Here is a 56,637-nt window from a genome sequence, read left to right as displayed (position 1 = left end):
GGCTGCGGACCGTGCTCGTGGAGCGGTCGGCGACCGGCGGACAGGCCGGGCAGAGCTCCCGGATCGAGAACTACCTCGGCTTCCCCGACGGCGTGTCCGGAGCCCAGCTCACCGACCGGGCGCGGCGGCAGGCGGCGAAGTTCGGCGCCGAGATCCTCACCGCGCGCGAGGTGACGGGGCTGGAGGTCAACGGCGGCGCCCGGACCGTACGGTTCTCCGACGGCTCGGCCGTCGCCGCGCACAGCGTGATCCTCGCGACCGGCGTCTCCTACCGCCAGCTCCAGGCGCCGGGCTGCACCGACCTGACCGGGTGCGGGGTGTTCTACGGCTCCGCGCTGACCGAGGCCGCCGCCTGCCAGGGCCACGACGTGTACATCGTCGGCGGCGCCAACTCGGCCGGGCAGGCGGCCATGTACCTGTCCCGGGGCGCCAAGTCGGTGACCCTGCTGGTGCGCGGTCCCGACCTGTCGGCGTCGATGTCGTACTACCTGATCCAGCAGATCAACGAGGCCCCCAACATCTCGGTCCGCGCGCGGACCGTCGTCGAGCGGGCGCACGGCTCCGACCACCTGGAACAGCTGACGCTGCGGGACATGGACACCGGCGAGACCGAACTCGTCGACGCGCAGTGGATGTTCGTGTTCATCGGCGCCGCCCCGCTGACCGACTGGCTGGACGGCACGGTGCTGCGCGACGAGCACGGCTTCATCCTGGCCGGGCCCGACCTGACCGCCGACGGGCGGCCCCCGGCGGGCTGGGAGCTGGACCGGCCGCCGTACCACCTGGAGACCAACATTCCCGGCGTGTTCGTCGCGGGCGACGCGCGCGCCGAGTCAGCCAAGCGGGTCGCGTCCGCCGTCGGAGAGGGAGCCATGGCCGTGATGCTCGTCCACCGGTACCTGGAGCAGTCGTGAGCGGGCAGCTGATGCCCTGCAGCCCGCAGGAGATCGGCTCGCTGTTCCTGTTCGAGAAGCTCACCCCCGAACAGTTGGGACGGCTGTGCAGCGAGGGCCGGGTGGAGAAGTTCGAGCCCGGGCCGGTCTACGCCGAGGGCGACCCGGCCACCTGCTTCTACGTGATGATCGAGGGCACGGTCGTGCTGTCCCGGCGGGTGGGCGCCGACGACGTGGAGGTCACCCGCACCTCGCAGCGCGGGGTGTACGCGGGCGCCACGCAGGCCTACATCGGCGACCGCGTCCGGCAGGTGTACAACAACTCGATGCGCGTCACCGAACCGACGCGGTTCTTCGTGCTGCCCGCGGACACGTTCGTGAGCATCATGCAGGAGTGGTTCCCGATGGCGGTGCACCTGCTGGAGGGGCTGTTCTTCGGCTCCAAGAGCACCCAGCGGGCCATCGGACAGCGCGAACGGCTGCTGGCGCTGGGCTCGTTGTCGGCCGGGCTCACGCACGAGCTCAACAACCCCGCCGCCGCGGCCGTACGCGCCACTGCCGCGCTGCGTGAACGCGTCGCCAAGATGCGGCACAAGCTGAAGGCCATCTACGGCGGCCCGTACTCCCGTGAGGCGCTGGCGAACCTCATCGAGATCCAGGAGCGCACCGCCGAACGGGTCGCCAAGGCGCCGGCGTTGAGCCCCCTGGAGGCCTCCGACCGCGAGGACGCGATCGCCGACTGGCTCGACGACCACGACATCCCCGACGGCTGGCGGCTCGCGCCCACCTTCGTGCAGGCCGGACTCGACCTCGACTGGCTGGACCAGGTGGCCGCCGACGTGGACCCGGAGATCCTGCCCGGCGCGATCGGGTGGCTCAACTACACGGTCGAGACCGAGCTGCTGATGGACGAGATCGAGGACTCCACGACCCGCGTCTCGAACCTGGTCGACGCGGCGAAGCAGTACTCGCAGCTCGACCGGGCGCCCTACCAGAACGCCGACGTGCACGAACTCCTCGACAGCACCCTGATGATGCTGTCCGGGAAGATCGGGCAGCGCATCGACGTCGTGAAGGACTACGACCGTACGCTGCCGAAGATCCCCGCCTACCCGGCGGAGCTCAACCAGGTGTGGACCAACCTGATCGACAACGCGGTCGCCGCGATCAACAGCGCGGGCGGGCAGGGCACGTTGACGGTGCGGACGGCGTTGGACCACGACCGGCTGCTGGTGGAGTTCCGGGACACCGGGCCCGGGGTGCCGCCGGAGATCCGCGACCGTATCTTCGATCCGTTCTTCACCACCAAGCCGGTGGGCGAGGGCACCGGGCTGGGGCTGGACATCTCCTGGCGGATCGTCGTGAACAAGCACCACGGGACGCTGCGGGTGGACTCCGAGCCGGGGGACACGCGCTTCCAGGTGCTGCTGCCCCTTCAGCCGACGGATGACGACACGGTCGAGGAGCCTGCGTGAGTGACAACGGGATCGATTCCAGTGTTCCGCCGAGCGGGACGGGGTGTGTGGAGTGCGAGGCGGCCGGCGGGTGGTGGTTCCATCTGCGGCGCTGCGCGCAGTGCGGGCACGTGGGGTGCTGCGACGACTCGCCAGCGAAGCACGCGACGGCGCACTACCGGGAGACCGGGCACCCCGTGATCCGCAGCTTCGAGCCGGGCGAGGAGTGGTTCTGGGACTTCTCGACGTCGCAGCTGTACGAGTCGGGCCCGCAGCTCGCGCCTCCGGCGAGCCACCCGGCGGACCAGCCGGCACCGGGCCCGGCGGGGCGGGTGCCGGAGGACTGGGCGCGGATTCTGCGGTCCTGAGGCGCCCGCGCCCCCTTGACGTCGGTCCACGTCGCCCTCTGTTCACAAGCACGGTCAGTGTTCAAGAGCGCTGCCGGTGTTCAGAAGCACTGTCGGTGCCGCGTGCCAGGATGGGGTTGTGTCGCAGATCTTGTTCAGCACGCCGTTGGTCGGGCGGGACGGCGAAGTCGCCCGTCTCGGCGGTGTGCTGGAGCGCGCCCGGGCCGGCGAGGCGCGGGCCGTGCTGGTCGCCGGGGACGCCGGGGTCGGCAAGACGCGGCTGCTGGACGAGGTAGCCGGGCGGGCCGTCCGGGACGGGATGACGGTGCTCACCGGGCACTGCGTCGACCTCGGTGACGTGGGGCTGCCGTATCTGCCGTTCACCGAGGTGCTGGGCGTGGTGGCGGACGACGAGCGGTTCGCGGGGGTCGTGGCGTCGCATCCGGTGGTCGAGCGGCTGCTGGGCGGCGGGAGCGAGGCCGTGCGGGACGTCGGGGGGCGGCTGCGCCTGTTCGAGGGGGTCGCGGGACTGCTCGCCGACCTGTCGGACATCGCTCCCCTGCTGCTCGTGCTGGAGGACCTGCACTGGGCGGACCAGTCCTCCCGCGATCTGCTGCGGTTCCTGCTCAGCCGGGGCCTCCTGCAGCGGCCGGCCGGAGGCGCGCCCGCGCACCGGCTCGCCGTCCTCGCCTCCTACCGGGCGGACGACCTGCACCGCCGGCATCCGCTGCGGCCGCTGCTGGCGGAGCTGGTGCGGCTGCCCGCCGTGGAGCGGCTGGAGCTGCGGCCGCTGGCCGACCAGGAGGTCACCCGGCTGGTGCGCGGCCTGCCCGGCCGCCCGCTGCCGGACGCCACCATCCGCCGGATCGTCGAGCGCGCCGAGGGCAACGCCTTCTACGCGGAGGAGCTGGTCGCCGCCACCGACACGGCGGCCGACGGAGTCCCGAGCGGCCTGGCGGACGTCCTCCTCATCCGGTTCGAGCAGCTGTCGGAGACCGCCCAGCAGGTGCTGCGCACCGCCGCCGTGGCCGGCCGCCGGGTGGAGCACGACCTGCTGCGGGACGCCGTCGGGCTGCCGGAGGACGAGCTGGAGGAGGCGCTGCGCGAGGCCGTCGGGCGGCAGCTGCTGGTGCCGGGCGACGGTGACACGTACACCTTCCGGCACGCCCTGGCCCGCGAGGCGGTCTACGCCGACCTGCTGCCGGGCGAGCGGTCGAGACTGCACGGCTCCTTCGCCCGGCTGCTCGCCGGCCGCGGCCACCCGGCCGAGACCGCGGCGGAGCGCGCCCACCACTACCGCGAGAGCCACGACCTGGCCGAGGCGCTCACCGCGTCGGTGGAGGCGGCCGACCACGCCCACCGCGTCGGCGCGCCCGCGGAGGAGCTGCGGCACCTCGAAACGGCCCTGGACCTGTGGTCGGCGGTGGACCCGGCGGCGCGGCCCGCGGGCGAGGCCGGCGACCGGGTCACGCTCACCCTGCGGGCCTCGGCGGCGGCCGCGCACGCCGGGGAGCTGCACCGCGCGGTCTCCCTCACCCGGGCCGCGCTCGCCAGCACCGGCCAGAGCGCGGACTCCGAGCTCGCCGCCCGGGTGCGCTACACCCTCGCCGGCAACCTGCTCAGCGTCGACAACCTGACGGCGGCCTTCGCCTACAGCAGCGAGGCCCTCGCCATGATCCCGGCCGACCCGCCATCCCGGACCTGGGTGTGGGCCGCGGCCACGCACGTCCTGGCCGCGCGTCAGGTCGGTGAGAACGGGACCGCGCTGAAGGTGGCCCGCCAAGCCCTCGGCGTCGCCGAGCAGTTGGGGGCCACGGACGCCCAGGCGGACCTGCTGGTGTCGCTGGCCTCCCTCGAAGGCGGCGGCCGGCGCACACCCGAGGGCCGCGCGCGGCTCCAGCAGGCACGGGAGCTGGCCCGGCGTTCGGGCAACGCGCCGGTGGAGATGCGGGCCCTGTTCAACCTCGCCGTCGGCTGCTTCGAGTCCGGCGACCTCCAGGAGTGCCTGCCCTGGGTCGCCGAGGGGCTGGAGCGGGCGCGCCGGGCGGGGCTGCTGTCGTCGCCGTATCCGATGGAGATGCGGTATCTGCACCTGCTGGTGCTGTACACGCTGGGCCGCTGGGACGAGTGCGTGCGCGCGGCGGCCACCGACGCCGAGGTGCTGCCCGCGGCGGGCGGCTACGCGACCGCTCCGGCGCTGTACGTGCGCCTGGCGCGCGGTGACCTGTCGGTGGCCGACGCGGCCCGGGCGCTGCTGGAGGGGCACTTCGACTGGATGGCGACGCTCGTGGCGGGCATCCTGCTGACCGACGCCGCCGCGCTGCGGGGTGATGCGGAGGACGCCGTGGCGCGGACGCGGGAGACGGTCGCGGCGCTCACCGACGACGCGGGCACGCTTCCCGACGTCACGGTCCGGCTCGCCGCGCTGAGCCTGTCCGCGGTCGCCGACCGGGCCGCCGAGCTGCGGCTGACCGGCGACGACCAGGGCGCCCGCCGCTGGGCGGACACGGCGACCGAACTGGTCGAGGGGGCCCGTTCGGCGGCCCTGCGCGAAGAGGGCCGCGGCCGGCAGGGGCCGGAGGGCATGGCGTGGCTGGCGCGGGCCGAGGCGGAGTGGCGGCGGGCGGTGTCCGGTCCGGACGCGACGGCCTGGGCCGCGGCCGTGGACGCGTTCGGCTTCGGCGACCTGTACGAGCGGGCCCGGTGCCGGTTCCGGTACGCGGAGGCCCTGTTGGCGGCCGAGCGGCGCGAGGAGGCGGCGGCCGAGGCCCTCGCGGTGCGCGAGAGCGCCCAGCGGCTCGGCGCCGCTCCCCTGCTGGAGCGGGTGGAGGCCCTCATACGCCGGGGACGGCTGTCAGCCGCCGTCGCGCCGGCGGGCGGCCCCTCGCCGCTGACCGCCCGTGAGCGGGAGGTGCTGCGGCTCCTCGCCCTCGGCCGCAGCAACCGGCAGATCGGCGAGGAGCTGTTCATCAGCGGCAAGACGGCCAGCGTCCACGTCTCCAACATCCTGGCCAAGCTGGGCGCGGCGAGCCGCACGGAAGCGGTGGCGATCGCCTACCGAGAGGGACTCGTCGCGCCCGAGCCGACGAGCTAGGGACCTCGGTCGCAGTCCAGGCCGCTCAGGTCGACCGCGTCGGCCATCGCCTGCATCCCCTTGTCGTCGGGGTGCAGATGGTCGCCGCCGTCGAAGAACGGCAGGATGCGCTCGGGGTCGTAGGGGCTGCGCAGGATGCGGTCGAAGTCGGTGACGGCGTCGAAGTCCCCGCCGCCCCGGATATAGGCGTTGACCTCCTGCCGTACGGCCTCGGCGGCCGGGTCCCATTCCGACCAGCCCTTGAAGGGGGCCACGGTCGCGGCGACGACGCACTTGCCGGCCCTGTGGGCCCGCTCGGCGATCTCGCGGTAGCCGGTGATCAGGTCCTGGGCGGTGACGCCCGTGTGGGCCTTGATGTCGTTGACGCCCTCGAAGAGGAAGACGGTGCGGACGCCCGGCTGGGAGAGGACGTCGGGCTGGAGGCGGTTCAGGGCGCTGCGCCCGGCGCCGTCGGCGAGGACCTTGTTGCCGGAGATCCCCTCGTTCGCGACGCCCTTGACGGCCGTGTCCGCCTGCTGGAGCCGTCGGGCGAGGTAGTCGGGCCAGCGGCGGTTCAGGTCGGCGCTGGACTGCCAGCCGTCGGTGATGGAGTCCCCGAGGGCGACGACGGCTCCGGTGCCGGCGGGCGGCCGTACGGAGACGGCGTCCAGGTAGGTCCAGGAGCCGGTGGTCTGCGTCCAGTGGTCGGCGCTCTCCTCGGCGGTGTGGTCGCCCTCGGTCGTGTAGGAGGTCTGCATGGCCATGCCGTGGCCGGTGGCCGGGCCCGCCGCGTCCGGCGTGTGGATGCTGACCACCAGGTCGGTCGCGGCCGGGACCCGGCCGGGCAGCGGGTCGCTGACGGCGACGGCACCGGCCGGCACGGTGACGGAGCGCGCGCCCTCGAAGGTCAGCCGGCGGTTGCTGCCGGGGACGAGTGCGGCGCCCGTGCGCCGGCGGCCGGCGTAGACGCTGTCGAAGGTCAGCGGCCGGTCCCCGAAGACGTTGGACAGCCGTATCCGCAGAGCGCTGCCGCCGGTGCTGGTGTGCACGACGAGCCGGTAGCCGCGGTCGGCCACGGCGTCGCCCAGGCGGTCGGCGCTCGCCGCCCAGGTCACCACGTCACCCGGGCGGAAGGCCCCCACGTCGGCGGGGGCGGCCGCCTGGACGGGCGCCGACTGGGCGGCGCCGGCCAGCACCAGCAGGGCGGCGAGGCGCGCGGCGCGCGCGTATCGGCTCCTGGTCATGCGAAGTCCCTGAGCGTGACGGATCCGCCGGGAGCCATGGTCACGGTCCGGGAGCTGCCGCCGTACGCCACCGTGGTGCTGCGCCCGCCCACGCTGCGCACGCGGGCCTCGGTCGGCCGGCCGTCCTTCCAGCGCAGGTCGACGACGAAGCCGCCGCGCGCGGGCGCCCCGGTGAGCGAGCCGGAGGCCGCCCAGGCGTCGGGCAGGGCCGGCAGGAGTTCCAGGTGGCCGGGGCGCGAGTACAGGAGCATCTCCGTCACGGCAGCCGGTGTACCGAAGTTGGCGTCGATCTGGAAGATGCCGCGGCCCGGGTTGGTCTCGTAGATGTCGAAGAGGTTGGGCGCGGTGCCGTTGCCGCCGTCGGTCGACGGGCGGAGGTTGTTGACGATCAGCTGGTAGGCGTGGTCGGCGTTCTTCAGGCGGGCCCAGCACAGGCTGCGCCAGGCGTTGGCCCAGCCGAAGCTGTTCATGCCGCGCGCGGTGAGCAGGGCGGTGGCGCCGGCCACGATGTCGGCCGGGGTGGAGCCGTCGGGGCGGATGCGGTCGCCGGGGAACAGGCCGACGAGCGGCGAGAGGTGGCGGTGGGTGGTCTCGCCCAGGTTGTCGGGCGACATCCACTCCTCCAGCCAGCCGGTCTTCGGGCTGACCTGCGGCAGGTACAGACGCCGGCGCAGGGCGGCGACGGTCTGCGCGAAGCCGGCGTCCCGCCCCAGCTCGGCCGCCGCCGCGCAGTAGTTGCCGAACAGCGCCCACACCAGCTCCTGGGCGTACGTGATCCCCTTGGCGTCCAGCGGTCCCTGCTCCGGCGACCAGTCGCTGTCGGCGATCAGGACCTCCCGCGAGGTGCCCGGCAGGGTCGTGGTCAGCAGCCGGGCCTCCCAGAACGCGCAGGCGCCCTTGAGGAGGGGGTAGATCTTCTCCAGGTGGGCGCGTGAGCCCGTGTACTCGTAGTGTTCCCAGAGGCTGTTGCACAGCCAGGCGTTGCCCGCCGGATGCCACCACCAGCCGCCGCCCCCGTACGGGTTGGTGGAGATGGCGACGGTCCAGCCGGCGTTCTTTCCGCTGGAGTTGCGGTAGCGGTTGCGCGGGTCGTCGAAGAGGCGGCGGGTCAGGTCGGTCCAGGAGGGCAGCTGGGCGACGCAGTAGTCGGTGAACGCATCGAAGCAGGAGGACAGTCCGGTGCGGTCGGCCATCCAGTAGTTCATCTGGATGTTGATGTCGGTGTGGTAGTCCCCCATCCAGTCCGGGTCGTTGCCGTCCAGCCACAGGCCCTGCAGCCCCAGGGGGAGACTGCCGCGCGAGCCCGAGACCATCAGGTAGCGGCCGAACTGGACGTAGGCGGCTTCGAGTTCGGGGTCGGGTACGCCGTCGCGGGCGCGGGCCTGGAGGCGTTCCCAGGTGTCGAGGGAGCGCTGCTCGGCGGTCGAGGAGCCGAGTGAGAGGCCGAAGGCGCCGAAGATCGCGCGGTGGTCGGCGACGTGGGTGCGCAGCAGGGTGTCCGCCGAGTGCGCCGCCGCGTCGCGGACCTTCGTGCGGGCCAGCCGCCGCGGGTCGAGGGCCGGGTCGCGGTAGCCCTTGGCCGCGTCCGGCGCGTAGTCGGTGCCGCCGCTGACCACCACGGTCAGCTCCCGGCAATCGGCGAAGGCGATGTGTGTGCCGTCGACGGCGACGCGGCCGCCGGTGCCGTAGGCGGTGACGGCGGCCCCGTACTTCAGGCCGTTGCCCAGGGTTGCGCCGAAGGAGGTCCCGGCGCCCTCGTCGTGCGTGCCCTCCAGCGTGACCGTGCCGGTGTAGCGCCCTTTCCCGCTCTGTGTGAAGTGCAGGACGATCACGTCGTCGGGGCGGCTGGCGAAGATCAGGCGCCGGTAGGTCACTCCGGAGCGCACGTACGACGCCGTCACGACCCCCCGGTCGAGGTCGAGGGTGCGGCGGTAGCCGGAGACCGCGCCGAGGTCGTGGTCGGGGATGTCCACGGTCAGCCGCGCGAGCAGGGTGAGGGAGCCGAAGTCGTCGCGGCCGTAGGGGAACTGGCCGTCGGCGTCGAGGGTGTCGTTGAGGCCGCCGGTCCACATCGTGGCGTCGGTGATCAACAGGCGTTCGCGGCCGGGGTCGTTGCTCACCAGGGCGCCGAGGCGGCCGTTGCCGACCGGCAGTCCCTGTTCGATCATGGAGTCGTCGTCGGCGGGGGCCTGCCACCACAGTTCGGTGCGCGCGTCGGCCGGGAGGTCGGGCGCCTCGGCGGGGCGTCGGGGGGCGGCCGAGGCGGTGAAGGCGGGGAGGGCGGCCAGGGTTCCGGTCGCGGCGGAGAGGGCCAGCAGGGTGCGTCTGGACAGGTCGGTGTTCATCGCGGCTCCTGGTGGGTCGTTCAGGACGACTTCGGTACGTCGATCCGGTCGATGTCCGGCGCGTAGCCGCTGCCGCTGTCGAAGGTGATCGTGTTGGCGCCGGCCTTGAGGGTGAGCGGCACGCTGACGGTCTCGACGGTGCCCCAGTCGCCGGTGGAGGGGAAGCGGTGGGCGGTGGCGCCGCCGCCGTTGACGGAGACGGTGGCCGGGCGGGCGTCGCCGCTGACGTAGGCGATCCTCACCTGGTAGGTGCCGGCCTTGGGGACGACGACGTCGTTGACGGTGAGCTTGCCGCCGAGGTAGAGGTTGCCGACCTTCTTCGCGCCGGAGCAGGCCGAGCAGTCGGCGACGGAGGCGTTGCCGGCGAGGGTGTTGGCCGGGGTCTCGGCCTCGTAGCCGGTGAAGGCGAGGGCGTCGCCGTGCGGGGTGACGGTGAACAGGCGGGAGCCGTGGGCGGGGAGCGCCTCGGTGATCTTGTCCTTGAAGCTGCCGAGGTCCTCGTGGTTCCACAGGTCGCGCACGGCCGCCTTGCCGGTGAAGCCGAGGGCGGCCCAGGAGGCGGAGACGGCGGCGGGACTGTCGGCGAGGTTGAACAGGGCGACGGTGTAGCTGCCGTCGGGGTTCCTCGCGGCCCACACCTGCTGCGGGTCCGAGGGGGTGATCGGGCGGGCCGGCGGGGTGGCGCCCTGGTCGACGGCGATGACTTCCCTGTTGGTCAGCAGGGAAAGGCCGTAGGAGTCGAGGCGGGTGAGGTCGTCGCCGGTGAACAGCGGGGACTTGGCGATGGCCCACAGGGTGGCGTAGCTCTGCCGTTCGGCCTTGGTCAGGCCGTCCATGTCGCCGTTGCCGACGTCGAGGGAGTCGAGGTCGTTCCAGCCGCCGGGTCCGGCGTGCCGCGTCCAGCCGGGCGTGTCGTCCCAGCGGTCGTCGACGGAGTTCTCCCAGCTGACGAGCGTGTTGCAGTAGCACTCGACGTCGGTGTCGATGCGCCAGCCGTTGGAGTACTTCTTCCAGTCGTCGGCGTGGCCGATGTCCAGCGACCAGGACAGTTCGAGGTGGATCGGGCGGCCGGTGGCGGCGATGGCCTGGTGCCAGGCGGCCACGTCGGCAACGTTGTCGTACTGGTCGCCGCTCTTGCCGGAGCCGGGGCCGACGCCGTCGAGCTTGAGGTAGTCGTAGCCCCAGCCGGCGATCAACCGGGCCTGGGAGTCGATGTACTTCTGCGTGCAGGGGCGGGAGAAGTCGAGCTTGTAGGAGCTGTCCCAGCCGTTGGTGGTGCGCAGGTCGCCGTAGACGATGTCGGCGGTGGTGCAGCCGTCGGCGTTCCAGATCGGCGTCCTGCCGTCGCCGTAGGCCTCCTTCTCCAGGCCGGCGGGGAGGTAGATGCCGGCCTTCAGCCCCTTGGCGTGGATGCGGTCGGCGACGGCCTTCATGCCGCTGGGGAAGCGCTTGGGGTCGGCCTGCTGGCGGCCGTACTGGTCGTACTCGGGCTTCCAGGCGGTGTCGCGCCACCAGCCGGCGTCGATGTTGACGTACTCGTAGCCGTACTTCTTCAGCTTGGCGGCCAGGGCGTCGGTCTGCTTGAGGACGTTCGCCTCGGTGAGGTAGCTGTAGTCGCCGTCCGGGTTCAGGCCGGGGTACCTGGACGACTGCATGCTCCAACTCGACCAGCCCATGTAGGGCTTGGCCGCGATCGTGTCGGCGTGGGCGCTGGGCGCGACGGTGACGGCACCGGCGGCCACGGCGAGGACCACGGCGGCTCTCAGGACGCGTGCGGGCAGGACGGAGTACGAGGATGACCGCATGGGCCGTACCTCCAGGGGGAGTTGAGTCAGCGGCTCGGTGGTGGGTCGTCGGGGGTGATGAAGGACTGGATCGCGGTGGCCGCGGCCCCGCGCGCCCACTCCTCGAAGGGCAGCGGGCGGGTCTGTACGTCGCACCGCGCGGCGGAGCCGAAGGCGGCCGCGGCGAAGGCGTCGCGGATCTGCTCGGCGAACAGGTCGTGGGCGGCGAGCCCCTCGCCGGAGATGATCACGCGTTCGGGGCCGAGCAGGTTGGCGACGGTGGCGATGCCGCGGCCGATGGCCTCGCCCGCGCGCGCGTACGCCTCGCGGGCGGCGGCCACGTCGTGGTGAGCCATCGTCAGCGCCTCGGCGGTGTCGGCGACTTCGGCGCCGGTGCTCTCGCGGATGCGGCGCAGGATGGCGGCGTCCGAGGCGATCGCCTCCACGCAGCCGCGGTTGCCGCAGTGGCAGGGCGGGCCGGCGGGGTCCACGGTGACGTGCCCGATCTCGCCGGCCACCCCGTGGGCGCCGGCCACCACCCGGCCGTGCACCACGAGTCCGCAGCCGATGCCCGCGCCGACGGTGACCACGGCGAAGTCCGACAGGCCCCGTCCGGCGCCGAACCACTGCTCGGCCACGGTCAGCGCCCGCACGTCGTTGTCGACGGTGACCGGCAACCCCGTGGTCATGGCGGCGAGTTCGGCGAGCGGCACGTCCCGCCACTCCAGGAACGGCGAGTACCGTACGACGCCTTCCGCGCGGTCCACGTCTCCGGAGACGGCGATGCCGAGCCCGAGGACGCCGACGCCCGACCGGTCGGCCTCGGTGAGGAGTTCGGCCGCCAGGTCCGCGATCTGCTTGAGGACCGGCCCGGGGTCGCGCCCGGTCAGCGGCACCCGGCGGTCGGCACGGATACGGCAGCACAGGTCGGCGAGGACGCCGATGACCTCGTCCCCGGTCACCTTGATCCCGAGGAACAACGCCCGTGCGCCGTCGACCCGTACGGGGTTGGCGGGCCTGCCGAGCGCCGGCCGCACCTCGTCGGCCGCGTCCTCCACCAGGTAGCCGGCCTCGATGAGGGGCTTGACGGCCTTGGTGACGGCGGCCGGCGACAGCGCCGTACGCCGGGCCACCTCCAGCCGGGTGAGGGGCCCGTGGGACAGGACCGCGGTGAAGATCTGCGAGGCGGCCGGCGTGTTGGCCGGGAACGTCTCGACACGAGGGGGCGGGCGCATGGCCGGGAACCTATTCCCCTTCTTTTCCGTCGTCAATAAAAGAAGCAGGATTCGTCTGTGAGGGGACTGTCAGTGCCGGGCGGCCTCTTCGCACGACTCGGCGGCCCCGAGGACGACGAGGTCTGGTCGCAGCTGTGGTCCGCCCTGCGCCACCAGGCGAGCCGATACAGGCCGTGCTCATGGCCGGCCTGATCGCGACCGACCCGGACTCCGAGGAGCACGAGCGGTACGCCCGTGAGATCGGCGAACTCCTGGACGTGGCCCGCGGCCTGCTCGGCGTGCCGGCATCTGGGCGGAGGTGCTGGAGGGAGCGGCCCACGAGGAGTACGAGCTGGAGTGCCCCGCGTGCGAGGAGGGCCTGTATGTGACCTTCGGCTCCCACGGGACGTTCACGTCGGCCGGTGACTACGCGCTCTTGGGCACCGGGACGACGCAGGGCCGGGGGCGGCGCGCACGTCTTCGGCAGGGCCCACTGCCCCTCCTGCGACGCCGGGTTCGGTGTGGCCGACGAGGTGGAGAGGCAGTGGGTGTGAGCGGCGGCCGCCGTCAGTGCCGGTCGTCGGCCGGCGCGTTGGCGAGGGTGACGTTGACCGCCGCCCAGGCCGCGTTCACCGTCTTGTACTCGGTGCTGTTGAGGCCGTACAGGTCCTTGGCCGCCTTCAGCGTCGCGGTGCGCGCGTCGTGGAAGTCGGTGGTGGAGACCATGTAACGGGTCAGCGCCCGGTAGAAGATCGCCGTGGCCTTGGTACGGCCGATGCCCTTGACCGTCGAGCCGTCGTAGGTCGGCGAGTCGTACGTCACGCCGCCGATCGTCTTGCGGCCACTGCCCTCGGCGAGCAGGTAGTACGCGTGCGAGGAGACGCCGGAACCGGCGTGCACCTCGGCGTCGTACGTCTCGGGCGACCAGTAGTCGATCGTGCCCTCGAGCTTGTCCAGGGACGGGTGGTCCAGACGGCGCAGGAACTTCTGGTCCAGGCCCAGCTTCTCGCCGATGAGGTAGTCCGGGGTGTCCTTGGCGTTCTTCGCGAAGAACTCCACGTTCGAGCCGAAGATGTCCGCGAGGGACTCGTTCAGCGCGCCCGGCTCGCCGTACTGGTTGCCGTCCGAGTCGATCCGGGTCGGCTCCAGCTTCGCCGTCGCGTCCACGACCCCGTGGGTGAGCTCGTGGCCGGTGACGTCGAGGACGACGAGCGGCTTCTTGATCATGTCGCCGTCGCCGTCGCCGTACAGCATGCAGTCGCAGGTCGAGTCCCAGAAGGCGTTGCCCACCTGGTTCCCGAAGTGGACCATCCCGTGGGCGCCCTTGCTGTTGTTCTCGATGCCCTTGCGCGCGAAGGTCTTCTTGTAGAAGTCCAGCGTCTCGGTGATGCCGTACTGGGCGTCGACGGCGGCGCTGGCGCGGCTGGAGACCGCGCCGTTGCCCCACTTGTTGGTCGTGCTGGTGAACTTCTTGCCCCGGGCGAAGCTCTCCAGCTCCTGGCCCCGGGCGTCCCGCGTCTCGGTGCCCCAGCGGGTGGGGTCCTTCAGCAGGTAGCTGGTGCGGGCCGTCTGCGTGGTGGTCAGCGGGACCTGACCGACGAAGAGGGACTTGCCGGTGCCCTTGGCCGTCGCCGGGTAGCGGGTGGCGCCGGAGGCCGCGGCGGCGGACGCGCTCAGCGTCGTGGCCTCGGCGCCGGTGCCGGTGGCGGGGTCGAGCGTCTCGCCGCGCCGGCTCAGGGCCTTGAGCAGCTTCGGCGAGAGGAACTCGTCGCTGTCGGGCGTGTTGCTGCGGACCTTGCCGGTGACGGCGTCGACGACGACCGTCCGGCTGCCGCCGGCCTCGGCGGTCTCGCTGCCTGTCACCGTCACCTGGTAGGCGAGCGCGGCCGCGCCGTCCCGGGCGTCCACGACGAGCCGGGCGGTGCCCGCGTCGCCCTGGGCGACCGCCGCCGCCTTCCGCTCCGCCTGCGCGGCCGTCAGCGTGGCGTCGGTGGCGGCGAGCCGGACGGTGTGGTCGGCGGCCCGGGTGACGCCGGCGTACGCCAGCTGCCGGGTGAGGTGGACGACGAGGTCGCCGCCGAGGACGGGCATGCCCTGGTGGGTCCGGGTGAAGCGGACGTGCCGTGCGCCCTCCGGGTCGATCATGACGTCCTGGGCGCGCAGTTCGTCGCCCTGCGAGACGCCGGTCGCCGAGGCGTGGGCGAAGGCGGCGGCGCGGGCGGCGGCCACCACGGAGGCGGCCGGGGTGTCGGCGGCGGCAGCCGCGTGGCCGGCCCCCGTGACCGGGCCCGCGAAGGCGGTGCCGGCCAGGCCGGTGGCGGCCGTCGTCACGGCGACGGCGACCGCCACGCTGCGTATGTGCGGTCTACGCACTGATGAGGGTTCCTTCCTGGCAAGGCGGCGGGGATCACCAACCGCCTTGGGACACGGCGCCGTTGAGCGCCATGGGGGCTGGTCGGGCCCCGGGACGAAACCCTTATGGATGAGTCATGTACATGTAAAGCCTAAATCATCGCTTTCCGTGCGATATATGGCAATACTTTGCCAACTCGCATCGCTCAGTGATCAGCAGGTGACCAACCGTGCGTCGACTGGGGAGATGTGACGAGCCGGAAGAAGGTTGCCTCGCGTGCGTGTGACCCATCTCGCACCCCGGGCGTCGGCCCTGGGCGCCGCCCTGCTCTGCCTGTTCACCCTCCCCGCGCCCGCCGCCCGGGCCGACTCCCTCCCGCAGCCGGACGTCGCGGGCCTGCGCGGCGTGCTGCGCGCCGCCGTGCGGCAGGGCGCGCCCGGCGCCATGGCCCGCGTCGACGACCACGGCAACGTGCGCACGGCGGCCACGGGCGTGGCCGACCGCGCCGGCCGACGGGCGCTCGGCAACGCCGACCGGTTCCGCATCGGCAGCGTCACCAAGACCTTCTCGGCCGTGGTGCTGCTCCAACTGGCCGACGAGGGGAAGCTGGACCTGGACGCCTCGGTGGACCGCTACCTGCCCGGGCTGCTGCCCGACCGGCGGATCACGGTCCGGCAGGTGCTGGGGCACCGCAGCGGTCTGTACGACTACACCAACGACATGTTCGCCCGCTCCGTCGCCGGCTTCGAGGCGGTCCGCACCAAGGTCTTCACCTACCGTCAGCTGCTCGGCCTCGCCCTGCGGCACGCGCGCACCAACGCGCCGGGCGCCGCGTACTCCTACTCCAACACCAACTTCGTCGTCGCCGGCATGCTCATCGAGAAGCTGACCGGCCACTCCGTACGGACCGCGTACGAGAACCGCGTCATCAAGCCGCTCGGCCTGCGCGACACCTTCTACGTCCACCCGAAGACGGCGATCCCCGGCCGCCACGCCGACGGCTACCTCACCCCGGACCGGGCAGGCGCGCCCCTCGTCGACGCCACCGAGCAGACGGTGTCCTGGGCCCAGAGCGCCGGCGCGCTCATCTCCAGCACCCGTGACCTGTCCACCTTCCTGCGGGCGCTGCTCGGCGGCCGGCTGACCTCGGCCGCCGGGCTGCGGCAGATGGAGCGCATGCTGCCGGTCACCGGCACGCAGGGGTACGGGCTCGGGCTGCGGCGCCGCGACCTGTCGTGCGGGGTGTCGGTGTACGGCCACACCGGCGCCGTACAGGGCTACTACACGTACGCCTTCGCCTCGAAGGACGGCCGCCGCACGCTGACGGCGCTGGCGAACACCTCCAACAACGGGGCGGTGCTCTCCACCATGCTGGGCACGCTGGAGTCGGCGTTCTGCGGGAAGGGCGCGGCGGGGCGGCGCGCGCTGCCGGCGGTGGAGCGGGACGAGGACGTGGCCCCGGGCGTCGGACGGCACTGACCGGCGGGAACTCGCGCGCCCTGGCGGGCGTTGTCCGATCGAGCCCCGCGGGGGCGCGGACGACGACACCAGGGCGGCGCGATGAGGGAGTTGGTCCCCGGGGGCAACACGCCCCTTCCGGACGGCGCCGTCACCGTCCGGGTGCCGGGTCCCTTCGACGTGTCCGCGCTCGTCACGGACGACTCGGGCCGGGTGCGCGGCGACGCCGACTTCGTCTTCTACAACCAGCCGTCCGCCCCGGGCGCGCGCCTGGCCGGCGACGCACTCACCGTCGACCCGGCGGGGCTGCGCGCCGGCGCGACCCGCGTCACGGTGGCCGTCACCGCCGCCGCCCCCGGCACCCCGCTGGGCGCCCTGCCCGTACCCGTGCTCCACGTCACCGATCCGGCGGGGCGTCCGCTCGCCCGGTTCGCACCGCCCCGCCCGCGTCAGGAGACGGTCCTGCTGCTCGCGGAGCTCTACAGGCGGTCCGCCGGCTGGAAGCTGCGCGCCCTGGGCCAGGGGTACGCGGACGGGCTGGCGGGGCTGGTCCGGGACTTCGGGGTGGACGTGGCCGACGAGGGAGCCACACCGGCCTCTCCCCACGACCACAAAGCGCCCGCCCCTCCACCCTCCCCCCACGACCACAAAGCGCCCGCCCCGCCGACCGCCTCCCACGGCCACAGGGCGCCCGCCCCTCCGCCCTCCCCCGACCCGGACGGCTTCCTCCCCCTGGTCAACTCCGCCCGCGCCCGGGCCGGTTCACCGCCCGTCGCCCTGGACGCGCGGCTGACGGCCGCCGCTCGTGCCCACGCCGAGGCCATGGCCGCGGCGGGGCGTCTCGGCGTCGAGGGCCGTGACGGCGTCTCCGTGTACCAGCGCGTCACCGCCGCCGGCTACACGTATCTCACCGTCGGCGAGCACCTGGTCTCCGGACCGCGCACGCCCGCCGAGTTCGTCGACTACTGCCTGCGCACCGGGCAGCCGCGCCGCACCCTGCACCAGCCCGCCTTCCTTCACGCCGGCCTGGGCCGCGCGGCGGACGGCCGCGGCGACACCTACTGGACCGCGTTGTGGGCGTGCCCCCTCACCCCCGGTGGCCTGGAGCGGACGGCGGCCGAGGTGGTCGGCCTCACCAACCGCGAGCGGGCCAGGGCCGCGCTGCCGCCCCTGGCCGTCGACCCGTTCCTCACCCGCGCCGCGCAGGCGCACAGCGCGGACATGGTCGCCCGCGCCTTCTACTCCCACACCTCCCCCGAGGGCGGCCGGCCCTGGGACCGGGCCGCCGCGGCCGGTGCCCGGCACCGCTCGGTCGGCGAGAACATAGCCTGCGGCCAGCGCTTCGCCGCCGAGGTGGTGGAGGGCTGGATGAACAGCCCCGGGCACCGGGCCAACATCCTCAAGCCGGACTTCACCCACATCGGCGTCGGCTTCGCGGGCGGCGGTCCGGCGGGCACGTACTGGACCCAGCTCTTCGGCGCCTGACGCCGGTTGCGCACCCGGCCTCCCCGTGATCTTGGCGGAACGCACTCCTCCGGGCCAGGATGCCCGCATGAAGGGTGATCTCTTTTCCAGTGAGCACATGGTCCAGCCGGCCACCGCGCCCGGCATGACGGTCGAGAACGCCAAGTGCATCAGGTACGCGGTCAACGGCGAGATGCTCGCCCGCCAGGGGGCGATGGTCGCCTACCGCGGCAACCTCCAGTTCGAGCGCAAGGGCCAGGGCGTGGGCGGCATGCTCAAGCGCGCGGTCACCGGGGAGGGACTGCCGCTCATGGCGGTGCGCGGGCAGGGCGAGGCCTGGTTCGCGCACGAGGCGCAGAACTGTTTCATCGTGGACGTCGAGGCCGGTGACGAGTTCACCGTCAACGGCCGCAACGTGCTGTGTTTCGACGCGTCGTTGTCGTACCGGATCGCGACCGTGAAGGGCGCGGGCATCGCCGGGGGCGGCCTGTTCAACAGCGTCTTCACGGGCCACGGCAGGCTGGGGCTGATCTGCGAGGGCAACCCGCTGGTGATCCCGGTCTCGCCGCAGTACCCGGTGTTCGTCGACACGGACGCGGTCGTCGGCTGGACGGCGGGGCTGCAGACGTCGCTGCACCGGTCGCAGTCCATCGGCTCGATGCTGCGCGGCGGCTCGGGCGAGGCCGTGCAGCTGATGCTGCAGGGCGAGGGCTACGTCGTGGTACGGCCGAGCGAGGCCACTCCGCAGAAAGCGCAGCAGCACTGACGCCCTGTCGGGTGATCTGCGTCGCACAGGCAACCTCCCCGACGCCCGCGACGTCTTGACCGGCAACAGATGATGCCCTGGCCCCTGGGCCAGGGTTCATTTTCGACGCTCTATACACCATGTGTATACACACAGTGCATAGAGGTCGGGCAGACCCGTCACCGTGACGTACGCACCGAAAGGGATCCATGTACGGCAAGGCATTCGCCCCGGAATACCAGGGCGCCCTCACCACCCTGTCCGTGAACTCCTCCCTGACCGACGTCCTCGCCGCCGGCACCGAGCGGCTGCGGGAGGCGCAGCGGGCCGGAGAGCACAAGGAGGCCGCGCGGTCCGGGCTCGCGGTCGCCGAGGCGCACCGCCGGCTGGGGCAGGTCCGGGACGCCGAGCGGGCCTGGAAGGCGAGCTACCGCGCCGCCCGCACGGCCGGGGACACGGCGGCGATGGCCTGGGCGCTGTGGAGCGGCGGCACCCTCGCACGGCAGCGCGGCGCGTTTCCGCTGGCCCGGCGGCTGCTGGGGCTGGCCGCCGACCTCGGCGAGCGCGGCGGCGACGTCGTCGTACGGGGCTACTCGCTGGCGGGGCTGGCCGAGACCGGCCGCATCCAGGGCGACTACGAGGCCGTGCGGCGGCTGCACGAGCAGCTCCTGGCCGAGGCACGGCGGCGTGGCGAGGCCCGGCACACGGTGTGGGCACTGGAGGGCATCGCCCAGATCCACCGGCAGACCGGGGCGTACGACACCGCGTACGCCCTGTTCGAGGAGGCGGCGCGGATCGCGGCGCGGGCCGAGGACCGGCGCGGCCACGCCTGGGCGCTGCGCGGGCTCGCCGACGTGGTCTCCGCGCGGGACGGCGACACCGAGCGGGCGCTCGCGCTGCTGAGCGAGGGGGAGTCGGCGTGCCGGGCGATGCACCTGACGAGCGCGCTGGCCTACAACCACAAGATGCGCGGCAACGTCCTGTACCGCGCGGGGCGTTACACCGAGGCCCGGCACTGGTACGAGACGGCGCTGGCGGCGTTCCGGGGCATGGGCGAGCCGCGCGGGACGGCGCTGGCACGGCTCGGACTGGTCAAGTCGCTGGCCCGGCTGGGGCGCGACAGCGCCGAGACCGCCGCCGAACTGGACGAGCTGGCCGGTGAGTTGAAGCGGATCGGGCTGCGGCACGCGCACGAGATGGTGGCGCGCGCCCGGGTGGAGCTCGGTGTCGCGGTGGAGGTCGTCCGGTGACCGCGCTCACGACGCGGCCGGCCGACGTCCTGGACCGTTGCCGTGTCCTGGTGCGGCCCGCCCTGGAGGACGCCGTGGCCCGGCTGCATCCCTGGGTGGGCGAGATGGCCGCGTACTCCCTCGGCTGGTGCGAGGTAGGCGGCGCGCCCGTCGCCGCGTCCGGCGGCAAGGGGGTGCGGCAGGCGCTGGCCGTGCTGGGCGCCGAGGCCGCGGGGGCGCCCGGGCGGGCCGGGGTGCCGGCGGCGGTCGCGGTGGAACTGGTGCACACCTTCTCACTGCTGCACGACGACATCATGGACGGCGACCAGGCCCGCAGGCGCCGGCCGACCGTGTGGAAGGCGTACGGGACGGGTCCGGCGATCCTCGCCGGCGACGCGCTGTTCGCCCTGGCCGTCGAGACCCTCGCCGTCACGCCGGCCGGGGCGCGGGCCGTGCGCACCCTGTCGGCGGCGCTGGGCGATCTGGTGCGCGGGCAGGCGGACGACCTGCTCTTCGCCGACCGGCCCTGGACGGGTCCGGACCGGGTGCGGCCGGCCGAGTACCGGACGATGGCCGAGCACAAGACGGGTGCGCTGCTCGGCTGTGCGGCGGCGCTCGGAGCTCTGCTCGGCGGCGCGTCCGCCGCGACGGCCGCCGCACTCGACCGGGTCGGGCGGCATCTCGGAGTCGCCTTCCAGATCGTCGACGACGTGCTGGGCCTCTGGGGCGATCCGGCGGTCACCGGAAAGGCCGTCCACGGCGATCTGCGGGAACGGAAGAAGACCTATCCGGTGCTCGCCGCGCTCCACCGCTCCCCCGCCACCGCGGCCGATCGCCTGACCGCCCTCGTCGAGGCGGGGCGCCACGACGAGGCGGCCGGGTTCCTCGACGCGCTCGGCGGCCGGTCGGCCGCGCGCGAGGAGGCGCGCCGGCATGTCGCGGCGGCCGAGGCCGCCCTCGTGGCGGCCTGCCCGCACGCGGGGGCACTGGAGGACCTGCGGTCGCTGCAGGCGTTCCTGGTACGGCGTGACGTGTGACGGCGACGGCAGGTCGGTCCACCGGCATGAACGACCTGGCATATTCACACCCTTGCTGAATTCCAGTCAGCAAAAGGTGAGTTCACGGTTTTCTTCGAACGGCGTGTGAAGAAACACCTTCCGGCCTTACTGAATTGTTGTCCATTTGAACACGCCCCGTCACACCCCGCGTACCTGTGGGAAAGGTGAAAGCCGGCGGTTCAGCGAGGGATGACCATGGTCAAGGCGCACGTCTTCACACACGAGTTGGTGGCCGGCAGGTACCAACTCGTCGATGTCGTCCACCGTGAGACGAACCGCATCAGCTGGTACGGCAAGGACATCGATCTGCAACGCCCTTATCTGCTCACCCAGATCGTGCTGCCGCCCGGCACCGACGGCGACACCGCGGCCCTGGCGGCCTCGCGCGTCCTGCGCATGTCCGAGACCATGGGCCTGCTGTGCCCCAGCGGGGTCGCGACGGTCGTGGACGCCGTGGAGGACAACGGTGTCCTGTGGACCGTCTCCGAATGGATCGACGGCACTCCCCTGGGCGAACTCCTCGGCCGGGAACGGACGTTCGAGCCGGAGCGGGCGGCGCGCGTCGGACTGGAGCTGCTGGACGTGCTGGAGACGGCGCACGGGCAGGGCATCACGCACGCCGAACTCAGCCCGGGGCAGGTGTTCGTGCGGGACGACGGGTCGGTGGTGGTCACCGGCTTCGGGCTGGCCGGCGCCACCCTCGCGCCGCGTCTGACCGCACCGTCGTACGCCTCCCCCGAGCAGGCCCGCGACGAGCGCATCGGACCGGCGGCCGACCTGTGGGCGCTCGGCGCGATCCTCTACACGATGCTCGAAGGACGCCCGCCGTTCCGGGACCGGGGCCGTCCCGAGGTCACGCTCAAGGGCGTGGACCGGCTTCCGGTGCGCACCCCCGTACGGGCCGGGCCGCTCGCCCGGACCGTGCACGGGCTGCTGCGCAAGGACTCCCGCGAGCGGCTGACCCGGCAGGTGGTCCGCGAGGCGCTCGCCGGCGTCCTGGACCAGGACCCCGCACACGCCGGGCGGGAGACCTCGCGTGCCCGGTGGCGGGGCGTCTACGCCGCCGCCTGGCAGTCCGCCCCGGCGTGGCGCCGGCGCACCATGACCGCCGGCACCGCCCTGGCCGTCGTCACCGTCGTGGTCGCCGTCCTCGCCGCGACACGTCAACTCCCCGGCACCGACGGCAACGACACCGCGACGGCCCCCCGGCCGAGCCCGTCCTCGAACGCCCCCCGCCCCACCGACCGCACCGAGGGCCACTCGACCACCGTGTCCCCCTCGGCGTCCCTCCCGGCGTCCCGGTCGGCGTCCACGTCCGCATCCGCGTCCGCGTCCGCTCCGGCGACGCCCACCGTCTCCCCGTCCCCCTCGGGCACGGCGCTCCCGTCCGGCTTCCGTCACTACACCGCGCCGGAGGGCTTCTCCATCGCCCTGCCCGAGGGCTTCAGCCGGATCGACACCTCGCGCCAGAGCGACGTCGCCTACCGGGTGACGTTCGGCGCCGAGAACGATCCGCGCACCCTGGCGGTCACCTACAGCACGGTCGTCGGCTCGGATCCCGTCGCCGTGTGGCGTGACGACGTGGAGCCGGAGCTGCGGGCGTACCCCGGCTACCAGCGCGTCGGCGCCATCGGGGCCACGACGTACCAGGGCCGCCAGGCCGCCGACATGGAGTGGCTCCTCGACGACGACGGCACCCGGGTGCACACCTTCGGCCGGGGCTTCCTGCTCGGCGGCGGCACCGGGTTCTCGCTGCGCTGGACGACCCCGGAGGCCGACTGGGACGACGCGGTCAACCGGCAGGCGCTCAAGACGTTCCTGCGCACCTTCCGGGTGCCCTCAGGCTGACCGGCGGGGCGCGCGCATCGACCGCAGCGGCGCGGCGTGCAACGGGGTGGTGCGCCAGCGCGCGGTGAAGGTGCGGTCGGACAGCGCGCAGGTCACGGTGAGCCGGTGCGGTGTCTCCAGGAGCACCACGTCCACGGCGAGCGTGTCCGCGTCGCGCCAGCCGCCGCTGACCGCGGTGGGCACCGGCGCGTCGGCGACGAGCCACCGCTCCGGCGCGAACCGCAGCCCGAGCCGGTCGCCGTTCTCGGTGAGGGTCAGCCCCCAGCCGTCCGCGCCCTCCGTCACCGCCACCCCGGTCAGTCCCGGCTGGTCCGGGCACCGGCCCGAGGACGGCGTGAACCGGGCGCCCGCCCAGTCCCGGGCCCGCTCCGGCGGCGCGGGCTTCCCCGCGGCCGGGGGCAGCGCGAGCCGCTCCAGCCGTTCCCGCAGCGCCGCGTCCTCGTCCTCACGGCCGACGAGCGGGCCGGGCCCGAAGGCCGGCAGCAGGTGCTCCCAGACCAGGTCCAGGACCGTCTGCAACTCCTCGGTCGCCGCGGTCGTCGCGACCACGGCGTCGTGCTCCGGCAGCACCAGGCAGAACTGCCCGTACGCCCCGTCCCCGCGGTAGCCGTGCCGGGACCTCCAGAACTGCAGGCCGTAGCCCTGCTGCCAGTCAGACAGCGCCCCTTCGGCCGTCCCGTCCGCGGTGTCGGTGTGCACGCGCGTGGCCTCGGCCACCCAGCCCTCGGGCAGCAGCCGCTCGCCCTGCCACACCCCGTCCCGCAGATACAGCTCGCCGAGCCGGGCGATGGCGTCGGTGGTGGCGTGCAGCCCGCTGAAGCCCAGCTCACGGCCCGCCCGGCCGCGGATCCAGGCGACCTCGCCGACCCCGATCCGGTCCAGGAGCCGCTCGCGCAGATACCCCGTCAGGGGACGGCCCGTGACCCGCTGGAGGATCGCGGCGAGGGTGTAGGTGGCGGGCTGGTTGTACGCGAAGACGGTCCCGGGGTCCCGGTCCGGGGGCAGCAGGAGGAAGCCACGGACCGGCTCCTCGGCGTCCAGGGCCCGCGCCTGCTCCCAGGTCTCGGTGAGATGACCGCTGGCCATCGACGCCACGTGCCGAACCAGCATCGCGCGGCTGCGGGGGTCGGTGATGTCGGCGTCGAACTCCGGGAAGTACGAGATGACCGGGTCGTCGAGCCGGACCAGCCCCTCGCCGACGGCGAGACCGAGGGCCGTCGAGGTGAAGCTCTTGCTCAGCGAGTACAGCAGATGGAGCCGGTCCGGGGCGTACGGAGCCCACCAGCCGGAGGCCACGAGACGACCGTGCCTCATGATCATCAGACTGTGCGGCTCGATGGCGGGGGCCGCTTCGAGGGCGTCGAGGAAGGCGTGGACGCCGGACGCGTCGACGCCCTGGGCGGCGGGGGTGCTGGACGGCAGGGGGCTCGCGCTCATGAGGGCATCCTGCCCGCTGATCCATTCCGGATCGAGGCCTGTTTTCCGCCGCCCGTGCCGGGGACTCGCCGGTTATGGTGCAAATCGGATACACGATGATGACCGAGCAGGCCGGCCCCCGTGAGCTCGTCGACCACCTGGTGCGGGCCGAGGAGGCGGGCTTCGACTTCTCGGTGACCTCGGACCACTACTTCCCGTGGCTGCGCACGCAGGGCCACTCCCCGTACGCCTGGAGCGTGCTGGGCGCCGCCGCGCAGGCGACCTCGCGCATCCCGCTGATGACGTACGTGACGTGTCCGACCATGCGCTACCACCCGGCGGTGGTGGCGCAGAAGGCGGCGACGATGCAGCTGCTGTCCGAGGGCCGCTTCCGGCTCGGGCTCGGCGCCGGCGAGAACCTCAACGAGCATGTGGTGGGCGGCGGCTGGCCCTCGGTCGACGTACGCCACGAGATGCTCGAAGAGGCGGTGGAGATCATCCGCGCGCTCTTCGAGGGCGGCCACGTCAACCATCGCGGCACGCACTTCGACGTGGAGTCGGCCCGGCTGTGGGACCTGCCGGACGAGCCGCCGCCGATCGGCATCGCCGTCTCCGGCGAGCAGTCCTGCGCGCTGGCCGGCCGGCTCGCCGACCTGGTGATCGCCACCGAGCCCAAGGCCGGTCTGCTGGAGTCCTTCGACCGGCACGGCGGCGAGGGCAAGCCGCGCGTGGGCCAGCTGCCGGTGTGCTACGACCCCGACCGGGACACGGCCGTCAAGCGCGCCCACGCGCAGTTCCGCTGGTTCGGCAGCGGCTGGAAGGTCAACTCCGAGCTGCCGCACCCGGACGCGTTCGAGGCGGCCACCCAGTTCGTGACGCCGGACGACGTCGCCGCCTCGATCCCGTGCGGCGACGACCCGGACGACTTCGTCGAGGCGGTACGGCCGTACGCGGAGGCCGGCTTCGGGGAGATCGCGCTGGTGCAGATCGGCGGCGAGTCGCAGCCGGAGTTCCTGGACTGGTCGGCGAAGACGCTGCTGCCGGCGCTGCACGACGCCCTGGGCTGACCGCCCGCCGCTGCCGGGGCCTCGCCGCGGTGTGCCATAGGCTGCTCGCCTGCGCTTCTCGCCCTCACGGCGGCGCAGTCCGACCAGTTCTTGCACAGGAGAGTCATCGGTGACCGTAGCGATCGTCCCGTCCGAGACGTCCCCCGCGCCGCTGTCCGACCTCGTGGCGCGGGACGCGCGCGAGTTCGGGGTGTACGCGCGGACCGGAGGGTGGGCCTTCGGGCTGATGGTGGCGCGCAGCGTGCGGCCCGGCGGCCAGGGCGCGGACGAGACGCCGAAGGTGTCGGCGAAGGAGTTCGCGGAGCTCGCCGGCTGCTCCCCGGAGCGCGTGATGCGCTACTACAGGGCCTGGGACCGGGCCGCCGACGACGGTCTCGTCCCGCACTTCGAGGCGCTCGCGCCGGGCCAGGAGGTGGAGCTGCCGGACGCCGACGTGTGGCTGAGCTACTACGTCTCCCGCACCAGCGCCGCCTCCGAGCGGGGCACCGCGATCGCCGAGGCCGCCGAGGCCGAGGGCATCCGGCCCACCAAGGCCCTCGAAGTGGCCGAGAACCCCACCGCGCTGCGGGCCGCGATCCTCGCCGACCCCTCCACCGCCCGGGCGGCCCGTCAGGCGCTGCTGGACCGGGTGCGCGAGGACCCGGAGCTTCAGGCCGAGCTGGCGCGGGACGTCGTGCGCACCGACGACCTGAAGAAGGCCGTCGCCAGCGAGAGCCGGGCCGCCGACCGGATCGGCTACGTCCGCCAGATCGCCGAGTCGGGCCGGATCAGGACGCCGGCCGGGCAGACCGTGGACGCGCCCGTCGAGCTGCGCCAGGAGGCCGAGCGGCATCTGTCCCTGCTCGACGAGCTGGAGGAGGACGAGGGCGGCGGCGAGTGGGCCGACGAGGCCTACGACACGATGAAGTCCCTGGTCGCCGAGGCGGTGGAGGCCGATCCCGAGCTGCGGGTGCAGGAGCGGCGCACGAAGTTCTACAGCAGCCTGCAGAAGGCGACGAGGGCCTTCGAGGAGCTCACCTTCGACGATGTGCAGGAGTTCGTCGAAGGGGACGAGAACGACGTCGTGCAGCAGCTGGAGGAGCTGCAGCAGGCCATCGCCGCGTGCATCACGGCCCTGCGCACCTCCCGGGAGTGAGCGCTGCGCCCCGGCGGGGCTGAGTAGCCGTACTCATGCTCCCGTCCCGGGTGCGCGGCCACGATGGGGGCTCCACGAGGAGGAGTCCCCATGAGCGTCATCGCCCTGCGTCCCGCCCCGCCACGACGGCGGCTGCCCGCGCTGTCCGCCGCGCTCGTCGTCGCCGGCATGGCCGTGTCCGCGTACGCGCCGCGCGATCGCGCGACCTGGTTCCTGGAGACGGTGTGGGTGCTGGTCGGGCTGCCGCTGGTGGTGCTGGCCTGGCGGCGCTTCCCGCTGACGAACCTGCTCTGCGGTCTGCTGGCCGCGCACGCGCTGGTGCTGGCGGTGGGCGGCCACTACACCTACGCGCAGGTGCCGGCCGGGGACTGGGTGCGGGACGCCTTCGGCCTCGCCCGCAATCCGTACGACCGCTTCGGCCACCTCATGCAGGGGTTCGTGCCGGCGGTGCTGGTGCGGGAGCTGCTCAGCCGCACCTCGCCGCTGCGCGGCAGCCGGTGGCTGGCCCCGCTGACGGTGTGCGCCTGCCTGGCCTTCAGCGCCGTCTTCGAGCTGCTGGAGTGGCTGGCGGCGGTGGTCGGCGGGCACTCCGCGGACGCCTTCCTGGCCACCCAGGGCGATGTGTGGGACACCCAGTGGGACATGTTCTGCGCGCTGATCGGCGCCACCGTCTCGGTGCTGGTGCTCGGCCGCGTCCACGACCGGCAGATGCGGGCCCAGGGCCTGCTCACGTCGTGTGACGACGGCGCGTCCACAGCGGTACGACGAACCAGCACAGCGCGTACCAGCCGACCACGCCGGTGACGATCCAGGGCACGGCGGCGTTGTGGGTGGCGACCCTGAGGATGAGCAGCAGCGAGCTGGTCATGGTGGCCAGCAGCAGCACCAGGCCGACGAAGGTGAGCCGGGAGGCCCAGGCGACGGCTTCCGGCTTGACCTTCCGGCCGGACACCAGCCGGTGCAGCGACACGGGCCCGATCAGCGCGCCGGTCGCGGCGGCGCCCAGGACGACCGTGACGATGTAGATGGTCTGGTCGGTGTGCTCCAGCTGTGCGTACTTGGGCGTGAAGACGACGGTCAGCAGGAAGCCGAACAGGATCTGCACCCCGGTCTGGGCGACCCTGACCTCCTGGATCAGCTCGCCCCACTTGCGGTCGGCGCGCTCGGCCTCGGTCTCGTGCCGCCCCCACTCGTTCACGGTGTCCGGGCCGTTCTCCGTGACGGACAAGGCTCCTCCCGGCTCACTCGACCACTGCGTACCCGATGTCCCGTGTTCCCCGTTCGGCCGTATTCGACCGCGCGGCGGGTGAGCCGTTTGAGCGATCACGGCGCGGTTACACGAAGCGCATGACGCACAACGACCAGCCAGGCGGTACGTCGGCGACCGAGCTCACCATCACCGTCAGCGGCGGTGACGCCGCCGACGCGCGGGCGGTGGTGCGGGCTCTGGAGCCCGCCTTCGGGCAGGCCGAGGAGGAACCGCCCGCCGACGACCGCGTCACGGTGCACACGGCGAGGTTCCGGCACGACCGGGCCGCGTCGGCGGACGGGCGGGGCGGCGGCGGCCACCTGTCCGGGGCGGTGACGGTCACCGTGCAGGGCTCCCCGGACGCGGTGGCGACGGCGCGCGAGCGGCTGTCGCACGCCTTCACCACGCAGGACCAGGGGTCGGTCTCCGGCGACCAGGAGCAGGAGTGGCAACTGCTCCTGGAGCCGTGAGCCCGGCGGCTACCAGCGCGCCTCGACCTGGTCCTTGATCCGCCGCTCGTACAGGTCCCGGATGGCGGCGAGGGTGTCCTCGCCCAGCTCCGGCAGCTTCGCGGCGGCCGCGTTGGCGCGGGCCTGCTCGGGCGAGCGGGCGCCCGGGATCACCGTGGTCACGCCCGGCTGCTGGATGATCCAGCGCAGGGCGAGCTGGGCCGGGGTGTACCCCTCGGGGGCGAGGGCGGCGAACTCGGCGGCGGCCTCGACGCCGGTGGTGTAGTCGACGCCGGAGAAGGTCTCGCCGACGTCGAAGGACTCGCCGTGGCGGTTGTAGGTGCGGTGGTCGTTGGCGGGGAAGACCGTGTCCTTGGTGTACTTGCCCGACAGCAGCCCGGAGGCCAGCGGCACGCGCGCGATGATGCCGACGCCCGCCTCCCGGGCCGCGGGCAGCACCTCGCGCAGCGGCTTCATGCGGAACGGGTTGAGGATGATCTGCACGCTCGCCACGTTCGGGCGGGCGATCGCCGTGAGCGCCTCCGCGCAGGTCTCCACGCTGACGCCGTAGGCGGCGACGCGCTCCTCCTCCACGAGGGTGTCGAGCGCGTCGAACACCTCGTCGCTGGAGTAGACGGGCGTGGGCGGGCAGTGCAGCTGCACCAGGTCGATGCGGTCCACGCCGAGGTTGCGCCGGGAACGGTCGTTCCAGGCGCGGAAGTTGTCGAGAACGTAGTTCTGCGGGATCTGCTCGACGCGGCGGCCCATCTTGGTGGCCACCAGCACGTGCAGGTCCGGCCGGCCGCGCAGGAAGGCGGCGATGGTCTCCTCGCTGCGCCCGTCGCCGTACACGTCGGCGGTGTCGAAGAAGGTCACCCCCGCCTCGGCCGCCGCCTCCAGCACCGCCAGGGCTTCCTTGTCGTCGACGTCTCCCCAGTCGGCGCCCAGCTGCCATGTGCCGAGTCCGACGACGGATGCGTGCTGATCAGACCTACCGAAAGTGCGCTCGTCCATGGCGTCAGTCTGTCATCCGTCACGTCCGTGCGCGGAACCGACCACTCTGGTGCCGCAGCTGTGCGTTTGTCACCCACACGGGTGATAGTCATGGACACACCCCTGGCACGTGTCAACGCGCGTCTACCGTGTGGGCCCGTGACGCATGGTTCAGTGAGCAACTTCCCCTCCCCCGACCCCGCCTGGACCCGCCGGGGCTTCCTGCTCTCGGCCGCGGCCCTGGCCGCCGGGCCCGTTCTGCTCGCCGCCGACCCGGCCGCGGCGGCGCAGGAGCTGCCGGACTTCCCGGCCGGCGTGGCGCTCTACCGGTCGGCGTACCGCAACTGGGTCGGCGAGATCACCGCCGACGGCCTGTGGGCCTGCGCCCCGGCCGACGCCGGCCAGGTGGTCGACGTCGTCAACTGGGCCCGGCAGCACGGCTGGAGGGTCCGCGCCCGCGGGATGGCGCACGGCTGGTCCCCGCTGACCGTGACGCAGGGGACGGCGTCGCAGGCGCCCGTCCTGCTCGTCGACACCGCCACGCACCTGACCGGCCTGGCCCTCGACTCGGACACCGCCGTGCGCGCCGGCACCGGCGTCACGATGGACGCCCTCCTCGCCTTCCTGGAGGAACACGGCCTCGGTCTCACCGCCACCCCGGCACCCGGCGACCTCACCCTGGGCGGCGCCCTGGCCGTCGACGCGCACGGCACCGCCGTACCGGCCGCGGACGAACAGCGGCCGCCCGGCCGGACGTACGGCTCGCTCAGCAACCGGGTGCTGTCGCTGACGGCGGTGGTGTGGGACGCGGACGCCGGCGCCTACGTGCTGCGGACCTACGAGCGCGCCGACGCCGACTGCGCGGCCCTGCTCGTCCATCTGGGCCGGGCGCTGGTGACCGAGGTGGTGCTGCGCGTGGGCGCCGACGTCGACCTGCGGTGCGTCAGCCGCACGGACATCCCGGCCGCCGAACTCTTCGCGGCCCCCGGCGGCGACGGGCGCACGCTCGCGGGGTTCCTGGACGAGGCGGGGCGCGTGGAGGCGATCTGGTTCGCGTTCACCGAGTTCCCGTGGCTGAAGGTGTGGAGCGTGTCCCCGGCGAAGCCGCTCACCTCGCGGCACGTGACGACGCCGTACAACTACCCGTTCTCCGACAACGTGCCGACCCTGGTCGCCGATCTGGCCGGGCGGATGGTGTCGGACGCGGCCTGGTATCTGGCCCCGGTACTGGGCAACGCGCAGTACGACGCGGCGGCGGCCGGGCTCGTGGCCACGCTGTCCGCCGACCTCTGGGGCCCCTCCAAGAACACCCTGCTGTACATCAGGCCGACGACGCTGCGGGTCACGGCCAACGGGTACGCGGTGCTCACCGGCCGGGACCGGGTGCAGCGCGTGGTGCACGAGTTCACGTCCTTCTACCAGGAGCGGCTCACCGCGTACGCCACGCTGGGCCGCTTCCCGGTCAACGGCTCGGTCGAGATCCGGGTGACCGGCCTCGACGACCCGGCCGAGGCCGGTGTGGACGGCGCCCGGGCTCCGGCGCTGTCGGCGCTGCGGCCGGTCGACGGGCACCCGGAGTGGGACACCGCGGTGTGGCTGGACGTGCTGACGCTGCCTGGCACGCCGTACGCGGAGACGTTCCTGCGGGAGCTGGAGCGGTGGCTGCTGGACACCTACGACGGACAGGACGCGCTGACCCGGGTGGAGTGGTCCAAGGGCTGGGCCTACACGGACGAGGCCGCCTGGAGCGACGGGGAGGTGCTGGGCACCGCGGTGCCCGCGTCGATCGGCACCGAGGTCTGGGCGCAGGCCGTGGAGGTCCTGGACCGGCTCGACCCGCACCGCGTCTTCGGCAACGCCTTCCTCGACCGCCTGCTGATCAGCCCGGGTTGACCCCGGCTCGACCGGCTAGCGGCGGGCGGTTCCCGGCGTGAGGTGCTCCTGGACCAGCGGGGCGTACCGGGAGACGACGTCCTCGACCGACGCGTCCCGTACGTGGGGGCCGCGGGCGATGCCGTAGACCACGCCGAGCCCGATGAGGGCGCCGACGGCGAGTTCCGCGCGCAGCCCGGCGTCCGGTCCGCTCAGGCGGGCGGTGAGCCGTTCGGTCACCTGGGTGCGGAAGTTGGCGCGCAGGATGTCGCCCTGCTCGCCGTGCAGGGGCGCGAAGACGATCCGCAGCAGCGGGTCGGCGCCCTGCCGGGACTGGCTGACCAGCACATGCCGGACCATGTGCCGGCCGAGGTCCGCAAGCGGTGCGTCCAGCAGCGCTTCGGCGTCGGCCTCGAAGCTCATGACCCGGGCGAAGAGGGCGTCCTTGTTGCCGAAGTACTTCAGGATCAACGGCGGGCTGACACCGGCGCGTTCGGCGACCGCCTTCAGCGTGATGTCGGCGTGGGCGTGCCGGGCCAGCAGATGGCGGGCGGCCTTGAGGATGGCCGCCTTGGTGGTCTCGGCGTCGCGTCGGGCGGGCGCGGTGGCCGCGGGTCGGGTGCTCACGCCCCTCATGCTCCCTTGAGTGCCTCGCCGCGGGCGTCCCGCGTGCCGCCACGGGCCCGGCGTGTTCCCTCCGGCGCCGGCTCGCCGGGGATGGCCAGCGCCATCGCGCAGGCGGCGAGGGCGATCGCGCCGGCCATCACGAAGGCGAGCAGATAGCCGTGCAGGGTGGGCACCTGGCTCCCGCCGACGAGGCTGGTGTGGTGCACCAGCACCGCGGCGACGGCGGCGCTGGAGACGGCCTGGCCGATGGTGCGCATCAGGACGTTGACGCCGTTGGCGGAGGCGGTCTGCTCGGCCGGGACGGCGCGCAGGATGAGGGTGGGCAGCGCCGAGTAGGCGAGCGTGGTGCCGGTCGAGCAGATGGTCGCGCCGACGATGATCATCCACAGGTCGCGGCTGTCGGCGAGCCGCACGGCGTATCCGCAGGCCAGGACCGCGGCGCCGAGGGCGAGGGTGATGCGCGGGCCGCGGGCCGCGGAGATGCGGGCGGAGAGGGAGGAGAAGGCCAGCATGGTCAGCCCGCCGGGCAGCAGGCACAGTCCGGTGGCCACGATCGACAGCCCGAGCCCGTATCCGGTGGCCTTGGGCGCCTGCACCAGCTGGGCGGTCACCAGGGAGTTGGCGTAGAAGGCGAAGCCGACCAGAAGGGCCGCCGCATGCGACAGACCGACCCGCGGCCGGGACACCAGCCGCAGGTCGACCAGCGGCTGTTCGGTGCGCAGTTGCCGCCACCACCACAGCGCGAGGACCACCACGGCGGCGCCGAACAGACCGAGGACCCGCGCGCTCGCCCAGCCCCACTGCCCGCCCTGCGACACGCCCAGCAGCAGGCACACCAGTCCGGTGGCCAGTCCCAGCGCGCCCGGCACGTCGAACCGGCCCGGCTGGCGTACGGGCGACTCCCGCACCGCCCACCACACGGCCGCCAGGCCCGTGGCGCCCAGGGCGGCGCTGGCCCAGAACATGGTGTGCCAGTCGGCGTACTGCACCACGAGCGCGGCCAGCGGCAGGCCGAGGGCGGCGCCGATGCCGACGGTGGAGCTCATCAGCGCCACCGCGGAACCCGGCGCTCCGGCGGGAGTTCGTCGCGCAGGATGCTGATCGACAGGGGCACCACGGACGCGGCGGCGCCCTGCAGGGCCCGGGCCGGGATGAGGACGGCGATGTCGGACGACAGGGCGCACATCACCGCGCCGAGCGTCATCAGCGCCAGGGCCGCCGTCAGCACCCGGCGCTTGCCGTACATGTCGCCGGCTCGGCCCAGAACGGGGGTCAGCACGGCCCCCGACAGCAGGGTGGCGGTGACCATCCAGGAGACGGTGCCCGGTGAGGCGCCCGTGAGGCGGGGCAGGTCGGGGAGCAGCGGGACGACCACGGTCTGCATGACCGCCATGAGGATGCCGCAGAACGCCAGCACGGGGACGGTGAGCCGGTCCCGCAGGGCGGCCGGGCGGGCTATCGGGGCGGGCTGCTCCATGGCGCTCCAGGCTGGTGGAGAACGGGTGAATGCCCATTCACCATAGTGGGTGAATGGGCATTCACCCAACGCCTATTTCCGGGCGGCCGGTGTCCGTGCCTGGACCGTGCGCGCGACCCTGGGCCCGAGCCAGCGCTTGAGCCGGCGCAGCGCCTCCAACTGCCCGGCCGCCTGGTCGAGGCGGTAGTAGAGCTGGGGCGGAACGTAGGGCAGCAGGGGCGAGTGGCGCTGGCCGAGCAGGGCGAACATCCGCTCCGGCGGGAGGTCGATGTAGCGCTGGAGGTTCTCGTACCACTGGGCGCTGTAGCGGGCGGCGCTCTGCGCGGGCAGGAGCGCGGCCCGGCGTGCGTGTTCGTAACGGGCGAGGGCCCGCGGGAGGTCGGCGTGCTCGCGCAGGGCGCCGGCCAGGGCGATGGCGTCCTCCAGGGCGAGGGTGGTGCCGGCGCCGATGGAGTAGTGCGTGGTGTGGGCGGCGTCGCCGACGAGGACGAGGTTGCCGCGGTGCCAGGTGCGGTTGGTGACGGTGCGGAAGGTGAGCCACTGGGCGCCGGTGCGCTCGTCGCAGCGGCCGATGAGGGGGTGGCCGTCGAGGACGTGCGCGAAGAGCTTCTCCAGCAGGGCCAACCCGTCGGCCTCGCCGGCGCGGTCCAGGCCCAGGCCGGTGCGGGTGTGCGGGGCGCACTCGATGACGCAGGTGCTGCGGTCGGCGCTGTAGGGGTAGCCGTAGCACCAGATCCACCCGTGGTCGGTCTCGACGAACGCGAAGGTGAAGGTGTCGAAGACCTTGGTGGTGCCGAGCCAGACGTAGCAGTTGCGGCCGTGTGCGACCTCGGTGCCGAAGTGCCCGGCGCTGCGGGCGCGCAGGGCGCTGCGCACGCCGTCGCCGGCCACGACGAGGTCGGCGTCCGGCAGGTCGTCGGGGTCGACCTCGCTGTCGAACTCCAGCCGCACGCCGAGGGAACGGGCCCGTTCGGCGAGGATCTCCAGGAAGCGGTGGCGGCCGATGCCGTGTCCCTCGTCGCCGGGTTGCCGGGCCGTCAGACCGCGCACGTGGGCGACGCCCTCGCTCCAGCGGACGGAGCCGTCCTCGATGGCCCGGGCGGACTCGGGGTCGTGGGCGTGGAGCTTGTCGAGCAGGCCGCGCCAGTAGGTCACGCCCCAGCCGTAGGTCGAGCCTTCCGGATTGCGCTCGTGGACGGTGATGTCGTGGGACGGGTCCTGCCGCTTGAGCAGGATGGAGAGATACAGGCCGGCGGGCCCGCCGCCGACGCAGGCGACCTTCACACGCACCCCTAGGAATTACTCAAAGCTGTCAGTTGACGACGCAGAGTAGCAGGGCGTGGCCCGTGTGGCCGGCGTGGCCGATCGCGCCAGTTTCCCGAGGTGAGGCAGGCCACGGGGGGCGCTCGCGTCCGCGAAAGACCTGCCGCAACAGGAGGGGAATCAGAAGGAATTCCTTCTTCCGGGCGTGCGAAAGCGCCTTCCACCGCAAGATCAACTTCGTTCAAGCTTGCACGACATGTAACCAATTGTCCTGATCGCAGCCAACCGGTCTCGGCGGATTTCTCCCGCTCTCGGCAGCACGGATACGCATACGGGGTCGTCAACCGCACCCATCCCAGGAGATCCCGTATGCCCCAACTCACCCGCCGGCGCGCCCTGACCGCCGCGGCCGCGCTCACCGCCACCGCGGCGGCCGCCCCCTCGGCCGCGGCCGCCGAGCACGACCACGGCTCCCCCGCCTCCCCGCCCCCCTTCGACGAGGTCTACAAGGGCCGCCGGATACAGGGCCGGCCCGTCACCCCGGGCGGTCACCACCATCACGGCGCCGGCTTCGCCGTGTTCGTCGACGGCGTCGAGCTGCACGTGATGCGCAACGCCGACGGCAGCTGGATCAGCGTCGTCAGCCACTACGACCCGGTGCCCACCCCGCGCGCCGCCGCCCGGGCCGCCGTCGACGAACTCCAGGGCGCCCAGCTGCTGCCCTTCCCCGCCAACTGACCCGCCTCGCACGCCCCTTGGGAGCACCCGCATCATGACCGTCCGCAAGAACCAGGCCACCCTGACCGCCGAGGAGAAGCGGCGCTTCGTCGGCGCCGTCCTGGAACTCAAGCGCAGCGGCCGTTACGACACGTTCGTCACGACCCACAACGCCTTCATCCTCGGCGACACCGACGACGGCGAGCGCACCGGCCACCGTTCGCCCTCCTTCCTGCCCTGGCACCGCAGATTCCTGCTGGAGTTCGAGCGGGCGCTGCAGTCGGTGGACGACTCGGTCGCGCTGCCGTACTGGGACTGGAGCACCGACCGCTCGCCGCGCTCCTCGCTGTGGGCGCCGGACTTCCTCGGCGGCACGGGGCGCAGCCGGGACGGGCAGGTGATGGACGGTCCGTTCGCCGCGGCAACCGGCGACTGGCCGATCACCGTGCGCGTCGACGGCCGCACCTTCCTGCGCCGCCGGCTGGGCGCGGGCGCGCGCGAGTTGCCGACTCGCGCCGAGGTCGACTCGGTGCTGTCGATGGCGACGTACGACATGGCGCCCTGGAACAGCGCCTCGGACGGCTTCCGCAACCATCTGGAGGGCTGGCGGGGCGTGAACCTGCACAACCGGGTCCATGTGTGGGTCGGCGGGCAGATGGCCACCGGCGTCTCCCCCAACGACCCGGTGTTCTGGCTGCACCACGCCCATGTCGACAAACTGTGGGCCCAGTGGCAGCGGCGCCACCCCGGCTCCGGCTATCTGCCGACCGGCGGGACGCCGGACGTCGTGGACCTCGGCGAGACCATGAAGCCGTGGAACGACATCCGCCCCGCCGATCTTCTCGACCACCGCGCCCACTACACCTTCGACACCGACTGAGGAGGAGCACGGCGATTCGCCCCGCAGGTCACGGGTACCCGCGCGGACGAAACCGACGTGAGAGCGAAGGAGTGATTCACCCATGTCGCAGGTCGAGGAATCCATCGAGGTCGGCGTCCCGGTGCACACCGCCTACAACCAGTGGACGCAGTTCGAGACGTTCCCGGAGTTCATGAGCGGCGTGGAGCGCATCGAGCAGCGCACCGACACGCTCACGCACTGGGTGACCAGTGTGAACGGGGTGCACAGGGAGTTCGACGCGGAGATCACGGAGCAGATCCCGGACGAGCGGGTCGCCTGGACCACGGTCTCGGGCGAGGCCAAGCAGGCCGGAGTGGTGACCTTCCACCGCCTGGACGAGGACCACACCAAGGTGATGCTGCAGATGGACTTCCACCCGGACAGCATCACGGAGAAGGTCGGCGACAAGCTCGGCTTCGTCAAGCGCCAGACCAAGGGCGACCTGGAGCGCTTCAAGGAGTTCATCGAGCACCGCGGCCGGGAGACCGGCGAGTGGCGCGGCGTGGTCGTCTGACCGAGGGCTCAGCCCGCCTCGGCCGTACGGCACTCCGGGTGCCCCCACCCCTGCGCGTTCTTGGCGATCGGCTCGCCGGCCGCGTAGGAACGGCCGCACAGGCAGCGGCCGGGGAACTTGGCCTTGATCGTGCGGGACGACCCGGAACTCCCGCCCGGCCGGCCCGCGCCCTGCTTGCGGCGCGGACCGGCCGGTTTCTTCGGGGTGTCCGGCGAGGGCGGCGGCTCCGGCGAGCCGAGCGCGCTGCCCGCCGGCTCCTGCACGCTCGCCGCCTGGCTGGCGGCACGGTCCGCGAAGTCGTTGAGCGGGTCGCCGTCGACCTGGTGGGCGGGCACGTAGCGGAACTCGACCGTGCGGCCGTCGAGCAGTTCGTCGATGCGGACGACCAGGTCCTGGTTGGCGACGGGCTTGCCGGCGGCCGTCTTCCAGCCGTTGCGCTTCCAGCCCGGCAGCCAGGTGGTGACCGCCTTCATCGCGTACTGCGAGTCCATCCGCACCTCGAGCGGCACGCTCGGATCGGTGGCCGCGAGCAGGCGCTCCAGCGCGGTCAGTTCGGCGACGTTGTTGGTGGCCCTGCCGAGCGGTCCCGCCTCCCAGCGGGCCGGCGTCTCCTGCTGGTCGGCGACGACCCAGGCCCATCCCGCCGGTCCCGGGTTTCCCTTCGAAGCCCCGTCGCACGCGGCCACCACACGTTCACGCATGGCCCCGATCATGCCATGGACCGGCGGGTCGCCCGGCAGGGGTTCAGGAGACGTCGGTGGTCTGCGGCATCTCCCCGGCCCTCGTGGTGACGTCGATCACCGAGAAGTTGGCGCCCTGCGGGTCGCTGAGCGCCGCGAACCGCCCGAAGGGGCTGTCCATCGGCCCGAACCGCAGCACGCCGCCGAGCTTGGTCGCCTTCGCGACGGCGTCGTCGCAGTCGCCGACGGTGAAGTAGACGTTGATGTAGGGCGGCACCTCGGGCGGGAAGTCCCCGGTCATCCTCATCCGGCCGAGGACCGTCTCGCCGCCGAGGTCGAACATGCGGAAGTCGATCGCGTCATCGCGCAGTTGCCTGGCGCGGTAGCCGAACACCGAGGTGAAGAACGCGTCGGACTTCTCCGGTTCGCGGGTGAAGACCTCGGCCCAGCAGTACGCGCCGGGCTGCGGCGGCGGCGCCTCGAAGCAGCCGAACTCGCCGACCCGCATCGGCTCCATCAGCACCGCGCCGCCGTGCTCACGGATGGTCGCGGCGGTCGCCGCGGCGTCCGCCGCGGCGAAGTACAGACACCACTGCGACTGCCCCTCCTGCCCCGGCATCGGCGGTACGACGGCGGCGACCGCGCTGCCGTCCGCGTAGGCGTGGGTGTAGTTGCCGTACTCCGACGACGCCTCGCCGAAGGTCCAGCCCAGGACGTCACCGTAGAAGCGCTTCGCTCCCTCGACGTCGCCGAACATCGCGTCCACCCAGCAGGGGGTTCCCTCAGGTCGTACGGCCATGATCGCGGCCTTCTCCCGTAATCGGCGGCAGGTCCCTTTCCTCACGCTAGCCATCCCCGCGACGGACCGCGCGCCGAACGCCCCGCTCCGCTCCAGACTGGAGGGACCGGGCCCGCTCGGGTGAGGCGGACCGGTCGTCGAGGGGACGGGGAGAAGCGATGCGCGCGTGGGCGGTGGACAGGCCGGGGCCGGTCGAGGAGGGGTCCCTGCGGTGGGTGGAGAAGCCGGTTCCGCGGCCCGCGGACGACGAGCTGCTGGTGCGGGTGCGGGCGTGCGGGGTGTGCCGGACCGACCTGCACGTCGCCGAGGGGGATCTGGCGGTCCGGCGGCCCGGGGTGACGCCGGGGCACGAGGTGGTCGGCGTGGTGGCCGGTGCCGGGACGGCGGTGGCGGACTTCGCGGTCGGTGACCGGGTGGGCGTGGCGTGGCTGCGCCGGACCGACGGGACCTGCGCGTACTGCGCCCGCGGCGCCGAGAACCTGTGCCCCGCCTCCCGGTACACCGGCTGGGACGCCGACGGCGGCTACGCCGCGTACACGACCGTGCCCGCCGCCTTCGCCTACCGCCTGCCCGACGGCCTCGACGACGTCGCGCTCGCGCCCCTGCTGTGCGCCGGCATCATCGGCTACCGCGCGCTGCGCCGGGCCGCGCTCCCGCCGGGCGGGCGCCTCGGCCTGTACGGGTTCGGGGGCAGCGCCCATCTGTGCGCACAGGTCGCGCTGGCCGAGGGCGCCAGAGTGCACGTCCTCACGCGCGGGGCGGCGGCCCGGCGGCTGGCCCTCGACCTGGGCGCCGCCTCCGCCCGCGACGCCTACGAACCGCCGCCCGAGCCCCTGGACAGCGCGATCCTGTTCGCCCCGGTCGGCGACCTGGTGCCGGTCGCCCTGCGCGCTCTCGACCGCGGCGGCACCCTGGCCATCGCCGGCATCCACCTCGGCGACACCCCGCCGCTGCACTACGAGAGCGAGCTGTTCTACGAGAAGCAGGTGCGCAGCGTCACATCCAACACCCGTGCCGACGGGCGGGAGTTCCTCGCGCTGGCCGCCCGGCACGGCGTCCGCGCCACCACGCACCGCTACCCGCTGTCCCGGGCGGACGAGGCGCTGCGGGACCTGAAGGCGGGCCGCTTCGACGGGGCGGCCGTGCTGGTCGACGACCTGTCCTGAAGGCTCCGCGCGGGGCGGGCGCGCGGCCCGTGCGCCCGGCGCGTGATCACCGCTGCCCCACCCGGCGGGACGGGGAGCGGATTGTGCCCCTCCGGCCCGCGAAATCGCCCCCCGCACGCCGTACCAGGGCCGCCGCCAGGGCTGTTTGCCTTGTACATGCGGCGCGTTCCTGTCATCCGCCGCGCTCTCGCCTTCCTCAACGACCGCTCCGCTCACCCCTGTTCACCCCCCAGGGAGGGAATGTGTCCGTCTCCGAAAGCGCCACCGACCAGCCCGCCCCCGACGCCGCCGACACCGGCGGCGAAGGGCAGCTCACCAGTCTCAGCACACAGGCGGCGCGCACGCTCGCCACCACCACCAAGTCCGCCCCCCAGATGCAGGCCATCAGCTCGCGCTGGCTGCTGCGGACACTGCCCTGGGTGGACGTCCGCGGCGGCACCTACCGCGTCAACCGCCGGCTGCAGCTCAAAATCGGGCGCGGACGGGTGCAGTTCGAGCAGAACGGCGCCGACGACATCAAGGTCATCCCGCAGACGCTGACCGAACTGCCGGTGCTGCGCGGCTACCCCGACACCGACGTCCTCCGCCAGATCGCCACCCGTTTCCGGGTCCGGGAGGTGCGGGCCGGCCAGGTGCTGTTCGAGGCCGGGCAGCCGGTGACGGAGACGTACCTCGTCGTCCACGGCCGGTTCACCCGGTACACGGCCGGCAAGTACGGCGAGGAGGAGATCGTCTCCGTCGTCACCGACGGCGACCAGATGGGCGACGAGGCCATCGGGCAGTCCGATCCGCTGTGGCTGACGTCGGTCCGGGCCGAGACCGCGGGCGTGCTGCTGGTGCTCCCGTGGGACGTCGTCACGGAGTTCACCGACCGCGTGCCCTCCCTCGCCGCCCACCTGCGGGCGTACGCCGAACGGCAGAGGCTGCCGATGAACCGCAAGGGCGAGGCCGACGTCCCCGTCCAGGCCGGCCACGTCGGCGAGCCGACGCTCTCCTCAGGCTTCGTCGACTACGAACTCGCCCCGCGCGAATACGAGTTGTCGCTCACCCAGACCGTGCTGCGGGTGCACACCAGGGTCGCCGACCTCTACAACGACCCCATGGACCAGACGGAGCAGCAACTGCGCCTGACCATCGAGGAGATCCGCGAACGCCAGGAGTGGGAGCTGGTCAACAACCGCGAGTTCGGGCTGCTGCACAACGTCGACTACGGGCAGCGCGTCAGCACCTTCACCGGGCCGCCGACCCCGGACGACATGGACGAACTGTTGTCGATGCGGCGCAGCACCAGGGTGTTCCTCGCCCACCCCAAGGCGATCGCCGCGTTCTTCCGGCAGTGCAACCGGCGCGGTCTGGTGCCGGGCACGGCGACGGTCGAGGGCCACGAGATCCCGGCCTGGCGCGGGGTGCCGATCCTCCCCTGCAACAAGATCCCGATCAGCCGGGAGCACACCAGCAGCATCATCGCGCTGCGCACCGGAGAGGCCGACCAGGGCGTGGTCGGCCTCTACCAGACCGGCATCCCCGAGGAGCACCAGCCGGGCCTGAACGTCCGCTTCATGGGCGTCGACGCGGCGGCCATCATCAGCTACCTGGTCACCGCCTACTACTCGCTGGCCATCCTGGTGCCGGACGCGGCGGGCATCCTGGAGAACGTCCAGATCGGCCGGACGGCCGAGGGATGAGCGCGTCCGTGCTGCCGGGGCCACCGAGCCCGGCCCGCTCCTGGCGCGCCCGGCACACCGGAACGGTCCCGGGGCTGCGGCACCGGCAGGTCGCCCCGGCCGACCCGGAGAAGGTCCGGGAGGTCGACCGCAGGCTGGAGGCGTGGGCGCACCGGCTCGACCTCTTCCCCGCGGCGTGGTCGGGGGACTTCTCCGGCTTCCAGTTCGGACGGGCCGTGGTCCTGCAGCACCCGGCGGCGGCCGACCTCGAACGCCTCACGGTCGCCGGCAAGCTGCTGCTGGCCGAGAACCTCGTCGACAGCTGCTACTGCGAGGAGGACGAGGGCCGGGGCGCCTCCCGGCGGAGCCTGGGCGGCCGGCTCGTCCTGGCCCAGTCGGCGCTCGACCCGTACCACGGCACGCCCGCCACCGAGCAGGAGTGGCTGCGCGGCATGCAGGCCGACGGGCCGCTGCGCTCGTACCACTGGGCGCTCAAGGACTACGCGGTCCTCGCCACGCCCAGCCAGAGCGACCGTTTCGTGCACGACATGGCCCGGCTGCACCTGGGCTACCTCGCCGAGGCCGCCTGGGCCGAGACGCGGTACCTGCCACGGGTGTGGGAGTACCTGGTGATGCGGCAGTTCAACAACTTCCGTCCCTGTCTGTCGATCGTGGACGCGGTGGACGGCTACGAGCTGCCCGAGGCGCTGTACGCCCGTCCGGAGGTCCAGCGGGTCACCGCGCTGGCCTGCAACGCCACCACCATCGTCAACGACCTGTACTCCTTCACCAAGGAACTCGCCAGCGACCCCGCCCACCTCAACCTGCCGGTCGTGATCGCCGCGAACGAGCGGTGCGGGCTGAAGGCCGCCTATCTGAAGGCCGTGGAGATCCACAACGACATCCTGGCGGCGTTCGACGAGGAGTCCGCCCTGTTGTCGGCGACCTCTCCGCTGGTCGAGCGCTATCTGCGGGGCCTGTCCGACTGGGTGGCCGGCAACCACGAGTGGCACGCCACCAACACCCACCGCTACCACCTGCCCGACTACTGGTAACCCCTCCACACCGACGCCCGTCCCCCACCACGAGGAGTCACCGTTGACCACCGCCCCCGACGCCGCAACCACGTCGGCACCGGTGCCGACCCAGTCCACGTACCAGAGCCGCGTGGCGGACTACTGGAACGCCGAGGAGAACCCGGTCAACCTCGAACTCGGCAGACTCGACGACCTCTACCACCACCACTACGGCATCGGCGCGGTCGATCCGGCGGTGCTCGCCGAGACCGATCCGGCGCGGCGCCAGGAGCGGATCACCGCCGAACTGCACCGCCTGGAGCACGCGCAGGCCGAACTCCTCGCCGCCCACCTGGGCCCCCTGACCCCCGACGACCGGGTCTTCGACGCCGGCTGCGGGCGCGGCGGCGGCAGCGTCGTGGCGCATCTGCGCTACGGCTGCCACGCCGACGGCGTGACGATCTCCGCCAAGCAGGCCGCGTTCGCCAACGAACAGGCCCGCAAGCGGGGCATCGACGCCAAGGTGCGCTACCACCACCGCAACATGCTCGACACCGGCCTGGCGGCGGGGGCGTACGCGGCCTCGTGGAACAACGAGTCGACCATGTACGTCGAACTGGACCTGCTGTTCGCCGAGCACGCCCGCCTGTTGCGCCGTGGTGGCCGCTATGTGGTGATCACCGGCTGCTACAACGACACCTACGGGCAGGCCTCCCGCGAGGTCTCCCTCATCAACGCCCACTACATCTGCGACATCCACCCACGCTCGGCGTACTTCCGGGCCATGGCCCGCCACCGGCTGGTCCCGGTCCATGTCCGCGACCTCACCGCGGACACCATCCCGTACTGGGAGCTGCGCCGGCAGGCCGAGCACCTGGTCACGGGCATCGAGGACACGTTCCTGACCGCCTACCGCAACGGCAGCTTCCAGTACCTGCTGATCGCGGCCGACCGGGTGTGAAACACACCCCGCGCGTTCCGGCGCGGGCCCGTGCGGCGGCTGTGCCATCCCCGCCCGCCCGCACCCGCGCCGGAACTCCCCCCGTGCGGCTCCCCCTTGAACCGTGGTTCCGCACTGTTCTACCGTCGCCACATGGTCGGGGCATCAACGCCCGCTCACCGGCGGCACAACGAGCGGACGGCGAGCGGGCCGGGTGATGCGGAATGCGTCCGCACCTCGCTCTGATCGAGGACGATCCCGACTTCGCACTGATGTGCCGTTCCTATCTGGAACGCGCCGGATTCACCGTCACCTGGGCGATGGACGCACGCGCCGGCAAGGGCGTCCTGTACGACGGCGGTGTCGATCTCGCGGTCCTCGACCTGGGGCTGCCGGACGGCAGCGGACTGGAGCTGCTGCGCGCCCTGCGCTCCACGAGCCGGCTGCCGGTCATCGTGGTCACGGGCCGCGGCGCGGAGGCGGACCGGGTGGCGGGACTGGAGATCGGCGCGGACGACTACCTGGTCAAACCGTTCTCCCAACGGGAGCTGGTGGCCCGCATCCACGCCGTGCTGCGCCGCTCCCGCCCGCCGGACGCACCCCGGGTGCTGCACGCCGGGTCCCTGCGCGTCGACACCGGGGCCCGGCAGGCCTTCGCCGACGGGATACTGCTGACGCTGCGCCCCAAGGAGTACGCCCTGCTGGAGATGCTGGCCGCCGCGCCCGGCCGGGTCTTCTCCCCCGAGCAGTTGCTGGAGCGGATCTGGGGCACCTCCTGGCAGCAGCCCGCGACCGTGGTCGAGCACGTGTACCGGCTGCGCGGCAAGCTCGCGGCGCTGCCCGCACCCGCCCCGCGGATCACCACCGTCCGCGGCTACGGCTACCGCCTCGATCCATGAGCCGCCGGCCCGAGACCGCGACACCCCGGCCCGCCCCGGACTTCCGGCGCCTGTTCGACGCGGTCCTGTCCCCGCTGCTCGTGCTCGCCCCCGACTTCACCATCGTCGAGGTCAACCGCGCCTACCTCGACGCCACCCGCACCGACCGGGGCATCGTCGGCCGCCCGGTCTTCGAGGTGTTCCCCGACAACCCCGCCGACCCGGCGGCCGACGGCGTCGCCAACCTGCGCCGCTCGCTGGAGGCGGTGGTCGCCGAGGGCCGTACGGACACCATGGCGCTGCAGCGGTACGACATCCCGGCGGGCGAGGAGGGCGCCTTCACCGAGCGGTACTGGAGCCCGGTCAACACACCGGTCCTGGACGGCGCGGGGCGGGTGACGCACATCATCCACCGGGTCGAGGACGTCACGGAGTTCGTGCGGCTGCGCCGCGTCGGGCGCGAGCGGCAGCGGGCCGCCGCCGAGGCGCGGGGCCGCGCGGACGCCATGGAGATCGACCTGTTCGTGCGGGCGCGGGAGATCCGCGAGGTCAACGAGCAGCTCAGTCGCGCCAACGCCGAACTGGACGCGGCCGGACACCGGTTGCGGGAGGAGCAGCGGGCCAAGGACCGGTTCATCGCCACGCTCTCGCACGAGCTGCGCACCCCGCTCGCCGCCGCGACCGCCGCCGTCGAGCTCCTCGCCCTCGACCTGCCCGGAGGGCATCCGGCGCTGGACGTGCTGGAGCGGCAGCTGGGCACCCTGACCCGGATGAGCAACGACCTGCTGGACGGCACCCGCGCGGTCACCGGGCGGCTGGAGCTGGTGCGCGAGCCGCTCGACCTGCGATCGGTCGTCGACGGGGCGTGCGCCGACATCCGGGGTCTGTTCGGGCACGAGGCGCGCACGCTCGGCGTGGTGCTGCCGCCGCAGCCGGTGGTCGTGGACGGGGACCGGCTGCGGCTGGCCCAGGTGCTGACCAACCTCCTGTCCAACGCGCTCAAGTACACCCGGCCCGGCGGGCACACCGAGGTCGGTCTGACGGCCGGGGACGGCGAGGCCCGGCTGACCGTCCGGGACGACGGCATCGGGTTCGCGCCGCAGCGGGCGCAGGAGCTCTTCGGGGTCTTCACGCGGGCCGCGCCGGCCGGCCCGGACACGCCGGAGGGCCTGGGGCTGGGGCTGGCGGTCGCGCGGACGGTGACGGAGCTGCACGGCGGCCGGATCGAGGCGCACAGCGACGGCCCGGGCCGGGGCGCCGTCTTCACCGTACGGCTGCCGACGACCACGGCGACGGCCTGTCGCCGGCCCCGGCCCGCCGTCCGGCCGGCCGGCCCGCGCCGGCTGTCCCTGCTCGTCGTCGAGGACAACGCCGACCTGGCCGCCACCTACCGCACCCTGCTGGAGCGCCAGGGCCACCGGGTCACCGCGGTGCACACCGGCGGGGACGCCCTCGCCGCCGCCGAGGAGGCCGGCTTCGACGTCGTCCTGTGCGACCTGGGCCTGCCGGACATGGACGGCTACGCGGTGGCCCGAGCGCTGCGGGCGCGGCCCGGCGGCGCGGGGCTGCGGCTGGTCGCCGTGTCCGGGTTCGGCCAGGGCACCGACCGCGCGCTGTCCCGTGCGGCCGGGTTCGACGCCCATCTGGCCAAACCCCTGCCACTGACCGATCTGCTCGACCTGCTGGGGCGGCTGGAAGGCGCCTGAAGTCCGCCCGCACGTCTTCCCCCTTGTGCCGCCCTGTGCTTGCCTGGGGTGCCGTTTTCCGTTGCCGGGGCGGGAGTTGCTGCATGCGGAAGCCGTGGATCCTGGGTGCGCTGCTGACCGGTGTGCTGCTGCTCGGCGCGTGCGGCGACCCCTCGTCGGGCCCGGAGGCGGCACCGCCCTCCCCCACGCTGCCGGGCGCGTCCGCCACGACCACCCACCAGCGGGCGCCCGTCTCCCCCGCCGCCACAGCTCCTCGCGTGCTCTACCTGGGCGACTCGCTGGCGATGGAGGCCCAGAAGGTGCTCGGGCAGCAGTTGCGCGCCGAGTTACACGCCACCTACACCAGTGCGCCGTACTCGGGGACCACACCGTGCGACTACCTGGCGGGCACCGGGGAGAGGTCGCTGGTGCCGGACGCCGACAAGGCGGCCGCGCTGGTCCGCACGTTCCATCCCGACTACGTGGTGCTGCAGTTCTGGGGCAACGCGTGGGTCTACACCTGGTGCATGGACGGCATCACCTACGACGCCCGCCCGCGGACGTACTTCACCCGCTACCAGGCCGACCTGCGCAGGCTCACCGAGCAGATCGCCGCGGCCGGCGGCGACCGGCGCCCGCGGATCGTGTGGGTACTGCAGGGACCGGATCCGATCACGCCCGACCGGGTGCGGCGCGTGAACGAGCTGTACGAGAAGCAGGCGGCCGCCTCCGGGGACCTCGTCGCGGACGCGGGCGGCACCGTGAGCCCGGCCGGGGCCCGCTACACCTGGCAGCAGTACCTGCCCTGCACGGCCTACGAGCACGAGCACACCGGCTACTGCACCGACCCGGGCCGCGACCGCACCGCGCTCCATCTCGACGCGGACTACCTGCACTTCTGTCTGGCCCCGACGACCTCGACGCCGAAGCCGTGCCCGGTGCGCTCGCCCGGCATCCTGCGCATCGCCCGGGAGATCACCCGGGTGGTCGGCGAGGCTAGCCGGTGATCTCCCGCGCCCACGGCAGCAGCAGCCGTTCGGCGAGGACGACGCCGTAGAAGAGGAGCACGCTCAGCACGCTGAGCAGGGCGATGGCGGCGAACGCGAGCGGGGTGTCGGCGTTGCCGCCGGAGGCCACGATGACGTAGCCCAGTCCCCGGTCGCCGCCCGCGAACTCGCCCACCACCGCGCCGACGACGGCGAGGGTGACGCCGAGCCTGAGCCCGGTGAAGACCTGCGGGAGCGCCCAGGGGATGCGCAGCTTGCGGTACGACTGCCAGCGGGAGGCCGACAACGAGCGGGCCAGCTCGGTGAGTTCGACCGGCACCGAGGTCAGTCCGGCCATGGTGGCGACCACGATGGGGAACCAGGCCAGCAGCGCCACCATGAACACCTTGGGCGCGGTGCCGAAGCCGAGCCACACCACCAGCAGCGGTGCCACCGCGATCTTCGGGACCGCGTTCACGGCGACCAGCAGCGGCATGACCGCCCGGCCGACCGCGCGGGAGGCGGTCAGCAGGACGGCGGTGACCAGACCGGCGCCGAGGGCGAGCGCGAAGCCCAGCAGGGTCTCGGCGAGGGTGGCCCAGGTCTGGCGCAGCAGATAGCCGGGCAGCCGGTCGAAGGCGCGCACGACGTCGGGCGGCGAGGGCAGCAGGAACGGCCGGATGGCGAACGCGACGGTGGCCAGCCACCACAGGGCGAGGGCGCACCCCACGGCGAGCGCCGGGGGCAGTGCCGTACGCAGCCGGGCCACGCCGTCACTCCGCGGGCCGACGGCCGATGGTGGAGTACGTGAGGTGGCCGCGCACCAGCAGCCGCGGGTCGCGCACCAGTTCGCAGATCTCCTCCGTCTCCTCGCGCGTCATGCCGGCCGCCAGGAAGCCCTCCCGGGCCTGGAGGACGTTGTGGCCGATCAGCACCGCGCCCGCCGTGCCGCCGGGCCAGGAGCGGGCGTGGATGACGGTGTCGATGCCGGTCAGGCCCTCTTCGAGCATCGCGGTGGGCACGCGGCTCGCCCAGGTGGGGTCGTTGCCGTGCCGCGGCAGGACCCGTTCGACGAGGAGGGTGTGGTAGGTCTCGATCAGTTCGGCGGCCCGGGGGGTGGGGGCGGCGAGGACCATCTTGCGGAAGGTGGTCTCGAAGTCCTCCACGACCAGGGCGCCGCCCGGTGCCAGGGCGGCGGCCAGACGTCCGAGGATCTCCCGGCGTCCGGGCAGGTGCATGAGGACCAGCCGGGCGTGGACGACGTCCCACGGTCCCTCGGGCACCGGCTCCCTCTCCAGGTCGTGGCGCAGCACCTCGTACGGGGCGTCCGGCGGCAGATGACGGGTGTTGACGTCCGTGGCGAGCACCCGTCCCGAAGGACCCGCGGCCCGGGCGAGCCAGGCGGCCACGCTGCCGCCCCCGGCGCCGACCTCCAGACAGCGGCGGCCGGTCAGATCGCCCAGCGTGGACAGCCGCTGGACGGTGAAGTCGTCCAGCAACACGGCCAGTTGGCTGTGCCGGTCCACGGCTTCGGGGTGGTCGTTGTCGAAGGCGTACGTCGGCGGGGTCACGGGCACCGGGCTGCTCCTGGGGGCGAGGCGGGTCACCGAGGGGGAACGTCAACTCGTCGTCATGGCCGGGAAGTCCACCACGTCGTCCGGCGTCATCCCTGCCCCGATGACGCCCGCGTCACGCAGGCTCGCGAGGGCCCGCTGCATGCGCGCCCGGGTGATCAGGCCGATCGACGCCTCGCCCGCGGCGGTCACGGACGGCGTCATCAGACGTATCTCCGCGCTCGCGGCGGCCGCGTCCGTCTCGGGCTGTTCGGCGTGCAGGAGCCGGCCCGCCTCGTCGGGATGCGCCACGGTGTACTTCAGCGCCTTCAGCAGGGCCGTGCGGAAGCGCTTGACCAGGTCGGGGTCCTTGGCGGCGAGCGATTTCGTGGTGACCACCGCGTTGCCGTACAGATCGGGCAGGTACCTGCTGTAGGGGAAGACGACGACCCCGCGCGTCGTCGCCTGCCGGGTGGCCTTTTCGATGGTGGGCCGGCCGATGAGGAAGGTGCTCAGCGCGTCGGCCTTTCCGCTCGCCAGTGCCGCGCCCAACTGGACGGGCTGGACGGCGATCCAGTGGATTCCGGTGGTGTCGATGCCGGCGAGCCTGGCATATCCGGGAAACAGCAACTGGTTCACGGAGTTGGCGGCGGCCGCGATGCGTTTGCCGGTGAGGTCTTTCGGGGTGCGGATGTCCGATCCCCGCAGGGCCATCACGGACACCAGCGTCTGCTGGTGGACGGCGAGCACGGCCCGGAAGTCCTTGTACGCGGTGGAATGCCGCGCGCCCGCCGAGATCATGGCGCCGGTCAGGTCCAGGGCGGTGAACTGTGCCTTTCCGGCGGCGAGCACCTTGAGGTTCTCGCCGGTGGCCTTGCCGAGCTCGATGCGCACATCGAGCCGGGCCGCCCGGAAATACCCCTTCTTCTGGGCGATCCAGGCGAACGCGTCACGCCCCGCCGCGCCGAAAGCGGTGACGTAGGTGAGATGGTCCGTGCCCTGACCGGCGTTCTTCGCGGACCCGTCGGAGTCCGAGGAGCCCGCACCGCAGCCGGTGGCGGCGAGCAGGAAGGCGGCCGTGCAGACCAGGGCTCTGTGCGCCGCGCGCATCATGCGGCCTCCCCGCAGGGGATCGGTGGGGGACGACGGCAAGGGGCCGAACTGCCGTTGCCGGGATCGCGATCCGCAAAAGCGTACGCGCGCGTGCCACAATCCAGCAGAGCGATTTTCAGTACTCCGCGCAGGCCGGCCGGCGGGAGTCGACGGATGATCGAACTACGGGGTGTGGGCAAGGACTTCACGCATCGACGGGGTCACGTCGAAGCGCTTCGGGACATCGAACTGGACGCCGCGGAGGGCGAGTTCGTGGCCGTCGTGGGCCGCTCCGGCTGCGGCAAGTCGACGCTGCTGCGGCTGATCGCCGGGCTGCTGCCGCCGAGCCGGGGCGAGGTGCGGGTGGGCGGGCGCACGGTGACCGGGCCGCGCCGCGACGTGTCCGTGCTCTTCCAGCGCCCCGCCCTGCTGCCGTGGCGGTCGGTGCTGGACAACGTCCTGCTGCCGGCCGAGATCCAGGGGCAGGACGGGCACCGTGAGCGGGCCCTGGACCTGCTGGCCACCATGGGCCTCGCCGAGTTCCGGCGGCGGCTGCCGCACGAGCTGTCCGGCGGGATGCAGCAGCGGGTCGCGCTGTGCCGGTCGCTGATCCGGCGTCCGCGGGTGCTGCTCATGGACGAGCCGTTCTCCGCCCTGGACGCCCTCACCCGCGACGAGCTGTGCGCGGAGCTGCAGCGCATGCACCGCGAGCACCCGGCGACGGTCGTCCTCGTCACCCACTCCGTCGACGAGGCGGTCCTGCTCGCCGACCGCGTCGTGGTGCTCACCCCGCGGCCCGGCCGGATCCGTGCGGTCCTGGACGTCGCCGTCCCCCGCCCGCGCAGCCGCACCCCGGGCGGCCACGCCGAACAGCTGGCCGGGCTCGCGGCCGAACTGCACGCCCTGCTGCTGGGCAGCGACCGCTGAGCCGAGGCCGGGTGACCGTCAGCGGATCGGACGGGGTGCCTCCAGGCCGTCCCGGCCTCGCTCCCGGGTCCCTTCGCGCGGGTCGGCCTACTCGCCCTCGTACGCCCTGCGCAGCGCGGCGACGTCGAACTTGCCCATCGACAGGAACGCCTTGCTCACCCGGGCGGCCTTCTCGGGGTCGGCGTCGCTCACCATGTCGATCAGGTCCTCGGGGACGACCTGCCAGGACAGGCCGTACCGGTCCTTGAGCCACCCGCACGGGCCGGGCTCGCCGCCGCCCTCGGTCAGGCGGGTCCAGTAGTAGTCGATCTCCTCCTGGTCGGCGCAGAAGATCTGGAAGGACACCGACTCGTTGAACGTGAACTGCGGGCCGCCGTTGAGCGCGACGAACTTCTGGCCGTTGGCGGTGAACTCCACGGCCATCACCGCCCCGGCAGGCCCCGGCCCGGCCTCGGTGAACCGGCCGACGCGGCCGACCTCGGAGTTCTTGAAGATCGACACGTAGTAGGCCGCGGCCTCCTCGGCCTGGCCGTCGAACCAGAGACACGTGGTGAATCCGTCGGTGGTCATGAGCTCCTCCTGGTGCGTGGAACGCGGTCACCTGTACCGACCGATCCTCGTCGCGGAACTCATCGGTCACCGGGCGAGCTGATCCGGATGGCGCACCCGGTCCGTCACCAGGCCCACCGCCAGGACGTCTCCGCCCTCGGACGGCATCCGTCCCTTCGGTCCACCACTGGCGGCACGTCTACGACTGGTGCGCGGCCGAGGCGCGGCCGAACGGGTGGCCGCAGTTCACGACGCCGATCGGCGGATCGACCGTGCACTTCGCGCACGTCCGCTCGCCCGAGCCGGACGCCACGCCGCTGATCACCACGCACGGCCGGCCGGGGTCGATCGCGGAGTTCCTGGACGTGGTCGGGCCGCCGGCCGACCCGGTCGCGCACGGCGGGCAGGCGGCGGACGCCTTCCACGTCGTCGTGCCGAGCATCCCCGGGTCCGGGCTGTCCGGGCCGCCCGCGGACGGCGGCTGGCAGGCGGGGCGGATCGCCGACGCGTGGGCCGAGCTGATGCGGCGGCTGGGCTACGAGCGGTTCGGCGCCCAGGGCGGCGACTGGGGCGCGGCCGTCACCCGCGAGCTGGGCCGGGCGCATCCCGACCAGGTGATCGGCGTGCACCGGAACCTGCTGCCGGGCTCGCAGCGGGCGACGGAGCCGACCGAGGAGGAACTCGCCGCGCTCGACCCGCGGGAGCGGGCGCTGCCGTCGTGGCGCCGCTGGAGCGCGTACCTGCGCGAGGGCATCGGCCACGTCGTCCAGCGGCAGACCCGGCCGCAGACGCTCGCGTACGCGCTGACCGACGTGATGCTGTACTGGCTGACCGGCACCGCGGGCAGCGCCGCCCGCGTCTCCTGCGACCACGCCCACGCCACCGGCCGCGTCGCGCTCCCCGCCGAGCCCTCCACCGCCCCGACCGCGCTCGCCCTCTTCCCGGCCGAGCCCGAGGTCCCGCTGCGCCACAAGGGGGAGCGCACCGCGAACCTCGTGCGCTGGACGGAGTTCGACCGCGGCGGCCACTTCGCGGCGATGGAGGAGCCGGACCTGCTGGTCACGGACGTCAGGGCGTTCTTCGGGCAGCTGTGCGAGAAGGGGTGAGGGCCGCCTCTGCCCGTGGCGAATCTGCCGCGGGCAGAGAACCCTCGGCGGCGCGCCCGCCCGGGCCGACAGTGGAGTCGACGGAACGACCCCCGACGGGAGAACCGATGACTCCACTGACCGCCCTCGCGCCCCGCGCCGAGGAGGGCGACACCCCGCCCAGCCGCTTCGACGACCACCTCGCCGCCCAACTCCTCGCCCAGCGCATCGTGTTCCTCGGCACGGAGGTCAACGAGACCTCCGCCAACCGGGTCTGCGCCCAGCTGCTCCTGCTGTCGGCGGAGGACCCGCGCACCGACATCAGCCTGTACGTCAACAGCCCCGGCGGGTCGGTGCACGCGGGTCTGGCCATCTACGACACGATGCGGCTGATCCCGAACGACGTCTCCACCCTCGCCATGGGATTCGCCGCCAGCATGGGCCAGTTCCTGCTCAGCGTCGGCGCGCCCGGCAAGCGCTACGCGCTGCCCAACGCGCGGATCATGATGCACCAGCCGTCCGCCGGGATCGGCGGCACCACCGCGGACATCGAGATCCAGGCGGAGAACCTGGAGTTCACCAAGCGCACCATCGAGCGGATCACCGCCGAGCACACCGGCCAGAGCCCGGAGACCATCTCCCGGGACGGTGACCGCGACCGCTGGTTCACGGCCGAACAGGCCAGGGAGTACGGCATGGTCGACCGGGTCGTGGAGTCCCTCGTGGACGTCCGGCCCACCGCCGGCAAGCGACGGATGGGGCTGTGACATGGGCAACTACACGATTCCGTACGTCGTCGAGCGCACCGCGCACGGCGAGCGCTCCTCCGACGTGTTCAGCCGGCTGCTGTCGGAGCGGATCATCTTCCTCGGCACCGAGATCGACGACGGCGTCGCCAACGTCGTCATCGCGCAACTGCTGCATCTGGAGTCGGCGGCCCCCGAGAGCGAGATCGCGATCTACATCAACTCTCCCGGCGGCTCGTTCACCTCGCTGATGGCGATCTACGACACGATGACGTTCGTGCAGGCGCCGGTCTCCACCTTCTGCGTCGGCCAGGCGGCCTCCACCGCGGCCGTGCTCCTGGCCGGCGGGGACCCGGGGCGCCGGTTCGTGCTGGAGCACGCGCGCGTCCTGCTCGGCCAGCCCGCCAGCGGCGGCCGGCAGGGCACGGTGTCCGATCTCGCCCTGCAGGCCAACGAGATGGTCCGCATCCGCGGCCAGGTCGAGGAGGTCCTGGCGCGGCACACCCACCACGACGTCGCGACGCTGCGCGCGGACATGGACCGCGACAAGGTGTTCACCGCGCCGGAGGCGGTGTCCTACGGCCTGGCCGACGAGGTGCTCAGCAGGCGGCTGGTGGCGGTGTGACCGTCAGGCGGCCAGACACATCCCGCCGTACGGCGTCCCGGACGGGCGCCGGCCGGCGTGCCGCTGCCGGGTGAGCTCGCCCTGCGCCAGCGACAGCAGGTCGCCCAGGCCCAGGCCGAGGGCGTGCGCGGCGGCCGCGAGGACCTCCGAGGAGGCCTCCTTGCGGCCGCGCTCGACCTCCGACAGGTAGGGCATGGAGATGCGGGCGGCGTCGGCGACGTCCTTCAGGGTGCGCTCCTGCGCCAGGCGCTCGCGGCGCAGGACGTCTCCGACCAGGTCGCGCCAGAGCGGCTCGCGCGGCCGGTCCGCCGGGGCGGGCGGCGCGGGCCGGGCGGCGGCCGGCGGGCGCAGCGGGATCACGCGGGCTTCGTTCGGCGCTCGGTTGCTCACCTCTTCAGCCTAGAAGGGTTCGACTCGGGGGGAAGAGATCAGCATTCTGCTGTGGGTGAAGCGCCGAGGCGAAAAGGGGCGGGACGCGTGGCACTGCGGCATACGTTCAACCAGGCGGCCGAGCTGTACGACCGGGCCAGGCCCCGCTATCCGCGGGCGCTGGTCGAGGAGTTGGCCGCCACGGCCGGCCTCGGACCGGGCGGCAGCGTCCTGGAGATCGGCCCCGGGACGGGCCAACTCACCGTGCCGCTCGCCGAGTTCGGGTGCCGTATCACCGCCGTGGAACTGGGCCCGGCCATGGCCGCGGTGGCCCGGCGACGCCTCGCCGCGTTCCCGCACGTGGAGGTGGTCGTGGCGGACTTCGAGACGTGGCCGGTGCCGGCCGGGGCGTTCGACCTGGTGGTGAGCGCGACGGCGTTCCACTGGATCGACCCGGCCGTACGGCTGACCCGGGCCGCCGACGCGCTGCGCCCCGGCGGCAGGATCGCGATCATCACCACCGAGCACGTCGCCGGCGGCAGCACGGACTTCTTCGCCGAGGCCCAGCGCTGCTACGAACGCTGGGATCCGGCCACCCCGCCGGGGCTGGTGCTGCCGGACGCGGCCGACGTCGCCACCGACCTCGGCGAGCTCGCGGAGTACGACCGCTTCGGCCCGGTGACCGTGCGCCGCCACACCCAGGACATCGCCTACACCACCGACGAGTACATCGACGTCCTGCTCACCTACTCCGGTCACCGCGCACTGGACGACACGGCCCGCAGGGGCCTGCTGATGTGCCTGCGGCAGCTGATGGACGCCCGCCACGGCGGCCGGGTCACCAAGCGCTACCTCCACGAGCTGATCACGGCCGAGCGCACGGGAGGATGACCGCCGGGGCCTACTGCCCCACCCGCCCGTCGATGCGCTCGCGCAGGAAGTCGGCGTGGCCGTTGTGCCGGGCGTACTCGCCGATCATGTGGACCAGCACCTGGCGCAGCTCGATCGGGCAGTCCTCGTGCTCCCCGGTGATGTCCAGGCCGGGCGCCTCGGCGACGAAACGCTCCGCGAAGGCCACTTCGTCCCGCCAGGTCCGCCATGCCTCGGCCACCACCTCCGGGTCGGGCACCGCGCCCTCGAAGTCGAGGTAGGGCCGCTCGGCCGTGCGGTAGGGCGGCGGACTGTCCTGGCCGGCCATGACGCGGCGGAACCAGAAGTGCTCCACCCGGGCGAGATGGCGCACGAGTCCCAGCAGGGACAGGTCGGAGGGCGGCACCGAGCGGCGGGCCATGGCCTCGGCGTCCAGCCCTGTGCACTTCAGCCGCAGAGTGAGACGATGGTCTGCGAGGGAGCCGACGAGCGTGTCACGCTCCCCCACCTGGCCGCCGTCGCTGCGCGGATCCTCCTCGGGAGGGACGAACATGTCCCACCAACCGAAAGTCCGTTCGATCTCCGTCTGTGACCGCGTGGTGTCCGTCATACCGGCGAGCATCGGCGCCGCCGCGCCGCCGCCGCCACCCTTTTTTCACCAACCGGGCACGAAGTGGGCATGCTCCGCCGGACCCGGGGTATCCGCAAGCCACAGGAAGGATCCGAGGCAGACGTACGTCCAGTCGTGACTTTCGTGGGAGAGGACATGGATACCGCCGTGAAGCGGTCGGAGGCTGAGGTCGTGGAGAAGACCGCAGGGACCGGCACGGGTGACGGAACACTGCCGGGAATCGACCAGCCGCGCGCCGTGGCCCCACGGGACGCCCGGGAGCTGTCCCGCCAGTTCTTCCAGCGCCTCGCGGAGCTCGAAGAGGGCACCCACGAGTACCAGTACGCGCGCAACACGCTCATCGAGATGAACATGTCCCTGGTGCGCTTCGCCGCCGGACGCTTCCGCGGCCGCGGCGACGACATGGAGGACATCGTCCAGACCGGCATGATCGGCCTGATCAAGGCGATCGACCGGTTCGAGCTGTCCCGCGAGGTCGAGTTCACCTCCTTCGCCCTGCCGTACATCGTGGGCGAGATCAAGCGTTTCTTCCGCGACACCACGTGGGCCGTGCACGTGCCCCGGCGGCTGCAGGAGCTGCGGGTGGAGCTGGCCAAGGCCCGCGAGGAACTCGCCAGCCGGCTGGACCGGGAGCCCACGGTCGCCGAGCTGGCCACGCTGATGAACATCCCCGAGACCGAGGTCGTCGAGGCGCAGATCGCCGCCAACGGCTACAACTCCTCGTCGCTGGACGCGGCGCTGACCGGCGACGGCCCGGAGGGCGGCGAGGCGGTCCTGGCCGACTTCATCGGCGTGGAGGAGGACGGGCTGCGGCTCGTCGAGGACTTCCACTCGCTCGCCCCGCTCATGGCCGAGCTGGACGAACGGGACCGGCAGATCATCCACATGCGGTTCGTCGAGGAGGCCACGCAGGCCGAGATCGGCGAACGGCTCGGCTGCTCGCAGATGCACGTCTCCCGGCTGATCAAGCGGATCATCGCGCGGCTGCGGGAGGGAATGCTGGGCGAACTCGGCTGCGCGTGAGGGACAGGCACGCGCGACCGGCACCGCCGGGGCCGCCTGCGGGGACGGCTTCGGCGGTCACGCGTTGCCCAGCCGTACGACGGCGCTCACTCTCTTGCCGACCGGCACCCGCTCCACGGTGACCCGCTCCGCCAGCACATGGACTATCTCCAGCCCGTGCCGTCCGATCCGCTCCGGATCGCGCGGAAACCGGCGCGGCAGGGCCTCGCTGCTGTCGTAGACGCAGACCGTCACCGTGGTCTCCGTGCCTTCCAGCTCCAGGATGTACGGCCCGTTGCTGTGCCGGTCGGCGTTGGTGACCAGCTCACTGACGACCAGCAGCAGCTCGTCCTCGGCGCGGCCCGCGATCTCGGTGCCCCACTCGGTCCTGAGCCGTTCGACGAAGTCCGCGGCGAAGGCGCGCGCCTCGGCGATGCATCCCGGTTCACCGCTGTAGTGCGCCGCCCGCCGCAGCGGTTCCACGGGCACGTCGAAACCAGTCCGGATCACTGCCCCGCCTACGTGGTCGATCATGCGTTTCTCTCTCGGAAGCCGGCCGCGCCGGTCGATGGTGCACCAGTGCTCGTACCCCGAGCCGCGCGCCGCAGTCCCCCGACAGAGCCGGACGGGTCACACCGCCGGTGACGTGCCCGGCGATCCCGGGGCGCTGACGGTGGTGCTGTCCGAGGCGGGCGGGGGCTGCGGTGTCGAGGGCCCGGGCGACGGAGGCGAGGGCGGCGGCGGGGTCGGCGGGTGCGAGGAGGACGTACTCGTCCCCGGCGACGACGGGGCGGTCGAGGTCGGCGGGCACGGCTTCGCGGAGCCACCGGGCGCCTTGCTGCTGCCGGAGGGCGCGGAGGCGCACGGTGACGGCGACGAGGGCGACGACGTCGGGCTGGAGACGCTCACCGACGGCGAAGGCGACGCCGGCGGCCGGGCCGGCTTGTCGTGGTGCCCGGTGTCGCCGCGGTGGCGGGAGATCCACGCGTCGTGGTCCGGGTCGTACAGGACGAAGACGTTGATGATCTGCGGGGCGGGGTTGACGAAGACGACGTTCGTGGCGCTGTAGCCCGGCCACGAGTCGCCGGTCGGCTTCGGCGTGGTGCGCTGGGCGACGGGCGGGGTCAGCGGGTTGCCGCAGGCGCAGCGCACGCGGGGCACGCCGTGGCCGTCGACGAGGACGGC

50 protein-coding genes and 2 pseudogenes (2 of these 52 cut by a window edge) are annotated in these 56,637 nt (G+C 73.0%); 31 read left to right on the top strand and 21 right to left on the bottom strand.

Features of this window, described 5'->3' with window-relative positions:
* The 4 genes from ACYF6T_RS15050 to ACYF6T_RS15035 all read left to right on the top strand — a co-directional run.
* Positions 1-914, top strand: partial view of an NAD(P)/FAD-dependent oxidoreductase gene (locus ACYF6T_RS15050; RefSeq protein ID WP_461696621.1) — the 3' portion only. The gene continues 763 nt to the left of window position 1, outside the view; the window shows 914 of its 1,677 coding nt (coding positions 764-1,677); its start codon lies off the left edge, out of view; the stop codon is at positions 912-914.
* Complete coding sequence (locus ACYF6T_RS15045) at positions 911-2,368, top strand: ATP-binding protein (RefSeq protein ID WP_461696619.1); 1,458 nt, start codon at positions 911-913, stop codon at positions 2,366-2,368. The genes ACYF6T_RS15050 and ACYF6T_RS15045 overlap by 4 nt, the downstream gene beginning before the upstream one ends.
* Positions 2,365-2,715, top strand: coding sequence for a UBP-type zinc finger domain-containing protein (locus tag ACYF6T_RS15040; protein ID WP_461696617.1), 351 nt, complete (start codon positions 2,365-2,367; stop codon positions 2,713-2,715). The genes ACYF6T_RS15045 and ACYF6T_RS15040 overlap by 4 nt, the downstream gene beginning before the upstream one ends.
* Before the next feature lie 118 nt (positions 2,716-2,833).
* The gene (locus ACYF6T_RS15035) at positions 2,834-5,788 is read left to right on the top strand and encodes a helix-turn-helix transcriptional regulator (RefSeq protein WP_461696616.1); all 2,955 of its coding nucleotides are present in this window, start codon (positions 2,834-2,836) and stop codon (positions 5,786-5,788) included.
* Here ACYF6T_RS15035 and ACYF6T_RS15030 read toward each other — a convergent pair.
* The 5 genes from ACYF6T_RS15030 to ACYF6T_RS15010 all read right to left on the bottom strand — a co-directional run bounded on the left by ACYF6T_RS15030 (position 5,785) and on the right by ACYF6T_RS15010 (position 14,727).
* Entirely contained in the window at positions 5,785-7,011 is a 1,227-nt protein-coding gene (locus ACYF6T_RS15030; RefSeq protein WP_461696614.1) for an SGNH/GDSL hydrolase family protein, read from the bottom strand. The genes ACYF6T_RS15035 and ACYF6T_RS15030 overlap by 4 nt on opposite strands.
* Complete coding sequence (locus ACYF6T_RS15025; RefSeq protein WP_461696613.1) at positions 7,008-9,356, bottom strand: glycosyl hydrolase family 95 catalytic domain-containing protein; 2,349 nt, start codon at positions 9,354-9,356, stop codon at positions 7,008-7,010. The genes ACYF6T_RS15030 and ACYF6T_RS15025 overlap by 4 nt, the downstream gene beginning before the upstream one ends.
* Before the next feature lie 20 nt (positions 9,357-9,376).
* Positions 9,377-11,161: an alpha-galactosidase D gene (locus tag ACYF6T_RS15020; protein WP_461696611.1), complete on the bottom strand. Its 1,785-nt coding sequence runs from the start codon at positions 11,159-11,161 to the stop codon at positions 9,377-9,379.
* A 26-nt stretch (positions 11,162-11,187) separates the two neighbouring features.
* A complete protein-coding gene (locus ACYF6T_RS15015; RefSeq protein WP_461696610.1) occupies positions 11,188-12,375 on the bottom strand; it encodes an ROK family protein in 1,188 nt (395 codons plus the stop codon).
* Between the two features lie 546 nt (positions 12,376-12,921).
* On the bottom strand, positions 12,922-14,727 hold the full coding sequence (locus tag ACYF6T_RS15010) for a M4 family metallopeptidase (RefSeq protein WP_461696609.1): 1,806 nt from the start codon (positions 14,725-14,727) through the stop codon (positions 12,922-12,924).
* 247 nt (positions 14,728-14,974) lie between these two features.
* Here ACYF6T_RS15010 and ACYF6T_RS15005 point away from each other — a divergent pair, with 247 nt between their 5' ends.
* From ACYF6T_RS15005 to ACYF6T_RS14980, 6 genes are all read left to right on the top strand, one after another.
* On the top strand, positions 14,975-16,186 hold the full coding sequence (locus ACYF6T_RS15005; protein WP_461696608.1) for a serine hydrolase domain-containing protein: 1,212 nt from the start codon (positions 14,975-14,977) through the stop codon (positions 16,184-16,186).
* Between the two features lie 81 nt (positions 16,187-16,267).
* Positions 16,268-17,650 (top strand): CAP domain-containing protein, encoded by a 1,383-nt coding sequence (locus tag ACYF6T_RS15000; RefSeq protein ID WP_461696607.1) that lies wholly within the window; start codon positions 16,268-16,270, stop codon positions 17,648-17,650.
* A 67-nt stretch (positions 17,651-17,717) separates the two neighbouring features.
* The gene (locus tag ACYF6T_RS14995; RefSeq protein WP_461696606.1) at positions 17,718-18,395 is read left to right on the top strand and encodes an AIM24 family protein; all 678 of its coding nucleotides are present in this window, start codon (positions 17,718-17,720) and stop codon (positions 18,393-18,395) included.
* A gap of 188 nt (positions 18,396-18,583) precedes the next feature.
* Complete coding sequence (locus ACYF6T_RS14990) at positions 18,584-19,624, top strand: tetratricopeptide repeat protein (protein WP_461696604.1); 1,041 nt, start codon at positions 18,584-18,586, stop codon at positions 19,622-19,624.
* Positions 19,621-20,640, top strand: a complete 1,020-nt coding sequence (locus ACYF6T_RS14985; protein WP_461696602.1) for a polyprenyl synthetase family protein — start codon at positions 19,621-19,623, stop codon at positions 20,638-20,640. Before ACYF6T_RS14990 ends, ACYF6T_RS14985 begins: the two co-directional genes overlap by 4 nt.
* 210 nt (positions 20,641-20,850) lie before the next feature.
* Positions 20,851-22,509 (top strand): serine/threonine protein kinase, encoded by a 1,659-nt coding sequence (locus ACYF6T_RS14980; RefSeq protein ID WP_461696600.1) that lies wholly within the window; start codon positions 20,851-20,853, stop codon positions 22,507-22,509.
* On the opposite strand, the gene ACYF6T_RS14975 is transcribed toward ACYF6T_RS14980, so the two are convergent.
* Positions 22,501-23,946 carry a serine hydrolase domain-containing protein gene (locus ACYF6T_RS14975; RefSeq protein ID WP_461696599.1) on the bottom strand — a complete coding sequence of 482 codons (1,446 nt, stop codon included), beginning with the start codon at positions 23,944-23,946 and terminating at the stop codon, positions 22,501-22,503. The genes ACYF6T_RS14980 and ACYF6T_RS14975 overlap by 9 nt on opposite strands.
* Before the next feature lie 74 nt (positions 23,947-24,020).
* On the opposite strand from ACYF6T_RS14975, the gene ACYF6T_RS14970 reads away from it, so the two are divergent.
* The 3 genes from ACYF6T_RS14970 (at position 24,021) to ACYF6T_RS14960 (ending at position 26,931) form a co-directional block, all read left to right on the top strand.
* Positions 24,021-24,992 carry an LLM class F420-dependent oxidoreductase gene (locus tag ACYF6T_RS14970; RefSeq protein WP_461696598.1) on the top strand — a complete coding sequence of 324 codons (972 nt, stop codon included), beginning with the start codon at positions 24,021-24,023 and terminating at the stop codon, positions 24,990-24,992.
* 109 nt (positions 24,993-25,101) lie between these two features.
* Positions 25,102-26,127 carry a hypothetical protein gene (locus ACYF6T_RS14965; protein ID WP_461696596.1) on the top strand — a complete coding sequence of 342 codons (1,026 nt, stop codon included), beginning with the start codon at positions 25,102-25,104 and terminating at the stop codon, positions 26,125-26,127.
* Positions 26,128-26,217: 90 nt separating this feature from the next.
* A complete protein-coding gene (locus ACYF6T_RS14960) occupies positions 26,218-26,931 on the top strand; it encodes a DUF2238 domain-containing protein (RefSeq protein WP_461696595.1) in 714 nt (237 codons plus the stop codon).
* Here ACYF6T_RS14960 and ACYF6T_RS14955 read toward each other — a convergent pair.
* On the bottom strand, positions 26,855-27,355 hold the full coding sequence (locus ACYF6T_RS14955) for a DUF6328 family protein (protein ID WP_461696593.1): 501 nt from the start codon (positions 27,353-27,355) through the stop codon (positions 26,855-26,857). The two genes, ACYF6T_RS14960 and ACYF6T_RS14955, sit on opposite strands and share 77 nt — an antisense overlap.
* A gap of 119 nt (positions 27,356-27,474) precedes the next feature.
* Between ACYF6T_RS14955 and ACYF6T_RS14950 the strand changes: the two genes are divergently transcribed.
* Positions 27,475-27,846, top strand: a complete 372-nt coding sequence (locus ACYF6T_RS14950; protein ID WP_461696592.1) for a hypothetical protein — start codon at positions 27,475-27,477, stop codon at positions 27,844-27,846.
* A gap of 9 nt (positions 27,847-27,855) precedes the next feature.
* Here ACYF6T_RS14950 and ACYF6T_RS14945 read toward each other — a convergent pair whose 3' ends face one another.
* Entirely contained in the window at positions 27,856-28,839 is a 984-nt protein-coding gene (locus ACYF6T_RS14945; RefSeq protein WP_461696591.1) for an aldo/keto reductase, read from the bottom strand.
* 138 nt (positions 28,840-28,977) lie between these two features.
* Here ACYF6T_RS14945 and ACYF6T_RS14940 point away from each other — a divergent pair, with 138 nt between their 5' ends.
* Positions 28,978-30,711, top strand: coding sequence for a cholesterol oxidase substrate-binding domain-containing protein (locus ACYF6T_RS14940; protein ID WP_461696590.1), 1,734 nt, complete (start codon positions 28,978-28,980; stop codon positions 30,709-30,711).
* A gap of 15 nt (positions 30,712-30,726) precedes the next feature.
* Here ACYF6T_RS14940 and ACYF6T_RS14935 read toward each other — a convergent pair whose 3' ends face one another.
* From ACYF6T_RS14935 to ACYF6T_RS14925, 3 genes and pseudogenes are all read right to left on the bottom strand, one after another.
* Entirely contained in the window at positions 30,727-31,326 is a 600-nt protein-coding gene (locus ACYF6T_RS14935) for a TetR/AcrR family transcriptional regulator (protein WP_461696589.1), read from the bottom strand.
* Positions 31,323-32,701 (bottom strand): annotated as a pseudogene (locus ACYF6T_RS14930) (MFS transporter). The gene ACYF6T_RS14935 and the pseudogene ACYF6T_RS14930 overlap by 4 nt, the downstream one beginning before the upstream one ends.
* A gap of 165 nt (positions 32,702-32,866) precedes the next feature.
* Positions 32,867-34,084, bottom strand: a complete 1,218-nt coding sequence (locus ACYF6T_RS14925) for an FAD-dependent monooxygenase (RefSeq protein ID WP_461696587.1) — start codon at positions 34,082-34,084, stop codon at positions 32,867-32,869.
* 342 nt (positions 34,085-34,426) lie between these two features.
* Between ACYF6T_RS14925 and melC1 the strand changes: the two genes are divergently transcribed.
* The 3 genes from melC1 (at position 34,427) to ACYF6T_RS14910 (ending at position 36,189) form a co-directional block, all read left to right on the top strand.
* Complete coding sequence (gene melC1, locus ACYF6T_RS14920) at positions 34,427-34,795, top strand: apotyrosinase chaperone MelC1 (protein WP_461696585.1); 369 nt, start codon at positions 34,427-34,429, stop codon at positions 34,793-34,795.
* 34 nt (positions 34,796-34,829) lie between these two features.
* Entirely contained in the window at positions 34,830-35,654 is an 825-nt protein-coding gene (gene melC2 / locus ACYF6T_RS14915; RefSeq protein ID WP_461696584.1) for a tyrosinase MelC2, read from the top strand.
* 82 nt (positions 35,655-35,736) lie between these two features.
* Entirely contained in the window at positions 35,737-36,189 is a 453-nt protein-coding gene (locus ACYF6T_RS14910; RefSeq protein ID WP_461696583.1) for an SRPBCC family protein, read from the top strand.
* Between the two features lie 8 nt (positions 36,190-36,197).
* Here ACYF6T_RS14910 and ACYF6T_RS14905 read toward each other — a convergent pair whose 3' ends face one another.
* Positions 36,198-36,902 (bottom strand): ribonuclease H family protein, encoded by a 705-nt coding sequence (locus ACYF6T_RS14905; protein WP_461696582.1) that lies wholly within the window; start codon positions 36,900-36,902, stop codon positions 36,198-36,200.
* 31 nt (positions 36,903-36,933) lie between these two features.
* Positions 36,934-37,668 (bottom strand): VOC family protein, encoded by a 735-nt coding sequence (locus tag ACYF6T_RS14900; RefSeq protein ID WP_461696581.1) that lies wholly within the window; start codon positions 37,666-37,668, stop codon positions 36,934-36,936.
* A gap of 158 nt (positions 37,669-37,826) precedes the next feature.
* On the opposite strand from ACYF6T_RS14900, the gene ACYF6T_RS14895 reads away from it, so the two are divergent.
* From ACYF6T_RS14895 to ACYF6T_RS14865, 7 genes are all read left to right on the top strand, one after another.
* A complete protein-coding gene (locus tag ACYF6T_RS14895) occupies positions 37,827-38,834 on the top strand; it encodes a zinc-binding alcohol dehydrogenase family protein (RefSeq protein ID WP_461696579.1) in 1,008 nt (335 codons plus the stop codon).
* Positions 38,835-39,076: 242 nt separating this feature from the next.
* Entirely contained in the window at positions 39,077-40,519 is a 1,443-nt protein-coding gene (locus tag ACYF6T_RS14890; RefSeq protein WP_461696578.1) for a family 2B encapsulin nanocompartment shell protein, read from the top strand.
* Entirely contained in the window at positions 40,516-41,553 is a 1,038-nt protein-coding gene (locus ACYF6T_RS14885) for a family 2 encapsulin nanocompartment cargo protein terpene cyclase (protein ID WP_461696576.1), read from the top strand. Before ACYF6T_RS14890 ends, ACYF6T_RS14885 begins: the two co-directional genes overlap by 4 nt.
* A 43-nt stretch (positions 41,554-41,596) precedes the next feature.
* A complete protein-coding gene (locus ACYF6T_RS14880) occupies positions 41,597-42,475 on the top strand; it encodes a geranyl diphosphate 2-C-methyltransferase (protein WP_461696574.1) in 879 nt (292 codons plus the stop codon).
* Positions 42,476-42,678: 203 nt separating this feature from the next.
* Positions 42,679-43,353 carry a response regulator transcription factor gene (locus ACYF6T_RS14875; RefSeq protein ID WP_461696572.1) on the top strand — a complete coding sequence of 225 codons (675 nt, stop codon included), beginning with the start codon at positions 42,679-42,681 and terminating at the stop codon, positions 43,351-43,353.
* A complete protein-coding gene (locus tag ACYF6T_RS14870) occupies positions 43,350-45,038 on the top strand; it encodes a hybrid sensor histidine kinase/response regulator (protein ID WP_461696571.1) in 1,689 nt (562 codons plus the stop codon). Before ACYF6T_RS14875 ends, ACYF6T_RS14870 begins: the two co-directional genes overlap by 4 nt.
* An 83-nt stretch (positions 45,039-45,121) precedes the next feature.
* Positions 45,122-46,024, top strand: coding sequence for an SGNH/GDSL hydrolase family protein (locus tag ACYF6T_RS14865; protein WP_461696569.1), 903 nt, complete (start codon positions 45,122-45,124; stop codon positions 46,022-46,024).
* Here the strand turns inward: ACYF6T_RS14865 and ACYF6T_RS14860 are convergent.
* From ACYF6T_RS14860 to ACYF6T_RS14850, 3 genes are read right to left on the bottom strand one after another with little or no spacing between them, the layout of a single operon-like run.
* A complete protein-coding gene (locus ACYF6T_RS14860) occupies positions 46,014-46,772 on the bottom strand; it encodes an ABC transporter permease (RefSeq protein WP_461696568.1) in 759 nt (252 codons plus the stop codon). The genes ACYF6T_RS14865 and ACYF6T_RS14860 overlap by 11 nt on opposite strands.
* A gap of 4 nt (positions 46,773-46,776) precedes the next feature.
* Complete coding sequence (locus ACYF6T_RS14855) at positions 46,777-47,580, bottom strand: class I SAM-dependent methyltransferase (protein ID WP_461696566.1); 804 nt, start codon at positions 47,578-47,580, stop codon at positions 46,777-46,779.
* Between the two features lie 42 nt (positions 47,581-47,622).
* Positions 47,623-48,669, bottom strand: coding sequence for an ABC transporter substrate-binding protein (locus ACYF6T_RS14850; protein WP_461696565.1), 1,047 nt, complete (start codon positions 48,667-48,669; stop codon positions 47,623-47,625).
* Positions 48,670-48,822: 153 nt separating this feature from the next.
* Here ACYF6T_RS14850 and ACYF6T_RS14845 point away from each other — a divergent pair, with 153 nt between their 5' ends.
* A complete protein-coding gene (locus ACYF6T_RS14845) occupies positions 48,823-49,575 on the top strand; it encodes an ABC transporter ATP-binding protein (RefSeq protein ID WP_461696563.1) in 753 nt (250 codons plus the stop codon).
* 87 nt (positions 49,576-49,662) lie between these two features.
* Here ACYF6T_RS14845 and ACYF6T_RS14840 read toward each other — a convergent pair whose 3' ends face one another.
* On the bottom strand, positions 49,663-50,145 hold the full coding sequence (locus tag ACYF6T_RS14840; RefSeq protein WP_461696562.1) for a VOC family protein: 483 nt from the start codon (positions 50,143-50,145) through the stop codon (positions 49,663-49,665).
* A gap of 83 nt (positions 50,146-50,228) precedes the next feature.
* Between ACYF6T_RS14840 and ACYF6T_RS14835 the strand changes: the two are divergent.
* The 3 genes and pseudogenes from ACYF6T_RS14835 to ACYF6T_RS14825 all read left to right on the top strand — a co-directional run.
* A pseudogene (locus ACYF6T_RS14835) lies at positions 50,229-51,230 on the top strand (epoxide hydrolase family protein); the annotation flags it as partial.
* Between the two features lie 107 nt (positions 51,231-51,337).
* Positions 51,338-51,976, top strand: a complete 639-nt coding sequence (locus tag ACYF6T_RS14830; protein ID WP_461696561.1) for an ATP-dependent Clp protease proteolytic subunit — start codon at positions 51,338-51,340, stop codon at positions 51,974-51,976.
* Between the two features lies 1 nt (position 51,977).
* Positions 51,978-52,580, top strand: a complete 603-nt coding sequence (locus tag ACYF6T_RS14825; RefSeq protein ID WP_461696560.1) for a ClpP family protease — start codon at positions 51,978-51,980, stop codon at positions 52,578-52,580.
* 3 nt (positions 52,581-52,583) lie between these two features.
* Here the strand turns inward: ACYF6T_RS14825 and ACYF6T_RS14820 are convergent, their stop codons facing one another.
* The gene (locus ACYF6T_RS14820; protein WP_461696559.1) at positions 52,584-52,970 is read right to left on the bottom strand and encodes a helix-turn-helix domain-containing protein; all 387 of its coding nucleotides are present in this window, start codon (positions 52,968-52,970) and stop codon (positions 52,584-52,586) included.
* An 87-nt stretch (positions 52,971-53,057) separates the two neighbouring features.
* Between ACYF6T_RS14820 and ACYF6T_RS14815 the strand changes: the two genes are divergently transcribed.
* The gene (locus ACYF6T_RS14815; RefSeq protein ID WP_461696558.1) at positions 53,058-53,840 is read left to right on the top strand and encodes a class I SAM-dependent methyltransferase; all 783 of its coding nucleotides are present in this window, start codon (positions 53,058-53,060) and stop codon (positions 53,838-53,840) included.
* Between the two features lie 10 nt (positions 53,841-53,850).
* On the opposite strand, the gene ACYF6T_RS14810 is transcribed toward ACYF6T_RS14815, so the two are convergent.
* Positions 53,851-54,429, bottom strand: coding sequence for a DinB family protein (locus ACYF6T_RS14810; protein WP_461696557.1), 579 nt, complete (start codon positions 54,427-54,429; stop codon positions 53,851-53,853).
* 156 nt (positions 54,430-54,585) lie between these two features.
* Here ACYF6T_RS14810 and ACYF6T_RS14805 point away from each other — a divergent pair, with 156 nt between their 5' ends.
* Positions 54,586-55,473, top strand: coding sequence for an RNA polymerase sigma factor SigF (locus tag ACYF6T_RS14805; RefSeq protein ID WP_461696555.1), 888 nt, complete (start codon positions 54,586-54,588; stop codon positions 55,471-55,473).
* Positions 55,474-55,530: 57 nt separating this feature from the next.
* On the opposite strand, the gene ACYF6T_RS14800 is transcribed toward ACYF6T_RS14805, so the two are convergent.
* Positions 55,531-55,986, bottom strand: a complete 456-nt coding sequence (locus tag ACYF6T_RS14800; protein ID WP_461696554.1) for an ATP-binding protein — start codon at positions 55,984-55,986, stop codon at positions 55,531-55,533.
* A gap of 96 nt (positions 55,987-56,082) precedes the next feature.
* Positions 56,083-56,637, bottom strand: partial view of a DUF6777 domain-containing protein gene (locus ACYF6T_RS14795; RefSeq protein WP_461696553.1) — the end only. It continues 648 nt past the right edge of the window; the window shows 555 of its 1,203 coding nt (coding positions 649-1,203); its start codon lies beyond the right edge, outside the window; its stop codon occupies positions 56,083-56,085.

The sequence above is a fragment of the Streptomyces sp. 7R007 genome, from assembly GCF_054850255.1.
Note: the sequence above shows the minus strand (reverse complement) of the source record. Positions and strands in the feature narration are given on the sequence as shown.

Excerpts from the sequence above, each read along its gene's own strand:
- ACYF6T_RS14945 (WP_461696591.1), bottom strand. The coding sequence starts at position 28,839 with ATGGACGAGCGCACTTTCGGTAGGTCTGATCAGCACGCATCCGTCGTC.
- ACYF6T_RS15030 (WP_461696614.1), bottom strand. The coding sequence starts at position 7,011 with ATGACCAGGAGCCGATACGCGCGCGCCGCGCGCCTCGCCGCCCTGCTG.
- ACYF6T_RS14990 (WP_461696604.1), top strand. The coding sequence starts at position 18,584 with ATGTACGGCAAGGCATTCGCCCCGGAATACCAGGGCGCCCTCACCACC.
- ACYF6T_RS15025 (WP_461696613.1), bottom strand. The coding sequence starts at position 9,356 with ATGAACACCGACCTGTCCAGACGCACCCTGCTGGCCCTCTCCGCCGCG.
- ACYF6T_RS14995 (WP_461696606.1), top strand. The coding sequence starts at position 17,718 with ATGAAGGGTGATCTCTTTTCCAGTGAGCACATGGTCCAGCCGGCCACC.
- ACYF6T_RS14800 (WP_461696554.1), bottom strand. The coding sequence starts at position 55,986 with ATGATCGACCACGTAGGCGGGGCAGTGATCCGGACTGGTTTCGACGTG.
- ACYF6T_RS14900 (WP_461696581.1), bottom strand. The coding sequence starts at position 37,668 with ATGGCCGTACGACCTGAGGGAACCCCCTGCTGGGTGGACGCGATGTTC.
- ACYF6T_RS14870 (WP_461696571.1), top strand. The coding sequence starts at position 43,350 with ATGAGCCGCCGGCCCGAGACCGCGACACCCCGGCCCGCCCCGGACTTC.
- ACYF6T_RS14825 (WP_461696560.1), top strand. The coding sequence starts at position 51,978 with ATGGGCAACTACACGATTCCGTACGTCGTCGAGCGCACCGCGCACGGC.
- ACYF6T_RS14910 (WP_461696583.1), top strand. The coding sequence starts at position 35,737 with ATGTCGCAGGTCGAGGAATCCATCGAGGTCGGCGTCCCGGTGCACACC.
- ACYF6T_RS14905 (WP_461696582.1), bottom strand. The coding sequence starts at position 36,902 with ATGATCGGGGCCATGCGTGAACGTGTGGTGGCCGCGTGCGACGGGGCT.
- ACYF6T_RS14895 (WP_461696579.1), top strand. The coding sequence starts at position 37,827 with ATGCGCGCGTGGGCGGTGGACAGGCCGGGGCCGGTCGAGGAGGGGTCC.
- ACYF6T_RS14875 (WP_461696572.1), top strand. The coding sequence starts at position 42,679 with ATGCGTCCGCACCTCGCTCTGATCGAGGACGATCCCGACTTCGCACTG.
- ACYF6T_RS14960 (WP_461696595.1), top strand. The coding sequence starts at position 26,218 with ATGAGCGTCATCGCCCTGCGTCCCGCCCCGCCACGACGGCGGCTGCCC.
- ACYF6T_RS14980 (WP_461696600.1), top strand. The coding sequence starts at position 20,851 with ATGACCATGGTCAAGGCGCACGTCTTCACACACGAGTTGGTGGCCGGC.
- ACYF6T_RS14935 (WP_461696589.1), bottom strand. The coding sequence starts at position 31,326 with ATGAGGGGCGTGAGCACCCGACCCGCGGCCACCGCGCCCGCCCGACGC.
- ACYF6T_RS14975 (WP_461696599.1), bottom strand. The coding sequence starts at position 23,946 with ATGAGCGCGAGCCCCCTGCCGTCCAGCACCCCCGCCGCCCAGGGCGTC.
- ACYF6T_RS14840 (WP_461696562.1), bottom strand. The coding sequence starts at position 50,145 with ATGACCACCGACGGATTCACCACGTGTCTCTGGTTCGACGGCCAGGCC.
- ACYF6T_RS14865 (WP_461696569.1), top strand. The coding sequence starts at position 45,122 with ATGCGGAAGCCGTGGATCCTGGGTGCGCTGCTGACCGGTGTGCTGCTG.
- ACYF6T_RS14805 (WP_461696555.1), top strand. The coding sequence starts at position 54,586 with ATGGATACCGCCGTGAAGCGGTCGGAGGCTGAGGTCGTGGAGAAGACC.
- ACYF6T_RS14850 (WP_461696565.1), bottom strand. The coding sequence starts at position 48,669 with ATGATGCGCGCGGCGCACAGAGCCCTGGTCTGCACGGCCGCCTTCCTG.
- ACYF6T_RS15015 (WP_461696610.1), bottom strand. The coding sequence starts at position 12,375 with ATGCGCCCGCCCCCTCGTGTCGAGACGTTCCCGGCCAACACGCCGGCC.
- ACYF6T_RS14845 (WP_461696563.1), top strand. The coding sequence starts at position 48,823 with ATGATCGAACTACGGGGTGTGGGCAAGGACTTCACGCATCGACGGGGT.
- ACYF6T_RS14950 (WP_461696592.1), top strand. The coding sequence starts at position 27,475 with ATGACGCACAACGACCAGCCAGGCGGTACGTCGGCGACCGAGCTCACC.
- melC2 (WP_461696584.1), top strand. The coding sequence starts at position 34,830 with ATGACCGTCCGCAAGAACCAGGCCACCCTGACCGCCGAGGAGAAGCGG.
- ACYF6T_RS14810 (WP_461696557.1), bottom strand. The coding sequence starts at position 54,429 with ATGACGGACACCACGCGGTCACAGACGGAGATCGAACGGACTTTCGGT.
- ACYF6T_RS15020 (WP_461696611.1), bottom strand. The coding sequence starts at position 11,161 with ATGCGGTCATCCTCGTACTCCGTCCTGCCCGCACGCGTCCTGAGAGCC.
- melC1 (WP_461696585.1), top strand. The coding sequence starts at position 34,427 with ATGCCCCAACTCACCCGCCGGCGCGCCCTGACCGCCGCGGCCGCGCTC.
- ACYF6T_RS14885 (WP_461696576.1), top strand. The coding sequence starts at position 40,516 with ATGAGCGCGTCCGTGCTGCCGGGGCCACCGAGCCCGGCCCGCTCCTGG.
- ACYF6T_RS14830 (WP_461696561.1), top strand. The coding sequence starts at position 51,338 with ATGACTCCACTGACCGCCCTCGCGCCCCGCGCCGAGGAGGGCGACACC.
- ACYF6T_RS15000 (WP_461696607.1), top strand. The coding sequence starts at position 16,268 with ATGAGGGAGTTGGTCCCCGGGGGCAACACGCCCCTTCCGGACGGCGCC.
- ACYF6T_RS14970 (WP_461696598.1), top strand. The coding sequence starts at position 24,021 with ATGGTGCAAATCGGATACACGATGATGACCGAGCAGGCCGGCCCCCGT.